Annotated in this window: 54 protein-coding genes and 6 pseudogenes (1 of these 60 running past the window's edge); 35 read left to right on the top strand and 25 right to left on the bottom strand. The window is 71.7% G+C overall.

The features are described from left to right. Positions 1-402 carry the 3' portion of a roadblock/LC7 domain-containing protein gene (locus ABT360_RS20380; RefSeq protein ID WP_351818075.1) on the top strand. 12 nt of this gene lie to the left of the window's left edge, so 402 of the gene's 414 nt are visible here — the last part of the coding sequence; the start codon falls outside the window, past its left edge; the stop codon is at positions 400-402. A 120-nt stretch (positions 403-522) separates the two neighbouring features. Continuing rightward, positions 523-1,404, top strand: a complete 882-nt coding sequence (locus ABT360_RS20375) for a DUF6397 family protein (RefSeq protein ID WP_351818072.1) — start codon at positions 523-525, stop codon at positions 1,402-1,404. A 45-nt stretch (positions 1,405-1,449) separates the two neighbouring features. Here the strand turns inward: ABT360_RS20375 and ABT360_RS20370 are convergent, their stop codons facing one another. Continuing rightward, positions 1,450-2,511 (bottom strand): phosphatidylinositol-specific phospholipase C domain-containing protein, encoded by a 1,062-nt coding sequence (locus ABT360_RS20370; protein ID WP_351818069.1) that lies wholly within the window; start codon positions 2,509-2,511, stop codon positions 1,450-1,452. A gap of 504 nt (positions 2,512-3,015) precedes the next feature. On the opposite strand from ABT360_RS20370, the gene ABT360_RS20365 reads away from it, so the two are divergent. Continuing rightward, positions 3,016-4,572: an ATP-dependent DNA ligase gene (locus tag ABT360_RS20365; protein WP_351818066.1), complete on the top strand. Its 1,557-nt coding sequence runs from the start codon at positions 3,016-3,018 to the stop codon at positions 4,570-4,572. Here ABT360_RS20365 and ABT360_RS20360 read toward each other — a convergent pair. Continuing rightward, positions 4,551-5,027 (bottom strand): DUF6328 family protein, encoded by a 477-nt coding sequence (locus tag ABT360_RS20360; RefSeq protein ID WP_351818062.1) that lies wholly within the window; start codon positions 5,025-5,027, stop codon positions 4,551-4,553. The two genes, ABT360_RS20365 and ABT360_RS20360, sit on opposite strands and share 22 nt — an antisense overlap. Positions 5,028-5,323: 296 nt before the next feature. Between ABT360_RS20360 and ABT360_RS20355 the strand changes: the two genes are divergently transcribed. From ABT360_RS20355 to ABT360_RS20340, 4 genes and pseudogenes are all read left to right on the top strand, one after another. Then, on the top strand, positions 5,324-5,725 hold the full coding sequence (locus tag ABT360_RS20355; RefSeq protein ID WP_351818059.1) for a hypothetical protein: 402 nt from the start codon (positions 5,324-5,326) through the stop codon (positions 5,723-5,725). 85 nt (positions 5,726-5,810) lie between these two features. Next, positions 5,811-6,365 (top strand): annotated as a pseudogene (locus ABT360_RS20350) (DUF6766 family protein); the annotation flags it as partial. Positions 6,366-6,436: 71 nt separating this feature from the next. Then, a complete protein-coding gene (locus ABT360_RS20345; protein WP_351818114.1) occupies positions 6,437-6,529 on the top strand; it encodes a DUF6766 family protein in 93 nt (30 codons plus the stop codon). A 111-nt stretch (positions 6,530-6,640) separates the two neighbouring features. Beyond that, the gene (locus ABT360_RS20340; RefSeq protein WP_351818056.1) at positions 6,641-7,324 is read left to right on the top strand and encodes an HAD family hydrolase; all 684 of its coding nucleotides are present in this window, start codon (positions 6,641-6,643) and stop codon (positions 7,322-7,324) included. A gap of 16 nt (positions 7,325-7,340) precedes the next feature. Here the strand turns inward: ABT360_RS20340 and ABT360_RS20335 are convergent, their stop codons facing one another. Then, complete coding sequence (locus ABT360_RS20335; RefSeq protein WP_351818053.1) at positions 7,341-7,667, bottom strand: plasmid stabilization protein; 327 nt, start codon at positions 7,665-7,667, stop codon at positions 7,341-7,343. Positions 7,668-7,837: 170 nt separating this feature from the next. Between ABT360_RS20335 and ABT360_RS20330 the strand changes: the two genes are divergently transcribed. Beyond that, positions 7,838-8,233 carry a hypothetical protein gene (locus tag ABT360_RS20330; RefSeq protein WP_351818050.1) on the top strand — a complete coding sequence of 132 codons (396 nt, stop codon included), beginning with the start codon at positions 7,838-7,840 and terminating at the stop codon, positions 8,231-8,233. Between the two features lie 121 nt (positions 8,234-8,354). Here ABT360_RS20330 and ABT360_RS20325 read toward each other — a convergent pair whose 3' ends face one another. Continuing rightward, positions 8,355-8,960 (bottom strand): isochorismatase family cysteine hydrolase, encoded by a 606-nt coding sequence (locus ABT360_RS20325; protein ID WP_351818047.1) that lies wholly within the window; start codon positions 8,958-8,960, stop codon positions 8,355-8,357. 5 nt (positions 8,961-8,965) lie between these two features. Further along, positions 8,966-9,937 carry an LLM class F420-dependent oxidoreductase gene (locus ABT360_RS20320; RefSeq protein ID WP_351818044.1) on the bottom strand — a complete coding sequence of 324 codons (972 nt, stop codon included), beginning with the start codon at positions 9,935-9,937 and terminating at the stop codon, positions 8,966-8,968. A gap of 151 nt (positions 9,938-10,088) precedes the next feature. On the opposite strand from ABT360_RS20320, the gene ABT360_RS20315 reads away from it, so the two are divergent. The 4 genes from ABT360_RS20315 (at position 10,089) to ABT360_RS20300 (ending at position 14,059) form a co-directional block, all read left to right on the top strand. Continuing rightward, complete coding sequence (locus ABT360_RS20315; RefSeq protein WP_351818041.1) at positions 10,089-10,865, top strand: polysaccharide deacetylase family protein; 777 nt, start codon at positions 10,089-10,091, stop codon at positions 10,863-10,865. Positions 10,866-11,189: 324 nt separating this feature from the next. Then, on the top strand, positions 11,190-11,852 hold the full coding sequence (locus ABT360_RS20310; RefSeq protein WP_351818038.1) for a transcriptional regulator: 663 nt from the start codon (positions 11,190-11,192) through the stop codon (positions 11,850-11,852). Positions 11,853-11,921: 69 nt separating this feature from the next. Then, complete coding sequence (locus ABT360_RS20305) at positions 11,922-12,359, top strand: SRPBCC family protein (protein WP_351818035.1); 438 nt, start codon at positions 11,922-11,924, stop codon at positions 12,357-12,359. Positions 12,360-12,397: 38 nt separating this feature from the next. Beyond that, on the top strand, positions 12,398-14,059 hold the full coding sequence (locus ABT360_RS20300; protein ID WP_351818111.1) for a phytoene desaturase family protein: 1,662 nt from the start codon (positions 12,398-12,400) through the stop codon (positions 14,057-14,059). A 93-nt stretch (positions 14,060-14,152) separates the two neighbouring features. On the opposite strand, the gene ABT360_RS20295 is transcribed toward ABT360_RS20300, so the two are convergent. Then, positions 14,153-15,070, bottom strand: a complete 918-nt coding sequence (locus ABT360_RS20295) for a hypothetical protein (protein WP_351818032.1) — start codon at positions 15,068-15,070, stop codon at positions 14,153-14,155. 169 nt (positions 15,071-15,239) lie between these two features. On the opposite strand from ABT360_RS20295, the gene ABT360_RS20290 reads away from it, so the two are divergent. Beyond that, on the top strand, positions 15,240-15,974 hold the full coding sequence (locus ABT360_RS20290) for a PRC and DUF2382 domain-containing protein (RefSeq protein ID WP_351818029.1): 735 nt from the start codon (positions 15,240-15,242) through the stop codon (positions 15,972-15,974). Between the two features lie 196 nt (positions 15,975-16,170). On the opposite strand, the gene ABT360_RS20285 is transcribed toward ABT360_RS20290, so the two are convergent. Then, positions 16,171-16,605: a subtilase-type protease inhibitor gene (locus ABT360_RS20285; protein ID WP_444852283.1), complete on the bottom strand. Its 435-nt coding sequence runs from the start codon at positions 16,603-16,605 to the stop codon at positions 16,171-16,173. A 529-nt stretch (positions 16,606-17,134) separates the two neighbouring features. On the opposite strand from ABT360_RS20285, the gene ABT360_RS20280 reads away from it, so the two are divergent. Further along, positions 17,135-17,719: a carbonic anhydrase gene (locus tag ABT360_RS20280; RefSeq protein WP_351818023.1), complete on the top strand. Its 585-nt coding sequence runs from the start codon at positions 17,135-17,137 to the stop codon at positions 17,717-17,719. Between the two features lie 83 nt (positions 17,720-17,802). Further along, a complete protein-coding gene (locus ABT360_RS20275) occupies positions 17,803-19,308 on the top strand; it encodes a SulP family inorganic anion transporter (protein WP_351818020.1) in 1,506 nt (501 codons plus the stop codon). On the opposite strand, the gene ABT360_RS20270 is transcribed toward ABT360_RS20275, so the two are convergent. Beyond that, positions 19,281-19,481: a hypothetical protein gene (locus tag ABT360_RS20270; RefSeq protein WP_351818017.1), complete on the bottom strand. Its 201-nt coding sequence runs from the start codon at positions 19,479-19,481 to the stop codon at positions 19,281-19,283. The two genes, ABT360_RS20275 and ABT360_RS20270, sit on opposite strands and share 28 nt — an antisense overlap. A gap of 194 nt (positions 19,482-19,675) precedes the next feature. Here ABT360_RS20270 and ABT360_RS20265 point away from each other — a divergent pair, with 194 nt between their 5' ends. After that, a complete protein-coding gene (locus ABT360_RS20265) occupies positions 19,676-20,149 on the top strand; it encodes an SPW repeat protein (RefSeq protein ID WP_351818108.1) in 474 nt (157 codons plus the stop codon). Between the two features lie 115 nt (positions 20,150-20,264). Here the strand turns inward: ABT360_RS20265 and ABT360_RS20260 are convergent. Then, positions 20,265-20,345: pseudogene (locus ABT360_RS20260) on the bottom strand (hypothetical protein); the annotation flags it as partial. A 220-nt stretch (positions 20,346-20,565) separates the two neighbouring features. Between ABT360_RS20260 and ABT360_RS20255 the strand changes: the two are divergent. Together ABT360_RS20255 and ABT360_RS20250 are read left to right on the top strand one after the other, a co-directional pair. After that, positions 20,566-21,846 (top strand): MFS transporter, encoded by a 1,281-nt coding sequence (locus ABT360_RS20255; RefSeq protein WP_351818014.1) that lies wholly within the window; start codon positions 20,566-20,568, stop codon positions 21,844-21,846. A gap of 211 nt (positions 21,847-22,057) precedes the next feature. Then, on the top strand, positions 22,058-24,334 hold the full coding sequence (locus tag ABT360_RS20250; protein ID WP_351818011.1) for a catalase: 2,277 nt from the start codon (positions 22,058-22,060) through the stop codon (positions 24,332-24,334). A 4-nt stretch (positions 24,335-24,338) separates the two neighbouring features. Here the strand turns inward: ABT360_RS20250 and ABT360_RS20245 are convergent, their stop codons facing one another. The 3 genes from ABT360_RS20245 to ABT360_RS20235 are packed head-to-tail and all read right to left on the bottom strand — an operon-like array spanning position 24,339 to position 27,269. After that, on the bottom strand, positions 24,339-24,893 hold the full coding sequence (locus ABT360_RS20245) for a cupin domain-containing protein (protein WP_351818105.1): 555 nt from the start codon (positions 24,891-24,893) through the stop codon (positions 24,339-24,341). 26 nt (positions 24,894-24,919) lie between these two features. Beyond that, positions 24,920-26,143, bottom strand: coding sequence for a cytochrome P450 (locus tag ABT360_RS20240; RefSeq protein WP_351818102.1), 1,224 nt, complete (start codon positions 26,141-26,143; stop codon positions 24,920-24,922). Further along, positions 26,136-27,269, bottom strand: coding sequence for a type III polyketide synthase (locus ABT360_RS20235; protein ID WP_444852282.1), 1,134 nt, complete (start codon positions 27,267-27,269; stop codon positions 26,136-26,138). The genes ABT360_RS20240 and ABT360_RS20235 overlap by 8 nt, the downstream gene beginning before the upstream one ends. 304 nt (positions 27,270-27,573) lie before the next feature. On the opposite strand from ABT360_RS20235, the gene ABT360_RS20230 reads away from it, so the two are divergent. The 4 genes from ABT360_RS20230 to ABT360_RS20215 all read left to right on the top strand — a co-directional run bounded on the left by ABT360_RS20230 (position 27,574) and on the right by ABT360_RS20215 (position 30,528). Next, positions 27,574-27,831 (top strand): acyl-CoA carboxylase subunit epsilon, encoded by a 258-nt coding sequence (locus ABT360_RS20230; RefSeq protein ID WP_351818005.1) that lies wholly within the window; start codon positions 27,574-27,576, stop codon positions 27,829-27,831. Between the two features lie 21 nt (positions 27,832-27,852). Next, positions 27,853-28,377, top strand: a complete 525-nt coding sequence (locus ABT360_RS20225) for a metallophosphoesterase family protein (RefSeq protein WP_351818099.1) — start codon at positions 27,853-27,855, stop codon at positions 28,375-28,377. A gap of 18 nt (positions 28,378-28,395) precedes the next feature. Further along, a complete protein-coding gene (locus ABT360_RS20220) occupies positions 28,396-29,589 on the top strand; it encodes a hypothetical protein (RefSeq protein WP_444852281.1) in 1,194 nt (397 codons plus the stop codon). Between the two features lie 126 nt (positions 29,590-29,715). Further along, on the top strand, positions 29,716-30,528 hold the full coding sequence (locus ABT360_RS20215) for an SAM-dependent methyltransferase (RefSeq protein ID WP_351818002.1): 813 nt from the start codon (positions 29,716-29,718) through the stop codon (positions 30,526-30,528). A gap of 28 nt (positions 30,529-30,556) precedes the next feature. Here the strand turns inward: ABT360_RS20215 and ABT360_RS20210 are convergent, their stop codons facing one another. From ABT360_RS20210 to ABT360_RS20200, 3 genes are all read right to left on the bottom strand, one after another. Continuing rightward, on the bottom strand, positions 30,557-31,462 hold the full coding sequence (locus ABT360_RS20210) for a helix-turn-helix domain-containing protein (protein ID WP_351817999.1): 906 nt from the start codon (positions 31,460-31,462) through the stop codon (positions 30,557-30,559). 100 nt (positions 31,463-31,562) lie between these two features. After that, positions 31,563-31,778, bottom strand: coding sequence for a DUF397 domain-containing protein (locus ABT360_RS20205; protein ID WP_444852284.1), 216 nt, complete (start codon positions 31,776-31,778; stop codon positions 31,563-31,565). A gap of 178 nt (positions 31,779-31,956) precedes the next feature. Beyond that, positions 31,957-32,124 carry a hypothetical protein gene (locus ABT360_RS20200; protein WP_351818117.1) on the bottom strand — a complete coding sequence of 56 codons (168 nt, stop codon included), beginning with the start codon at positions 32,122-32,124 and terminating at the stop codon, positions 31,957-31,959. Here ABT360_RS20200 and ABT360_RS20195 point away from each other — a divergent pair. Together ABT360_RS20195 and ABT360_RS20190 are read left to right on the top strand one after the other, a co-directional pair. Then, positions 32,114-32,425 (top strand): ATP-binding protein, encoded by a 312-nt coding sequence (locus tag ABT360_RS20195; protein WP_444852280.1) that lies wholly within the window; start codon positions 32,114-32,116, stop codon positions 32,423-32,425. The genes ABT360_RS20200 and ABT360_RS20195 overlap by 11 nt on opposite strands. Positions 32,426-32,875: 450 nt before the next feature. Next, on the top strand, positions 32,876-33,166 hold the full coding sequence (locus ABT360_RS20190) for a hypothetical protein (protein WP_351817990.1): 291 nt from the start codon (positions 32,876-32,878) through the stop codon (positions 33,164-33,166). Positions 33,167-33,175: 9 nt separating this feature from the next. Here ABT360_RS20190 and ABT360_RS20185 read toward each other — a convergent pair whose 3' ends face one another. Further along, positions 33,176-33,871 (bottom strand): maleylpyruvate isomerase N-terminal domain-containing protein, encoded by a 696-nt coding sequence (locus ABT360_RS20185; RefSeq protein ID WP_351817987.1) that lies wholly within the window; start codon positions 33,869-33,871, stop codon positions 33,176-33,178. 110 nt (positions 33,872-33,981) lie between these two features. Here ABT360_RS20185 and ABT360_RS20180 point away from each other — a divergent pair, with 110 nt between their 5' ends. Beyond that, entirely contained in the window at positions 33,982-34,461 is a 480-nt protein-coding gene (locus ABT360_RS20180) for a hypothetical protein (protein ID WP_351817984.1), read from the top strand. Between the two features lie 72 nt (positions 34,462-34,533). Then, the gene (locus ABT360_RS20175) at positions 34,534-35,535 is read left to right on the top strand and encodes a DUF3048 domain-containing protein (protein WP_351817981.1); all 1,002 of its coding nucleotides are present in this window, start codon (positions 34,534-34,536) and stop codon (positions 35,533-35,535) included. 12 nt (positions 35,536-35,547) lie between these two features. Here ABT360_RS20175 and ABT360_RS20170 read toward each other — a convergent pair whose 3' ends face one another. Then, positions 35,548-36,408, bottom strand: coding sequence for an aldo/keto reductase (locus tag ABT360_RS20170; RefSeq protein WP_351818093.1), 861 nt, complete (start codon positions 36,406-36,408; stop codon positions 35,548-35,550). 86 nt (positions 36,409-36,494) lie between these two features. Then, a complete protein-coding gene (locus ABT360_RS20165; RefSeq protein WP_351817978.1) occupies positions 36,495-37,373 on the bottom strand; it encodes a LysR family transcriptional regulator in 879 nt (292 codons plus the stop codon). Positions 37,374-37,519: 146 nt separating this feature from the next. Between ABT360_RS20165 and ABT360_RS20160 the strand changes: the two genes are divergently transcribed. Then, the gene (locus tag ABT360_RS20160) at positions 37,520-38,620 is read left to right on the top strand and encodes an RCC1 domain-containing protein (RefSeq protein WP_351817975.1); all 1,101 of its coding nucleotides are present in this window, start codon (positions 37,520-37,522) and stop codon (positions 38,618-38,620) included. A gap of 84 nt (positions 38,621-38,704) precedes the next feature. Here ABT360_RS20160 and ABT360_RS20155 read toward each other — a convergent pair whose 3' ends face one another. Beyond that, positions 38,705-39,130 carry a helix-turn-helix domain-containing protein gene (locus ABT360_RS20155; RefSeq protein WP_351817972.1) on the bottom strand — a complete coding sequence of 142 codons (426 nt, stop codon included), beginning with the start codon at positions 39,128-39,130 and terminating at the stop codon, positions 38,705-38,707. A 677-nt stretch (positions 39,131-39,807) separates the two neighbouring features. Between ABT360_RS20155 and ABT360_RS20150 the strand changes: the two are divergent. Both ABT360_RS20150 and ABT360_RS20145 read left to right on the top strand, forming a co-directional pair. Continuing rightward, positions 39,808-41,288 (top strand): annotated as a pseudogene (locus ABT360_RS20150) (MFS transporter). Between the two features lie 77 nt (positions 41,289-41,365). After that, positions 41,366-42,541 carry a MalY/PatB family protein gene (locus ABT360_RS20145; protein ID WP_351817969.1) on the top strand — a complete coding sequence of 392 codons (1,176 nt, stop codon included), beginning with the start codon at positions 41,366-41,368 and terminating at the stop codon, positions 42,539-42,541. Between the two features lie 9 nt (positions 42,542-42,550). Here the strand turns inward: ABT360_RS20145 and ABT360_RS20140 are convergent, their stop codons facing one another. From ABT360_RS20140 to ABT360_RS20125, 4 genes are all read right to left on the bottom strand, one after another. Then, positions 42,551-44,377 carry a transglycosylase domain-containing protein gene (locus ABT360_RS20140; protein ID WP_351817966.1) on the bottom strand — a complete coding sequence of 609 codons (1,827 nt, stop codon included), beginning with the start codon at positions 44,375-44,377 and terminating at the stop codon, positions 42,551-42,553. Between the two features lie 239 nt (positions 44,378-44,616). After that, positions 44,617-44,865 carry a hypothetical protein gene (locus ABT360_RS20135; protein ID WP_351817963.1) on the bottom strand — a complete coding sequence of 83 codons (249 nt, stop codon included), beginning with the start codon at positions 44,863-44,865 and terminating at the stop codon, positions 44,617-44,619. A gap of 115 nt (positions 44,866-44,980) precedes the next feature. After that, positions 44,981-47,203 carry a WD40/YVTN/BNR-like repeat-containing protein gene (locus ABT360_RS20130; RefSeq protein ID WP_351817960.1) on the bottom strand — a complete coding sequence of 741 codons (2,223 nt, stop codon included), beginning with the start codon at positions 47,201-47,203 and terminating at the stop codon, positions 44,981-44,983. A gap of 151 nt (positions 47,204-47,354) precedes the next feature. Further along, complete coding sequence (locus ABT360_RS20125; RefSeq protein ID WP_351817957.1) at positions 47,355-47,921, bottom strand: maleylpyruvate isomerase N-terminal domain-containing protein; 567 nt, start codon at positions 47,919-47,921, stop codon at positions 47,355-47,357. Between the two features lie 72 nt (positions 47,922-47,993). On the opposite strand from ABT360_RS20125, the pseudogene ABT360_RS20120 reads away from it, so the two are divergent. Both ABT360_RS20120 and ABT360_RS20115 read left to right on the top strand, forming a co-directional pair. Further along, positions 47,994-48,759, top strand: a pseudogene (locus tag ABT360_RS20120) (LysR family transcriptional regulator). Between the two features lie 94 nt (positions 48,760-48,853). Beyond that, complete coding sequence (locus ABT360_RS20115; RefSeq protein WP_351817954.1) at positions 48,854-49,495, top strand: NADPH-dependent F420 reductase; 642 nt, start codon at positions 48,854-48,856, stop codon at positions 49,493-49,495. A 33-nt stretch (positions 49,496-49,528) separates the two neighbouring features. Here the strand turns inward: ABT360_RS20115 and ABT360_RS20110 are convergent. Continuing rightward, positions 49,529-50,175: pseudogene (locus tag ABT360_RS20110) on the bottom strand (formylglycine-generating enzyme family protein). A gap of 427 nt (positions 50,176-50,602) precedes the next feature. Here ABT360_RS20110 and ABT360_RS20105 point away from each other — a divergent pair. Then, positions 50,603-50,992 carry a hypothetical protein gene (locus ABT360_RS20105; RefSeq protein ID WP_351817951.1) on the top strand — a complete coding sequence of 130 codons (390 nt, stop codon included), beginning with the start codon at positions 50,603-50,605 and terminating at the stop codon, positions 50,990-50,992. A 273-nt stretch (positions 50,993-51,265) separates the two neighbouring features. Here ABT360_RS20105 and ABT360_RS20100 read toward each other — a convergent pair whose 3' ends face one another. Further along, complete coding sequence (locus ABT360_RS20100; RefSeq protein ID WP_351817948.1) at positions 51,266-51,730, bottom strand: SRPBCC family protein; 465 nt, start codon at positions 51,728-51,730, stop codon at positions 51,266-51,268. 247 nt (positions 51,731-51,977) lie between these two features. Here ABT360_RS20100 and ABT360_RS20095 point away from each other — a divergent pair. The 3 genes and pseudogenes from ABT360_RS20095 to ABT360_RS20085 all read left to right on the top strand — a co-directional run. Further along, positions 51,978-52,067, top strand: a pseudogene (locus tag ABT360_RS20095) (DNA-binding response regulator); the annotation flags it as partial. An 80-nt stretch (positions 52,068-52,147) separates the two neighbouring features. Continuing rightward, a complete protein-coding gene (locus ABT360_RS20090) occupies positions 52,148-53,518 on the top strand; it encodes a S1 family peptidase (RefSeq protein WP_351817945.1) in 1,371 nt (456 codons plus the stop codon). Positions 53,519-53,621: 103 nt separating this feature from the next. Further along, positions 53,622-54,032, top strand: a complete 411-nt coding sequence (locus ABT360_RS20085; RefSeq protein WP_351817942.1) for a hypothetical protein — start codon at positions 53,622-53,624, stop codon at positions 54,030-54,032. Positions 54,033-54,200 lie beyond the last annotated feature (168 nt).

The following is a 54,200-nucleotide window of genomic DNA, read 5'->3' as shown; positions in this document are numbered from 1 at the left end:
AAAGGACTCGACTGGCTCCTGGACGACCTGACGAAACGGGTCGAATACATACGGCACGCCTTGGTGCTGTCCAACGACGGCCTGGTCACCGCCGCGAGCGCCGGGCTGGCACGGGAGGACGCGGAGCACCTCGCCGCCGTTTCCTCCGGGCTGCACAGTCTCGCCCGCGGATCCGGCCGGCACTTCGGCGTGGGCAGGGCCCGCCAGACGATGGTGGAGTTCGACGACGCGATGCTCTTCGTCACCGCGGCGGGTGAGGGCAGCTGCCTGTGCGTACTCAGCGCGGCGGAGGCCGATGTCGGCCAGGTCGCCTACGAGATGACGCTCCTCGTCAACCGGGTCGGTGAGCATCTCGCGGTCGCAGCCCGACAACCCGGCGGCGGGGCACTCACCGACCGCTGACGGGTGCCGACCAGCGGTGACACCGCGTCCGGTCGAGGTTTTCCACAGGCCGGACGCGAGCGGCCCCGACCGCGCTACCTTCGTGACGCAACGTAATCGATTCTCACGGGGGAAGTCGCCATGACGGTCAAGGACGCAGTCACCGCGCACACCGTTGCCTACGGGCGCGCCGCGCAGCAACTGGAGCTGAGGAGGAACGAGTTCGAGCTCGCCGTCCAACTGGGCCACGTGCGGACCGTGCCCGGTGTCAACGGCGGGCGGCGCCGGGTGGCCACGGAGGAGATCGAGCGGCTGCGTGCCGCGCCGGACTTCCCGACCGGTCTGCGGGAGCGCGTGCGTACCGTCGGCACGACGAGCGCGGCCGAGCTCGCCTCGATCACCGGCGACCGCTTCACCAAGCTGGCCAGAACGGGGCACTTCAGCCCGGTCACCTTCTACCTCAACCGCTATCGGGCCGTCGTGTGGCTCTATGCAGCGGGCGAGGTCCAGGAGTTCGCCGACCGGCATCCCGACCTGCTCACCGGCAGACTGCCGGCTGCGGTGCGAGCCAAGCTGGACAGGGGCGAGGACGTCCGCCCACGCAACTGGCGCGCACGACGTCTCGGCCTTCTGCTGCGCCAGGCCGAGGACCCCTGGGCGGCCGCGGCCGCCATCGCGTCGCTCCTCTCGGCGGTCCATGTGGCGGAGGTGGTCGGTGATCCGGACGAACGGGCGTACCTCGACCGGCTCCGGCCCGAGCCGCCGAGCGCGCGGCCGGAGTCCCTCGCCGCCCGGGACATCGTCGACCGGCTCCTGCTGGCGAACGACCCGGACGAGATCCTCTGGCACCGCATGAGCCTGGCACACACTCTGGACGAGGCACGGGCGCATCGGCCCGCTCCCCGCTCGGACGACACCGGCCACCGCCTGCCGCCGCCGAAGCATGGGCCCGGCCGTACCGGGCTGCTCACCCGGCTCCGGCTCGGCCGGCGCAGGACGATCCGTGCCGGCCAAGCCCTCTGACAACTGCTCAGCGTGCCTACGGGGAACCGGGTGCGATCTGCCTGATCAATACGCCGAGCCCTGAGCACCGCCGCGGGGCAGCACGGTCGACAGCACGGCGGGCAGGGGGTGCCAGTCGGCCGACACGATGCTGGCGTGTCGTCCGGCCAGCAGGGCGACCCGCTCCCTGGCCTGTGCCTCGGTCGGGTGGGTGCCGTCGATGGCGGGCGCCACATTGTGCGCGTCCGTCATCACCACCAGGTAGTGACGACTGTTGTACCAGCCGGTGTCGATGGAGCCGCCTGCATAGGCGGAGGCGTCGCCGTCGAAGACGACGAACCAGGGGCGTATCCCGGGGTCCGCGTACCGGGTGCGGGGATCTCCCGCGGCGGCACGGTGCACCGCGGGGAACGCGGCCGCCTCCCGCAGTCGACCCGCTGCCGCCAGGTTCCGCAGATGCGTGGCGTACTCGCGGTCGGTCCACAGGGTGTCCATCGGGTTGTCCTGCTCGACGGTGCCCGGGATGAGTTCAACGACGAACTTCCCGGCCAGTGCCGAACGCATGGGCCAGCCGTCCGTCCGCACGGCTGTGTCGAGGTCCGCATGTCGGCCGGCCAGATCGGCCGGACGGAACAGGGCATCGCCGAGCCGGGCGGCCAGCAGTGCGTCCAGCGCCGCCGGGCCCCGACCGTTCTTCGCCTGGAAACCGTCCTTCAACTCGATCTTCAGCAGGATGGGCCGATGCCCCGGATGGGCGTCGTGCCACGCCCGGATGTCCGCCAGACACCCGCCCAGGTCCTGGTTCCTGGGCTTGGAGCGCAGCTCACCCGCGTGCGCGGCGTTCACGCAGTTGTTGTCGTTACCGAGGGGGTTGCTGTGCGAAACGCGCCACGATCTGCCGAACGCGTTCGTCCACACGTCGATCTCCAGCATCCCCGCACCCGAGTCCAACGCGTCGGCGAAGTAGGGATACGTGGTTTTCTCGTACGCGTTGTGGACACCCACCCCGGTGGAGTCGGAGTAGGCCAACTGCCCGGGATCGGCCGACGCCGCATCGGCGGAGCGGGCCTCGCCCGGGGCGGCCCCGAGGGAGAGCGCCCCGGCCAGTACGGCGGACGCGGCTGTCATCGCGGTACGCGACACCTTCATCGTGAGCCCCTGTCTCCCTGTCGGAGTCCATCAAGTCGAGCGAAGCGTAGGGGAGTTGGGTGAATGTAGGGAGACCTGGTGGCTGCGTGAACAGAAACGGAGAGCGCTTCTCAGTGACTCCGTGGCCCCGTGCCCGGTGGAAGGACGTCGGTCACCCGTGGGTGACAAGCCGAGCCCCCCGGCCAGGCAAACCGGAGCGCCCGCACCCCTACCCGTCGTCCAGGCCGACGGGCCCGGCACGTGGCACCGTCGTTCCGCCCGGCGGGGCCCGGCACGTGGCACCGTCGTTCCGCCCTGCGTGGCCCGGCACGTGGCACCGTCGCTCCGCCCGGCGGGGCCCCGCACGGAGCACCGTCGTTCCGTCGGCGGGCCCGGCACGCGGCGGGGGCGGTGGCTGCCGGTAGCCCGCCGAGAAGGGCGCCGCGCTCCGGTGCGGGTAGCCGTGCGCGTGCGCTGCGGGCGTTGGGCGTGCACCATGGCCGCATGCTGCTGGCCCGACTCGCGGAGGTCTCCCACCAGGTCGCCGCCACCTCCGCGCGCTCCCGCAAGATCGCCGCACTGGCCGGTCTGTTCTCCGCGACCTCCCCCGAGGAGGCCCCGCTGGTCATCGCGTACCTCGCGGGGCGGCTCCCGCAGGGGCGGATCGGTGTCGGCTGGAGCACCCTCAAGGAGCCCGTCCCGCCCGCCGCTGCGGCCACGCTCACCGTCGCCGCCACCGACGCCGCCCTGACCGCACTCGCGCAGGTCGCCGGCCCGGGCTCGCAGGCGGAGCGACGGCGGATGGTGAGGGAGCTGATGGGCGCTGCCACCGCGGCCGAGCAGCAGTTCCTCCTGCGGCTCCTGACCGGCGAGGTCCGGCAGGGTGCACTGGACGCCATCGCCCTCGAAGGCGTCGCCAAGGCAGCAGAGGCGCCCGCCGCCGACGTACGGCGGGCCGTGATGCTCGAGGGGTCACTGCCCCGGGTGGCTCAGGTACTGCTCGCAGAGGGGCCGGCCGCGCTGGAGCGGTTCCAGCTGCGCGTCGGCAGTCCCGTGCATCCGATGCTGGCCCACACCGCCAAAAGCGTGACCGAGGCCATCGCCGCGCTCGGCCCCTGTGTCGTGGAGGAGAAGCTCGACGGGATCCGCGTCCAGGTGCACCGCGCCGGCGACGACGTCCGCCTCTACACCCGGTCGCTCGACGACATCACCGACCGGCTGCCGGAGATCACGGCGGCGGCGCGTGAGCTGTCGGGGGATCAGTTTGTCCTGGACGGCGAGGTGATCGCCCTGGACACCGCCGGCCGCCCCGTACCGTTCCAGGACATCGCATCCCGCGTCGGATCCCGCATCGACGTCGCGACCGCCGCTGCCGCCCTGCCCGTGTCACCGGTGTTCTTCGACGTCCTTGCCGCCGACGGCGCCGTCCTCGTCGACCTGCCCGGCCATGAGCGGCACGAGGTACTCGCCCGGCTCGTACCCGAGCCCATGCGGGTGCGGCGCACCCTCGTCGAGGACCCCGGCGACCCGGCGGGGACGCAGGCGGCCGAAGCCTTCTTCGCCGAGACGCTTCGGCGTGGCCACGAGGGAGTCATGGTCAAGGCACTCGACGCCCCCTACAGCGCCGGCCGCCGTGGCCGCTCGTGGCTGAAGGTCAAGCCCGTGCACACCCTCGACCTCGTCGTCCTCGCCGCCGAATGGGGCCACGGCCGCCGCACCGGCCTGCTCTCCAACCTCCACCTCGGTGCCCGCGCCGCCGACGACTCGTACGTGATGCTCGGCAAGACGTTCAAGGGCCTCACCGACGCCATGCTCCGGTGGCAGACCGAGCGGCTGCGGGAGCTGGCGGTCGAGGACGACGGCTTCACCGTCCGCGTCCGTCCCGAGCTCGTCGTCGAGATCGCCTACGACGGTCTGCAGCGCTCCCCGCGCTACCCGGCCGGAGTCGCGCTCCGGTTCGCCCGCGTGCTTCGCCACCGCCCCGACAAGCCGGCGGCGGAGGCAGACACCATCGATCGCGTCCTGGCAGGCGGCGGCGGTCAGTCGTCCATGGTGGTGTAGCGGATCCTGGCCCACAGCGGCAGCACGAACCAGCACAGCATGTACCAGGTCACCACCCCCGCGACCAACCACGGAACGAACTCGTCATGGGTCGCGACCCGCAGCACCAGGAACAGGGCCGACACCAGGGTCGCCAGCAGCAGCACAAGGCCTATGAACGTCAGCCGCGACGCCCAGACGACGGCCTGCGGCTTGATGCGCCGCCCCGACACTATGCGGTGGAACGACACCGGCCCGATCAGCGCCCCGGTCGCCGAGGCACCCAGCGCCACCGTGATGATGTAGATGGTCTTGTCGGCGCTCGGAAGGTCGGCGAACTTCGGCGTGAAGACCACCGTGAGCAGAAAGCCGAAGAGGATCTGCACACCCGTCTGGGCGACGCGGATCTCCTGGATCAGCTCGGCCCAGCGCCGGTCCGCGCGCTCGTCCGGCGTCTCGTCGCGTCCACGCGCCATTGCCGCTGTCCCGGCCGTTCCCCGCGTCCCTTCCTCTTCCGCCGTCCCGCCGTCGCCTCTCGGCGTACCCCGCCCTGTCTGCTCAGACATGATCATCCTCCCGCAGTCCGTGCCGCACCTGTCTTCTAACCCCGAACGACCGGATCAAGCGCGGGCCCCGTGCCCGTACGGCACCCGTAGGAACTCGTCGGGTGTCGAGCAGGTGGAACGTGACCGTGCGCGCACGGAGCGCACATGCTCGTACGACACCTCCGGGAGGGCCCCGGGACGCCAGGAACCGAAAGGAGCGGCGCCACGTGCGTGCCACCCCCTGCGTCGCGCTCCTGGTGCCGATCGCGCTGACGCTCGCGGGCTGCTCGGTCCCGCAGCAGGAGATCCGGGCCGTGTCCGAGGCCGCCACCGCCTTCACGGCCCGCCATCAGGCCTCGGACAACGCCGCCGCCTGCGAATACGTCGCTCCCGACACGCGCGAGGAGCTCGCCCACGACCCCGGCCCGACCTGCGCGGCAGGGCTCGCCGAAGCAGATCTGCCTGACCCGGGGGAGGTTCGCACCATCGATGTGTACGGTCACCAGGCGCGTGTCGAGCTCGACCAGGACACCTACTTCCTCACCTCCTTCGCGGACGGCTGGAAGATCAACGCGGCCGGCTGCACCCCCCGCCACCGAAAGCCCTACCGCTGCCACGTGAGGGGCTGACGCGCATGCGCACCATGTTCCTGCTCTATCTCCTCGTGGTGGTCTGCGGCCTCGCCTTCTTCAGTGTGGTGGGGATGATGCACAAGTGACGCGTGCAACCCGCCTCGCCCGCCCTACCCGCCCCACCCGATTCACCGGCTTCCTCCGGGACAACGGCATCTCCCTCGTGTTCGGCGCCGGCTTCCTCGCCGCGCTCTTCGGCCAGGCGCTGGCAGGGCAGGCCGCGTACAACAACGACCTCCGTTCCGTCGGCGCCCGGGCGCTGGGCTTCGGCGACTATCTGACGACCTCCCATTTCGCCGTCGACGTCACGGAGAACTGGCAGTCCGAGTACCTGCAGTTCTTCCTGTTCCTCTTCGCCACCGTCTGGCTGGTCCAGCGCGGATCGCCGGAGTCGAAGGAACTGCACAAGGCGGGCGTGGAATCGGAGAAGGACCAGCGCATGGGCGAGTACGCCGGCCCCGACTCGCCCCGCTGGGCCTCTGTCGGGGGCATCCGGCAGGCCCTGTACTCCCGGTCCCTGGGCGTGGTGATGTTCCTGGCCTTCGTCGGCTCCTGGTACGCCCAGTCGGTCGCCGGCGCGGCCGCGTACGGCGAGGAACGCCTGCGCGACCTCCAGGACCCGGTCCCGTGGTCCGACTACCTCCTGACCGCCGACTTCTGGAGCCGCACGTTGCAGAACTGGCAGTCCGAGCTCCTCCCGTCGGCTCCATGGCGATCTTCGCCGTCTTCCTGCGCCAGCGCGGCTCGCCCGAGTCGAAACCGGTGGGCGCCGCGCACTCCTCGACCGGGATCGAAGGGTAAGGGGGGTAAATCTCAACTCCAGGGTGAGACTCGTGTCAGGGCTATCCCCAGAAGCCCCAGAAGCCCCAGAAACCTCAAAAGCAAGCCCCAGAAGCACAGAACGGAGAGGCCATGACACGAGCGGCGGTGTTCGACGTCGACGGCACCCTTGCCGACACCAACCACCTGCATGTGACCACCTGGTGGGAAGCGTTCCGGCAGGCCGGGCACGACGTGCCCATGCACGCCGTTCACCGGGCCGTTGGGCTGAGCTCGCACGACCTGATCGCGCATCTGCTCGGCGACGACCGGGACACGGCACAGGACGACGCGATCAGCGCCGCCCACAAGACTCTCTACGGGACCTACTTCGACCGGCTGACCGCGTTCCGGAACGCCGGCCGCCTGCTCAAGACCCTCGCGTCGGAAGGCTGGACGGTCGTCCTGGCCACCTCCGCCGGCGGGTCCGAACTGTCCGCACTGCGCCGCGCCATCGACGCGGACGACGCCATCACCGCCACCGCGAGCGCGGACGACGTCGACGAGGGCAAACCGGCGCCCGAGCCGGTGCGGCACGCGCTGGAGCTGGCGGGAGCGCCGGCCGGGAGTTCCGTCTTCGTGGGGGACACGGTCTGGGACATGAGGGCCGGCACCCGCGCGGGCGTCACCTGTGTGGGCCTGCTGTGCGGTGGCATCCCACGAGCGGACCTCACGGAAGCGGGGGCCGCCGTGCTCTACGACGACCCCGCCGACCTGCTGGCGCACCTGGACCGCAGCCCGCTGGGGGGAGCCGGCGGAGCCGGACGAGTCGGCTGACGGCGCGCCGGCCGCGTCACTTCCCGAGTTCGCGCTGGAGCTCCGACTTGTTCATGGACGACCGGCCCTGGATTCCCTTCCGCTTGGCCTCCTCGTAGAGCTGGTCGTACGTCGGACCCTTGGGACCACTGCTGCCGGATCGCTGCCCGCCACGCTTGGAGGACGACATGTCCTGCGTGGAGGTCTTGCTGGCGGTCTTCGACTCCCCGGAGCGCGCCCGCTCCTTGTTCACCGTACGGGCGGCGATCTCCTCCGCCCGCTTCTCGCTCGCGCCGCGCTTCTTGGAACTTTCCTTGATGTGCTCGTACTGCCGTTCACGCTTGGGGCTCGATCCAGCGGGCATTCGTTCCTCCTGACGTCCCCCCTTGCGGACCCCCCTGCTTCTCCTCACCCTCGTACCAGGCACTCACCACCGCAAACGGGCCGGTGAAGTTCCTGATTGACGGGTCCGAGGCGAGGTATTCGTGCCTGTACGGGTATGAGGACCGGATCCGACCCAAGGAGTGGAGCGACGTGGAGAGCAACGCAACAAGGAACCACCCCGCGGACTGCGACGTCACCGTGCAGCTCAGCGACTGCGGCCGCCAGGACGCCCGGGCCGTCTTCGAGACGCTCGACCGGGTCTTCGCGGGCTGTGACGTACCCGCGACAGGGCCGGAACAGGCCCATGACCACGAGCCCACCGTATGGATGGCCACGTTCGACAGCTCCGCCCGCAAGGGTGAAGAGCCCGGACCGCCGCACCTCAGCACACCGGTCACGGCTCTGCTGACGGGTGACCACCACGCTGTGGCGGAAGTGGAGAAGGCGCTCGGCGGGCTGTTCGAGGTGCGGTCCTCCACGTCCGTGTCGGGCGAGCACGAGAAGGAAGCGCGCCTGCTGCTCGCGTCGCGCTACGTCACCCACTGACCCCGCGTACGCCCCTCTCCGCGCGCGTGATCATCACCCCCCTGAGGGAGTCCTCAGCCCTCAGGGACCACGCGTCGCCCGGCCCGTGTGATCACGCGTCGCCCGTGAGATCACACGGGCGTCACGCGTCGCGTCCAGCGGCGGTGGAGTCGAAGTCGATCTCCTTCGCCTCCACCGTCCGGGCGCCCATGTTGCGCCGCATCATCTCCAGCGCGGCCCGCGCCAGCGGCTCGTGGATATGGGCCACCGCGTCCGTCGGCACCGTCACCTCGATGTGCCTGATGTGCGCGTCGAGCGCCGAGTACAGCACGCACTGCTCGGTCACCTGGCCGCACAGCACCAGATGACCGACGCCGAGCTGCCTCAGCAGGTACGCCAGCGGCGTCTCGTAGAAGACCGAGTGCCGTGCCTTCACCACGAAGAGGGAGGAGTCGTCCGGGCGGATCGGCTCCACCAGTTCGGCGTGCGGTCCCTCCAGCGCCGTCTGGAGGATCTCGCCGTGGTGGGACCTCCATTCGCCGAAGTTGTCGTTGACGTAGATCACGGGTACGTCGTGTTCCCTCGCCCGTGTCAGCAGGTCCACCAGGACGGGCAGCGTCTCGCGCACGGAGGGCAGGAGCTGCTCGGCATCCCTGTGCTCGTACGTGTTGATCATGTCGATGACGACGAGGGCGGTGCGGCCGGCGTCACCGCGCCGCTCCGGCGTACCCGTGCCGGAAGCACTCATGCCCGTCAGCCGATCGCTTCGCGCAGCGCGGGCAGCAGCGTCTTCGCCGACCAGTCCAGGAAGGCGGGCTGCGAGTCCCCACCGATCTGCACCAGGGCGATCTCGGTGAAGCCCGCGTCGGCGTACGGCTTCACCGCGGCCACGAAGTCGTCCGGATCGTCACCACAGGCGATCGCGCCGGCGACGTCCTCCGGCTTCACGAACTGCGTGGCCGCTTCGAACGAGTCGGGGTGCGGCAACTCCGAGTTGACCTTCCAGCCGCTGCCGAACCACCGGAACTGGTCGTGCGCACGGCGTACGGCGGCCTCCTTGTCGGGGTCGTAGCAGACGGGCAGCTGGCCCACCCGGGACTTGCCCTTGCCGCCGTGCCGGTCGAACGCGTCGAGCAGCTCACCCTTCGGTTCCGTGGCGATGACGAGGTCGGCGAGGCGGCCCGCCAGTTCGCAGGACCGCTCGCCGGACACGGCGAGGCCGATGGGGGGCGGCTCGTCGGGCAGGTCCCACAGGCGGGCGGACTCCACGTCGAAGTGGGCGCCGCGGTGGTTGACATGGCCGCCCTCGAAGAGCGCCCGGATGATGACGATGGCCTCCTCCAGCATCTCGTGCCGTACGTCGACGGAGGGCCAGCCACCGCCGACCACATGCTCGTTGAGGTTCTCGCCGGATCCCAGACCGAGCCGGAACCGCCCCTCGGACAGCAGCTGGAGCGTCGCCGCCTTCTGGGCGACGACGGCCGGGTGGTAGCGGAAGGTCGGGCACGTCACGTACGTCATCAGCGGGATGCGGGAGGTCGCCTGCGCGGCCGCGCCGAGCACTGTCCAGGCATGCGGCGCATGGCCCTGCGAACGCAGCCAGGGGAAGTAGTGGTCGGACGTCACCGAGAAGTCGAACCCGGCTTCCTCGGCCTGGACGACGTGGTCCACAAGGGCACGGGGCCCGGCCTGCTCGGTCATCATCGTGTATCCGATTTGCACCATAAACCCGCGATTTCCCCGAAGATCTCATCGGAAACATCTGGGCGGAGCGGCTCGGCGACCCCGGTATACACCCTGTGTATACACCGTGTGTAGAGTGTCGGCCGACGACCGGTCCCACCGGTCGATCCGGTCCACCCACCGCGGAAGAGAGATGTCCTCCATGCAGTTCGGCAAGAAGTCCCGGACCCGTCGCAAGGCCGTCGTCCCCGTCTCCCTCCTGGCCGTGGCCTCGCTCGTCATCGCACTGGGCGGCTGTTCCTCCGAGAGGGTCGCGCCCAGCAGTGTCAGGGCGGAGGCCAAGGGCGAGGCGGGGCCGGTCGACTGCAGGAAGGTCACGTGCATAGCGCTCACCTTCGACGCCGGCCCGGGCAAGGACACGCCCCGGCTGCTCGACATCCTCAAGGAGGAGAAGGTCCCGGCGACCTTCTTCCTGCTCGGCAGCAAGCACGTCGACCGCTACCCCGACGTCGTACGCCGCATCGCCGCCGAGGGGCACGAGGTGGCCAACCACACGTGGTCCCACCCGATCCTGACCGACCTCGAACCCGACGGGATACGCCAGGAGCTGTCCCGTACGCAGGAGGCGATAGAGAGGCTCACCGGCCGCAAGCCCACCCTGATGCGCCCGCCGCAGGGGCGCACGGACGACACCGTCTCCGAGATCAGCCGCGAACTCGGACTCGCCCAGGTGCTCTGGAGCGTCACCGCCAAGGACTACTCCACCACCGACTCCGCCCTCATCCGGCAGCGGACCCTCGACGGGGCCGAGAAGGACGGCATCATCCTGCTGCACGACATCTACGACGGCACCGTCCCCGCAGTGCCCGGCATCATCGCCGAGCTGAAGAAGCGCGGCTTCACATTCGTCACCGTCCCGCAGCTGCTCGCCCCCGCCAAGCCCGAACCCGGCACGGTGTACAAGCCCTGAAAGGCCCGGCCCCACACACCACGGGGCCCGGCGTGAAGTGGGCCACTCAGGGAACCGCTCGTGATGGTTGAGCGTTCATCGTGTGTGGCCGCGCAGGGGACCGTGTCCCCGGCCCACCGCCGCGAGGCGACCGCCCTCCGTGGCCACGGCGCACAGCCCCGGCTGGATTCCCCCCGTCCAGCCGGGGCTCCGTCGTCCCGCCATCGGTCGTCACGCACGGCCCCGCCGCCCGCACCGGTCGTCACGTACCGCCCCCGTCCGCCGCCGCCCGTGCGACGCTGACTCCACAGGACGCAGATCCCGCAGATCCCAAGGAGCGCGGCGATGACGCAGCAGGCCCGGGAACTTCTGGAAGCCACCGCACGGGCGCTCGCCCCTCGGCAGGGCGCCAACCGGCTCGTAGCCGCGATCGCCGACGGCACGGCGAGCCGCATCACCATCGGCACGCTCGCACTGGAGCAGCGCCACATCGTCACCTCCGACCGCCGCTCCTTCCTGCACCTGGCCGCCCGCACGGCCGCCCGCCCCCAGGGCGCCGCGCTGTTCACGACCCTCGCCGAGGGCGAGGCCCTGGCCATGGACCGTCTCGGCGCCCTGCTGAACGGCTGTGGGCTGGACGAGGTGACGGCCGAGGCGTACGAGCCGGCGGCCGGCTGCCAGGCCTATCCGGCGTACGTCGCCTGGCTCGCGCTCAACGGCGACCCGGCCGACGTGGCCATCGCCCTGTACGCCAATTTCGCCGCATGGGGCGGATACTGCGCGACCATCGCCGGGGCCCTGCGCACGCGGTACGGGTTCGCCGACGAGGCGTGCGGCTTCTTCGACTTCTTCGCCCTGCCCGCGCCCGCCCTGAAGGACCAGGCCGTCGCCGCCGTACAGGAAGGCCTGGACGACGGGCGCGTCACCATGACGGCGGCGCTCCGTTACGGCCGGCTGCTGCAGTCCTACGAATCGATGTTCTGGGACACCCTGACGCCGGGCACCTGAGTTCGCACCGACCGGATGCGGGTACCCGCCGTGCGTTCGTTTCCCGACAGACGCACCCCGGAGGCGTCCATGGCGGTACGGCATCAGCTGATCAAGAGGCCCCCCGAGGCGGTGTGGGCCGTTCTCGAAGACGCGTCCCGGTACAGCGACTGGGTCGTCGGCACGTCTTCGTCCCGGCACAAGGACGGCCACTGGCCGAAAACGGGAGCCACACTCGAGTACACCGTCAGCCTGGGCCCCTACACGGCGGAGGGAGAGACCGTCGTACGGCTCTACGAGCCCCCCAGATGCCTGGAACTGGAAGCCAAGAGCGGCGCCCTGGGAACGGCGAGGATCGCCATAGAGGTCCGCCCCTGGGGCGACGAGACGCTCGTCGTCGTCGACGAGCACCCGCTCCGCGGCCCCGGCGGCCTGCTGCACAACACGGTGATCGACGCCCTGCTGCAACTGCGCCACCGCGCCATGCTCCGCCGCCTCGCCGACGTGGTCGAACGGGAAGCCCCGTGACCTCCGGTCCCGTCGTGCCGGACGCGGCGCCCGACACCGTGCCGGACGCGGTGGTGATCGGGGCGGGCCCCAACGGCCTGGTCGCGGCCAATGTGCTCGTCGATGCCGGCTGGTCGGTCGAAGTCCTCGAAGCACAGGACGAGCCGGGCGGCGCCGTCCGCAGTGACCGGGGCGCCCACCCGGACTACGTCAGCGACGTGTTCAGCGCCTTCTACCCGCTGGCCGCGGCCTCCCCCGTACTGTCGCGCCTCGCTCTCCACGAAGAAGGCCTCCACTGGAGCCATGCGCCGCGCGTCCTGGCCCACCCCCTCCCCGACGGGCGGTGCGCGGTGCTGGAGCGCGACGGGGCCGCGACGGCGGCCGGACTGGAGAAGTTCGCCCCCGGAGACGCCCTCGCCTGGGACCACCTCTGCGACATCTGGGACCGGCTCGGCGCCGACATCATCGACGCCCTGTTCACCCCCTTCCCCCCGGTACGCCCCACGGTCCGGCTGGCCGCCCGCCTGCGGGCGTCGGGCGGGCTGCGGCTGGCCCGCATGATGACGCTGCCCGTACGGCGTCTGGCGGAGGAGGAGTTCCACGGAGAAGGGGGCCGGCTGCTGCTGGCCGGCAGCGCCCTGCACGCCGACCTGGCCCCCGAAGCGGCGGGCAGCGGAGGCTTCGGCTGGCTGATGGCCATGCTCGGTCAGTCGTACGGCTTCCCCGTGCCCGTCGGCGGGGCAGGCGCGCTCAGCGCCTCTCTCGTACGCCGCCTCCAGCGGCGCGGCGGCGTGGTGCGCTGCGGTGAGCGGGTCGTGGAGGTGACCGTCCGGTCCGGGCGGGCGGTGGCGGTCCGCACGGCGGCGGGGGAGACGGTGCCGGTGAACCGCGCGGTCCTCGCCGACGTGGCCGTACCCGCTCTGTACGGGGGTCTCGTCGGGCCCCAGCACCTGCCCTCCCGGCTGCTCGACGACGTGCGTCGCTTCCAGTGGGACTGGGCCACCTTCAAGGTCGACTGGGCGCTGTCGGGCCCCGTCCCCTGGGCGGCCGGTGAGCCGGCGGCCGGCGCGGGCACGGTGCACCTGGCCGACGGCATGGACGAACTGACCCGGTTCTCCGCCCAGCTCGCCATGCGGGAGGTGCCCGACCGGCCGTTCCTGCTGTTCGGCCAGATGACCACCGCCGACGCGACCCGCTCCCCGGCCGGCACCGAGTCGGCCTGGGCCTACACCCACGTCCCCCACGGCATCCGGGGTGACGCGGGCGACGACGGCCTCACCGGCAGCTGGGACCTCCGCGAGCAGGAGGCCTTCGCCGACCGTGTGGAGGCCCAGGTCGAGCGCTTCGCCCCCGGATTCCGCTCCCTCGTCCGCGCCCGCCGCGTCCTCGCCCCGCCGACCCTGGAGGCGATGGACGCCAACCTGTACGGGGGCGCCATCAACGGCGGCACTGCGGCAATGCACCAGCAGCTCGTCTTCCGCCCCGTACCCGGTACGGGCCGTCCCGAGACACCGGTGGAGGGCCTCTACCTCGCCTCCGCCGGCGCCCACCCGGGAGGCGGCGTGCACGGCGCGCCCGGCGCGAACGCCGCTCGCGCGGCCCTGCGCAGTTCCCGGCCACTGCGCCGGGCGCTCACCCGCGCGCAGGCCGCCCTGGCGGGCCGCGGCCTCCGCCCGGCCTCCACCGGCTCTTCCCCGGACGACCTGCCACGGACGGGGTGACGGCGGCGTCGAAGCGCGCCACCTGCACGAGGCGAGCCGCCGGCACCTGTACCCACGACGGCCGGCCAGACCCCCCGTCGTCGCCGGCCTCCCTCACTCGACGTCCGGCCGCCGGGCGCGAGCGGCCACGTCACTCGCACGGCGTCGGGCCTCACTCGCCGCCCGCTCGGCCTCCTGGAGCCGCCGACGCGCGGCACGTACGTCCTCGTCCGCCGTGCGCCGGAGCGCCTGGGCCTCCTTGAGCTCCCCGGCCAGCGCGTCCACCCGCCGCGCAGCCTCCCGGAGTTCGGCCTCGGCCCGCTCCTGGTCGGCCTGGGCCCGGTGGCGCTCCGCCTCACGCGCCCGGGCCTCCTCCTCGGCGCGCCGCAGCTCCTCCCGCAGCTCGCGCTCCCGCCGTTCACGCTCCCGCTCCCGCCGCTCCCGCTCCCGCCGGTCGTGCGCCCGTTGCTCACGCGCCGGTGGTTCTCCCGTACTCCGTGACTGGTTCCCCTCCTCCGTACCCCGCCCACGCGCCGGAGGTGCGACGTCCGCGAGTGCCGCGGCGAAGCCCACGGGGGCGCTCAGGGGTTTCACCAGCCGCCCCGACGCCCACTCCTCGGCCGCGGCCGGGTCCGCCAGGACGGCGTGCAAGGTCGCCTCGACCTCGTGCCGCACATCCTCGCCGACCGGCTGCCCGGCATCCGCCGCGAGCTGCTGTGCCTGCCGTGCCAGCGCTGTCACCAGGGCATGCTGTTTCCGGCTGAGTTCCCGGAGACGTTCTCCGTCCAGCTCCTGGTGGGCGCGGCGCAGCCCGTCCCCGAGAGCGGCCAGCGACCGGGCTTCCGCCGGGCGCTCCCGTACCAGCAGATTGCTCGCCCACGCCGCCAGGGTCGGTCGGCGCAGCGCCCGGACGGCGTCCGCGAGGGCCCGGTCACCGGCCGTGCGGGCCTCGGCGGCGCGGGTGTTCCGTGCCGCGGTGAAACGGTCGGGTCGCAGCCCGTACAACTCGTCGGTGACGCTCTCCAGATCCACAGCTCTCCCGTGGGGCACTGCCCGCAGCACATCCTCCCCAACATTTCAGTTATGCCCCATTTTGAGGCGGTAGGAGAGGTTTTCCTTCTGGAGGCGGTGGTCACCCGGCCCCTGGGACCAGGGAAGCGACGAGGTCCACGACAGAACGCGCGAATCCCAGGGAGGATGCATGATCACCCAGGCACAGATCCCGGCCGTGCTCGACCATCCGGTGTACGACGCGTCCGGCAACAAGATCGGTGAAGCCAAGCACGTGTTCGTTGACGATGAGACGGGTCGGCCCGACTGGGTCAGCGTCAAGACCGGGTTCCTCACCGGAGCCGAATGCTTCGTCCCGATCCACGAGGCGACGGTCGTCGAGGACCATCTGGAGGTGCCCTACCCCAAGGGCAAGGTCAAGGACGCTCCGAGCGTCGACGTGGACGCGGGCGGCCACCTTTCGGCCGCCGAGGAACGGCGCCTCTACGAGTACTACGGCATCGGCTGGGAGGGCACCCAGGAGCAGGGCGGGCGCTCGGGTGACGACGCCATGACCCGCTCCGAGGAGCACATGCATGTGGGAGTGGAGCAGCGCGAGGCGGGCAAGGCCCGGCTCCGTAAGTACGTGGTGACCGAGGAGGTCCAGCAGACGATCCCGGTGCGGCACGAGGAGGTCGTCCTCGAACGCGAGCCCGTCACCGACGCCAACCGTGACGCCGCCCTGTCCGGTCCGGAGATCTCCGAGGCCGAGCACGAGGTGACGCTGCACGCCGAGGAGCCGGTGGTCGAGACCCGGGCCACCCCGGTGGAGCGGGTGCGGCTGAGTACGGAGGAGGTCGCCGACGAGGAGACCGTACGCGGTCAGGTCCGCAAGGAGCGGATCGAAGCCGACCTTCCCGACGAGGAGCGCGGCACCGACCGCTGACCCTCGACGGACCGCCCCGCTCCCCAGGGAGCGGGGTTGCGTACGGCTCTTCACGTTCGGCGACGCGCCGTGATTCACACCCCCGGGGTCGTATACAACGACTGTTCACGGCCGTCCTCCGCGGCCGTCATGGCACGACGAGGCCCGCACGGCCTGTCGCGGGCCGTGCGGGCCTGGGGGAGAGCGGTGCGCGGGCTCAGAAGGAGAAGACCGAACCCTCGGCCTGCATGATGCAGGAATTCGCGTACTTCTGCTCGAAGTTCACGCGACGGCCTTCCCACGTGCCCTGTGCGGTGACGACGACCGGGTCGTAGATCTTGATGCAGGGGCGGGTCTCGTCACCGCCCAGCTTGTCGAACTTTCCGTCTGCGGCCCGCAGTTCGGCGCATGCCTGCTGCGGTGCCGGATGCGTCCCGCCGGCGGTCGGATTACAGGTGAGCGTCACCGCCCGCGTGGGCACCGCGGTGGCGGCGGTCTCGCCCTGGGCGACCGTGAGCACCAGGGCCGTCGGCGCGTAGAGTCGCGGCTCGGGCGCGGCGGCCTTCGCGGCGGCCCCCGTGACGGTCATAGGCCCGAGGACCCCCGCTGTGGCCAGACCGCAAACGATGGCGCGCCTTACCAGTGTCCGCATGGCATAAAACCTCTCAGCTCGATTTCTCGGTTCGTTCGGTGCCGTGCGGCAGCCACATTGCCGTGCCCGTCCTGTTGACGCACATTCACCAACGTTTTTCGGTTTGGTCTGTTATTCAAGCGCTGACGCGAAACGTATTCTTGAAGAGCCGTACGCACTCATGGACCCCCTCTTCCATCAGGGCTTTATGGCGTGCCTGAAATGGTTCAAAGGTGCACGATGCGCAGAAACGTTCGGGTGGGTCGTCGGTCAACATGTCCGAAACGTGACGGCAACACGGGTGGTTGAGATCCGGCCTGCCCTCCTCGGCGTGCCGACTCAAAAGGACCTGTCACCGGAAGGTAATGTCCTGGCAAAGTTGACGAAGCTGTCGTGATGCATGATCGTTAGGGCATCGCACTACGGTGCCGTGCTCCGACAGCGCTGCGGAGACCCCGTGGTTCTCGTCATGCCCCCCACGCACAACCGACAATGACCCGACCACACCGCGTCCCGGCCTCCCCGGCCGGAGCGCAGGAGGCAGGCCGCCATGAAATCCCTGATCGACAACGCTCGTACGTTCCCCACTCGCGTCGCCCGACGGCCGGACGAATTCCGCCGTCTCGCCGCCGGACAGTCCCCTCAGGCGCTGTTCATCACCTGCTCCGACTCGCGGGTGATCCCCTCGCTGATCACCGGCGCCCGCCCGGGAGAGCTCTTCGAACTCCGCACCGCCGGCAATGTGGTTCCCCGCTACGACGAGGCACGGCCCAGTGCCGAGATGGCCACCGTCGAGTACGCACTGCGTGTCCTGGGCGTCCGCGACATCGTCGTGTGCGGGCACTCGCACTGCGGCGCCGTCGGCGCCCTCGTACGCGGCGACGACCTCACCGCCCTCCCCGCCGTGCGCAGTTGGCTCGACCATGCGGTGCCGGAGCCACCGGCTACCCAGGACCTCGCGCAGGCGGTGCGCCGCCACGCCGTGAGACAGCTCGACACACTCCGCGACTACCCGGCCGTGCGAGAGCTTCTCGCGGACGGACAACTATCGCTCCATGCTTGGTACTACGAGGTCGACACCGGTGCCGTGAGCGTGCACCGCCCGGATCTGGAGGGCGAGTTCAGGCCCCTGTGAAGGGACCGCGGCGCTCTCGTCCCCACCTCCGTCCGTCCGCCGTCCCCCGGGGCGGCGGACCGCACCTCTAGGAACCCACCCTCATGCTCTCCCAGTTGAAGGATCGCTCCGTGCTGCGCCGCGACATACTCGCGTCGCTCGTCGTCTTCCTCGTCGCCGTGCCCCTGTGCGTGGGCGTGGCCGTCGCCTCGGGCGTACCCGCCGAACTCGGGCTGGTCACCGGCATCGTCGGCGGTCTCGTCGTGGGCGCCCTGCCCGGCAGCTCCCTCCAGGTCAGCGGCCCCGCCGCGGGCCTGACCGTCCTGGTGTACGAAGCCGTCCAGGAGTTCGGCCTGGCCGCGCTCGGCGCCATCGTCCTCATATCCGGCCTGCTCCAACTCCTTCTCGGCGCCCTCAAGTTCGGCCGCTGGTTCCGCGCCATCTCCGTCGCCGTGGTCCAGGGCATGCTCGCGGGCATAGGCCTGGTTCTCGTGCTGGGTCAGGTGTACGCGATGGCCGACACCGACCAGCCGTCCGGCGGCCTCGGCAAACTCGCCGGTCTGCCCGAGCTGGCCGGCTCCCTCGTGTCCGGCGGCACCGCGCTCACCGCGTTCCTCGTCGGCGCCGGAACCGTGGCCGTCCTCGTCCTGTGGCCACGGCTCCCGGCCCGGGCCCGCGTGGTGCCCGGCCCCCTCGTCGCGGTCGCCCTCGCCACCGCCGTGGCCGTCCTGTTCGACCTGCCCGTCGCCAAGGTGGAGGTCCAGGGGCTGCTGGACGCCGTCCAGCCCCCCGGCCTCGGCGGCTTCGGGGACATCGCCACGGTGGGCGCGATCGGCACGGTCCTCGCCTTCACCCTGATCGCCTCGGCCGAGAGCCTGTTCAGCGCGGCGGCGGTCGACCGCATGCACGACGGGCCGCGCACCGACTACGACAAGGAGCTGATGGCCCAGGGCATCGGCAACACCATCTGCGGGGCGCTCGGAGCCCTGCCCATGACGGCCGTTATCGTCCGAAGCTCCGCCAACGTCCAGGCAGGCGCCCGCACTTCGCTCTCGCGGATCCTGCACGGACTGTGGCTGCTGCTGTTCGCCGCCCTGTTCCCCGCCGTGATCGGTGTCATCCCGCTCGCCGCGCTCGCCGGCGTCCTGGTGCACGCCGGCTGCAAGCTCGTACCCGTCAAGGACCTGGTCCCGCTGTGGCGCGAGCATCGCGGCGAGGCGGTGATCCTCGGTGTCACGGCTGTGGCCATCCTGGTCACCAACCTCTTCGAGGGTGTGCTGCTGGGCCTGCTGCTCGCGGTGTGCAAGACCGCCTGGGAGACGTCCCATCTCCACGTGGAGGTGCGGGAGCTCACCGGTGGCCGCCTCGTCGCGGCCATCACGGGCAACGCGACGTTCCTCCGGCTGCCCAGGATCCTGGAGGAGCTGGAGAACCTTCCCAAGGACCGGCCCATCGAGCTCGACCTCTCCGGGCTGCGCCACCTCGACCACGCGTGCCGCGTCGCCCTGGAGAACTGGGCGCTGCGCCACAACGACGCCGGTACGGAACCGGTACGGATGCTGCCTCCGGAGTCGACCCCCGCTCAGGTCTCGTCAGCGGCCAGGACGTAGTCGACGACGGACGAGGGCGTCAGCCGGTCGTTCTTGACGATCGCGACGCTGTCGCTCCCGGTGCGGGCTCCCGTACCGGGAGCGTCCTCGTGTTCGGCGGCCCGGGCGGTCGCGGCACCGGCGGTGAGCAGGACGCCGGTGGCCGCGGCCATGGCGGTGGCACGGAGGTTCATGCTTGCCCTCTCGGTTGGTGGTTCGTCGTTCAGGAACGCTGTGAATGATCAACGAATCCCTGCCGGAGAAGTGTCGGGAGCCTGTTCTCGTCAGCGTGACGCGACCGCTGCCCCTCCTGTTGACCAGGGTGGATGAAGGTAGTTATATGGGGCATAAAGGGCAGATAAAGTCTTCCACAGGAGGCGGGCCCGCAATGACCACCCACCCGAGCATCGAGCAACACCCCGATCTGGCCGAGATGCGATCTCGGTTCGAACGGGCGACCAGCACTCCCCGTGGCCAGGCGATCGAGACCCTCGGTCTCCTCACGGGTGTCTACTTGGCAGCCTCGCCATGGATCGTCGGGTTCAACGGCCTCACGACTCTCGCCGTGTGCAACCTGATCACCGGTGTCGCCTATGCCCTGTGCATGGGCGGGTTCGGCTCAGCGTACGAGCGGACCCATGCCATGGCCTGGGCCGCGTGCGCCATCGGCGCATGGACGATCGTCTCTCCGTGGGTCGTGGCCGGCAACGTCGACACGACCCGCAGTGTGGTCAACAACATCATCGTCGGCGCCGTGGCTCTGCTTCTCGGCCTGGCGATGGCCGCGGCGGCGATGGCCGGCCGCCGTTCGGGCCGCACCCGCACCCGCACCCGCGGTGGCCCCGGTCCCGCCAGGGAGTGAATGAGCCGACACGCTCGACCGGAAGGCCCCGGCGCCTTGGCGCCGGGGCCTTCCCGTGCGTGGGCGCGTGCCGGCCGGCGTCGGCAGGCGAAGGGCGGCGGACCCGGCCGCCCGCCCCGCTCGTGTGGAAGACCAGCACCTCGTAGCCGAGGTCGGTCATCCGCTCGCAGGCCGCGTCGACACCGGGCGTCGTCACACCCGCGCACGGTCCGGTCGGCGGCCGGCAGGGTGTTCAGGTCGCCGGCGACGGAATGCGGCGGCCCGTCGAACAGCCGCGGCACTGCTGCCGCCGGTTCCTTGATCACACACGCTGGACGCAGCGATGGCTCCCGAGCCGTCGGCAGAGCGTGAGGATCACGCCAAGCCGTCACACCGCGCACGTGTGCGGACCGGCCGCGGCGGGGATGGCCGTGATCATGACAGAGACTCCCGCCCCGGCCCGCCGGCCCGCCCGGCAACTGCTCGCCGCTTCGGTGGGCAACGCCGTCGAGTGGTACGACTGGTACGCCTACACCTTTCTCGCCACCTACATAGCCGGCCAGGTCTTCCCCCGAGGGTCCGGAAACTCCCTCGTCCCCCTGCTGTCCGCCTTCGCCGTCTTCGCGGTCGGGTTCTTCATGCGACCCGTCGGCGGGCTGCTCATGGGCGCCGTCGCGGACCGGCACGGCCGGCGTGCCGCGCTCACGTTCACCATCCTGTTGATGGGCGGCAGCAGCCTCCTGGTCGGGCTGACACCCACGTACGCCGCGGTGGGCGTCCTCGCCCCGGTGGTGCTGGTGGCCGCCCGGCTCCTGCAAGGCCTCTCGGTGGGCGGGGAGTTCGCCGCCTCCACCACCTTCCTGGTCGAGTCGGCCGGGCCCGGCAGGCGCGGCCTGTTCTCCAGCTTCCAGTACGTCTCCACCACCATCGGCCAGCTCGCCGCCTCCGGTATCGCCGCCGCCCTGGTCGGCGGCCTCGGGGAGAAGCAGATGGAAGGGTGGGGCTGGCGCGTCCCGTTCCTCGTGGGAGCCGCCCTCAGCCTCGTCGGCTTCTGGATCCGGCGCGGAGCCCAGGAGACCCTCCAGCCCGCATCGGAACGCTCCGGGCAGCCCCGCCCCGGGCTCTTCGACGCGCTGCGCCGCCATCCCCGCGCATCGCTGCTGATCTGCGGCATCACGGCCGGCGGCACCCTCGCGTACTACACCTGGACCTCCTACCTGCCCACGTACGCCGAGCTCAACGCCGGTATCGACAAGGCCGACGCGCTGCTCGCGGGCACCCTCGCGCTCGGCTTCTTCGCCCTGCTCCAGCCGCTCGGCGGACTCCTGTCCGACCGCTACGGCCGCAAACCGCTGCTGCTGTTCTTCGGCCTCGGCTTCGCCCTGCTCAGCGTGCCCCTGCTGCGCTCGATCGGGGACTCCTTCGCCTCCCTGCTCCTGGTCCAGTGCGCGGGCATGGTCCTGCTCACCGGGTTCACCTCGGTCTCGGCCGCGGTCAACGCGGAGATGTTCCCCGCCCGGGTGCGCGCCGCCGGGATAGGTTTCCCGTACTCGCTGACCGTGGCCCTCTTCGGCGGAACGGCGCCCTATGTGGGGACGCTGTTCAAGGAGTTGGGCCGCCCGGGCCTGTTCCCCTGGTACGTGTCCGCCCTGTGCCTGGTGTCCGCCGCCGTGTACCTGCGACTGCCCGAGAGCGCCCACAGGGAACTGGAGCGCTGAGACCGCCGGCGACAGCCGCCCGCACATATGGCCAAAGTCCGTGCATCCCGCAAGCACACGGGGGTACCTGCGCAGCCATGACCGCTCACGGACCGGCGGCCCACCCCGCGAGGGCGTGTGTGCCGATGGACGGATGTCTCCGGTGCTTCCGTTTTGTTCCGTGCCGTGGGGGTCATGGCTGTGGAGTCCCTGTCCCGAGCACGGAGGAACTATGCCGAACCCCAACCCGCTGAAGGCTGCCGCCCAGAAGCTGACCGAGACCCTCCAGGGCGACGGCCCGGCCGAGGGCGTCCCCGGCGCCCCGGCCCCCGAGCCCGCCCAGGCCGAGGAGCCCACCGAGGTCCGCGGCCCGCTGCCGCCCAAGCCGGACCAGGGGGAGCCGGAACCGTACTCGCCCACCGGCCGCCACACCGGCAATCCGCCCCAGTCCCGGGCCCAGGACGGCCCCTACCTCACCACCGCCCAGGGCACCCGGCTGTACGACACCGACCACTCGCTCAAGGCGGGCCCCCGCGGCCCGGTCCTCCTCCAGGACCACCACCTGCGCGAGAAGATCATGCACTTCGACCACGAGCGCATCCCGGAGCGCGTCGTACACGCCCGCGGAGCAGGCGCCCATGGTGTATTCCAGGCGTACGGCACCGCCGAGGGGGTCACCAGGGCGGCCTTCCTCCGCAAAGGCACCGAGACCCCGGTGTTCGTGCGGTTCTCCACCGTCCTCGGCTCGCGAGGCTCCGCGGACACCGTCCGCGACACCCGTGGCTTCGCCACGAAGTTCTACACCGAGGAGGGCGTCTTCGACCTCGTCGGCAACAACATCCCGGTCTTCTTCATCCAGGACGCCATCAAGTTCCCCGACGTGATCCACGCGGGCAAGCCGCACCCCGACCGGGAGATCCCGCAGGCCCAGAGCGCCCACGACACCTTCTGGGACTTCGTCTCGCTGCACACCGAGGCACAGCACCACACCATGTGGAACATGTCCGACCGGGGCATCCCCCGCTCGTTCCGCACCATGGAGGGCTTCGGCGTCCACACCTTCCGCCTCGTCAACGCGGAGGGCGCCACCACCCTGGTCAAGTTCCACTGGAAGCCGAAACTCGGCGTCCACTCCCAGCTCTGGGAGGAGGCGCAGATCACCGGCGGTGTCGACCCCGACTTCCACCGCCGCGACCTGGCCGACGCGATCGAGGCCGGCGCCCACCCGCAGTGGGAGCTCGGCATCCAGACCTTCCCCGACACCCCCGAGCAGACCTTCGAGGGCATCGACCTGCTCGACCCGACGAAGATCGTGCCGGAGGAACTGGCACCGGTGCAGCCCATCGGCCTGCTCACCCTCAACCGCAACCCCAGCAACTTCTTCGCCGAGACCGAGCAGGTGGCCTTCCACGTCGGCCACCTCGTACCGGGCATCGACGTCACCGACGACCCGCTGCTCGCCGGGCGTCTCTTCTCCTACCTCGACACCCAGATCACCCGGCTGGCGGGCCCCAACTTCCAGCAGATTCCCATCAACCGCCCGCACGCCCCGGTCAACGACATGCTCCGCGACGGCTTCCACCAGCAGGCCGTGCACAGCGGCGTCGCCCCCTACAAGCCGAACTCCCTCGACGGCGGCTGCCCCTTCTTCGCCGGCGCGGGAACGGGGGCGTACATCGAGACCCCGGTGGAGGTACCCGCCGCCCGCAAGGTCCGGGAGGCACCGGCCAGCTTCGACGACCACTTCAGCCAGCCCAGGCTGTTCTGGCTCAGCATGTCCCCGGTCGAGCGCGAGCACATCATCACCGCGTACACCTTCGAGCTCGGCAAGTGCTACGACAACGCCGTCAAGCAGCGCCAGCTCCAGGCACTGGCCAACATCGACCCCGAGCTGTGCGCCCGGGTCGCAGAGGGCCTCGGACTGCCCGCGCCCGAACCCACCCTGCCGCTGCCGGACGTCGTGCCGAGCCCCGCGCTGTCCCAGGTCGGCCAGGAGTGGCCCGCCGACGGCCGCATCATCGGCATCGTCGCCGACGACAACGGCGACCTCGACGGTGTCCGGACCCTCCGTCAGGCCGTCCTCGACGCGGGCATGGTGCCCCTCGTCATCGCACCGGCGGGCGGCAGGCTCGGCGCGGACGGCACGGACCCCGTCACCGTGCAGCGGACCTTCGCCACCGCACGCTCCATCGAGTTCGACGCGCTGATCCTCGCCGGGGTACCCGCGCCGGGGAGCGACGCGTACGGAGCACGGGACGCCAAGGCCGGCGACGCCGGGCAGGCGGCCACCGCCCTCGATCCGCGCCTCCTGCTGATGGTCTCCGAGGCGTTCCGGCACGCCAAGGCCATCGGCGGCTGGGCCGGAGCCGAAACCGTCCTGGAGGCCGTCGGCGTACCGGCGTCCGCCCCCGGCGTGGTGAGCGGCGACAGCGGCGAAGGCGTCCTCGCACAGATCGTGCGGCTCCTCGGCCGCCACCGCGTCTGGGACCGCTTCCCGGCCGCCGCGTGAACCCTCACGAGCCGGCCGGCGGCTCCTGGTGCGCGTCGTGCCGCAGCGGCGTGATCTGCTCGATGTCGTAGCGGGCGCGCAGCGCGGCGATCGCGGCGTGGTCCAGGGGCCCGCCCCGGTCGAGGATCCCGATCAGCTCCTCGAAGTACCGCTCGTGGTCCGGTGGCGGCGACGCCTGGAAGAACATCCTGGCGGGCTTGTCCGTACGGTTGGCGAAGGCGTGCGGACAGCCCGGCGGGACCACGATCACCGTGCCCGGCGTGGCCCGGACGGTACGCCGGCCGGACGGTGACTCCCAGTGCCGCCAGTCGTCGACCGTCCGCACCCGCGGCTCGAACGCCAGGACGTCCAGCTCCCCGTCGAGGACGTAGAACAGCTCCTCGCTCCGGGTGTGCACATGAGCTCCCACGTCGAAACCGGGAGCCACCACCACCTCGAAACTCGACGCCGCCCGGGAGTGCTCACCGGTCACCTTGAAGGTGACCTCCTGGGCGGGCGAACGCAGCGTACGGCCGTGCCCCGCCGGAACCAGCAGCCCGGCGGGGGCGTCGGCCAGCATCGCGGCCGGCGCCCCCTGATGCGCGGTCACCAGGTCACCGGAAGGGACTCGGGCCCGCGGATCAGCGCGCCGCGGCGGAACCGGACCTCCTCGACCGGGACGGCGAAACGCAGCCCGGGGAACCGGTCCAGGAAGGCGTCCACCAACAGCTCGGACTCCATCCGGGCGAGCATGGCGCCCACGCAGAAGTGCGGCCCGTACCCGAACGCCACATGCGGATTGGGACTCCGGTCGAAGTCCAGCGCCTCCGGGTCGGGGAAGACCTCCGGGTCGCGGTTGGCCGCCAGGTACGAGACGTAGACCGGCTCGCCCGCCCGGATCCGCACGCCCGCCACCGTCACGTCCTCCGTGGCGATCCGGGACAGGCCCACGGCGCTGCGGTGCGGGATGTAGCGCAGCAGCTCGTCGATGGCGCGCGGGCGGACGGCCGGCTCGGCGCGCAGCCGTGCCATGTGCTCCGGATGGGTGAGCAGGACGAAGAGCATGTTGCCGCAGTTGTTGGTGACCGCCTCGCCGCCGATCTGGATCAGCAGCGCCAGCCCCACCGCCTCGGACGCGGTGATCTCACCGTTCGCCACGGCCGTGCCCAGCAGCCCGATGACGCTCTCCTCGTCCGAGTCGTCGCCGTCACGCGGCTGGCTCAGCAGATCGGCGAAGTAGGCGCACATGTCCTCCTTGGCCCGCTGGCTGCGCTCCACGCCGTGGGAGGACGACAGGATCAGGTTCGTCCACTCGTGCATCCGCGGCCGGTCGATCGCCGGGACACCCATCAGCTCGCACACCACGGCCAGCGGGAACGGCCCCAGCAGACGCTCGGTGAAGTCGGCGGGCGGCCCGTCGGCCAGCACCTCGTCGACCAGCTCCTCCAGCAGCTGCCGGGCCCGCTCGCGCAGCCGCTCCACGCCCCGCGTGGTGAACGCGGGCGCAACCGCCCGGCGCAGCCGGGTGTGGTCGGGCGGATCCTCGAACCCCACCGCACCGTCGACCGGAATGAAGTGCGGTGCCAGCCGCGTGACGTCGTTCTCGACGACCAGCTTCCGGCTGAAGCGCGGGTCGTTGGTCACCGCCCTGACGTCGTCGTAACGGGTCACGAGCCAGGCCCAGCCCCCACCGTTGGGCAGCTTGATCCGGGTGACCGGCCCCTCACGCATCAGCTCGGCGAGCACCGGGTCGAAATCCACCCCGTACAGGTCGAGGGCGGGCCAGTGGCGTACCGGCGGCAGTGCGGCCGCGGTCGTCGTCTCATCCAACACGGGTCGGTTCCTCCACCGGGACACGGTCGGGTACGTCCTTCAGCACGCGGGTGCCGAGGCGTTCGGAAGCACGGTCGGAGACCGTCCAGCGGCCGAGCGACATCTCGGCCGTGATACCGGGGCCGAACCCCGCGAGCAGCCCGCGCGCGTCGTGCTGCGCGCTGCCCTCGTCGAACAGCCGCCGCAGCGCGTCCAGGACGACGGCGCTGGCGATGTTCCCGTACTCGGTCAGCGTGGCGCGGCTGAAGCGGAACGCCTCCGAGGGCACGCCCAGGAACGTGCTCAGGTCGTCCAGGATCCTCGGGCCGCCCGCGTGGATGATGTAGAAGTCCAGGTCGGAGGCGTCCCAGCCGTGCTGCCCCGCCAGTTCCTTGAGGGCCGGCGCCAAGGGTTCCATGGTGCCGGGCACCCGCTTGTCGAGCTTGAAGTGGAAGCCGGTGGAACGCACGTCGTACGCGATCCAGTCCTCCGTCTCGGGGACCAGGTACGAGCCGTTGCGCTCCAGCGCCACGCCCGTACCGCCCCGGCCCCGCATCACCGCGGCCGCGAGCCCGTCGCCGAACAGTCCGTTCGACAGGAGGTTGCCGACGCCGAGGTCGGTCGGCTGGTAGCACAGCGAACAGAACTCGCACGCCACGATGAGCGCGTTCGCCTCCGGATAGGCGGTGCAGAAGTCGTGCGCCCGGTTGATCGCCGCGCCGCCCGCCGCGCAGCCGAGCTGGGCGATGGGCACCTGGCGGGTGTCGCTGCGGAAACCCATCGTGTTGATCAGCCAGGCCGTGAGCGACGGCATCATGAAGCCGGTGCACGACACGTAGATGATCACGTCGATGTCCGCGGCCCGGAGTTCCGCGTCCTTGAGCGCCTGTTCGATGACGGCGGGGACCCGGGCCTTGGCCTCGGCCTCGTATATCTGGTTGCGTATCTCGAAGCCGTCGTGCCGCAAGGTCTCCTCGATGGGCCGCAGCAGGTGCCGCTTCTGGACACCGGTGTTCTCCATCAGCCGCAAGGCGAGCGGCAGCTGGGGGTGGTCCGCGTGAATGGTCCGCGCCAGGTCGAGCGTCTGCTGCATGGTGATCACGTGCTCGGGGACGGATACCGCGGGTCTGCACAACGTGGCCATGACGTAAGCCCTTTCGTCGCGTTTGCACTCATAAGGATCCGTGACCGGCGATCGCCGCGCGCGTCGAAGAGAAGCCACCCGGTTACGTCGAACCGGTGACGCGGCGCCCTGTCCCGGGGACCCCGCTGCACCAGCCGCCGTGCGGCCGCCGGCCCGGCGCCCGCCGACGGGCGGCGAACCGGCGTGCGACGCCGGCACCCGGACGGAGCACAAGACCCGGCATCACGCCATCGCCGCTCATTGCGCCCAGCCGGGGCACGGGCACGGGCACGGCCCTCCGCTCGCCCGGACGGGGGAGCAGCGGATGCCCCGGCGACAGGGCGCGGCGGAGCATGAGCGAATGCCCCACCATCTCCGAATCGTCCACGGCCACCCGACCGCCACCGAACTCGCGGCCCTCACCGCCGTACTGACCGCACTCGCGTGCAGGACCGCGGCGGAGGGGCCCGGACCGGATACGGCTCCGCGCCGGGCCGAGTGGGACCGCGGCTGGCGGGCCCACCCGGCTCCCGGATCATGGCGCGCCCGCTTCGGCCTACCGCCCCGCCACCCCCACCATTGACGGGTGAACGCGACCCATGACGTGCGACTGCTCCTGACCTCCGACACCCACCTGCCCTTACGCGCCAAGCAGCTGCCCACGGAGCTCCTGGCGGGCATCGAGGCCGCCGACGTGGTGCTGCACGCCGGTGACTGGGTGGACGTCGCCACCCTGGACCTGCTGGAGACCCGCGCGAAACGGCTGCTGGCCGTCCACGGCAACAACGACGGCCCCGAGCTGCGTGCCCGGCTGCCCGAGGTGGCGCGCGCCGAGCTCGGCGGACTGCGGTTCGGGATCGTCCACGAGACGGGCCCCGCGCAAGGCCGCGAACGCCGGTGCGAAGAGCGGTTCCCCGACCTGGACGTCCTGGTGTTCGGGCACAGCCACATCCCCTGGGACAGCACGGCGCCCGGCGGTCTGAGGCTGCTCAACCCCGGCTCGCCCACCGACCGCCGCCGCCAGCCGTACTGCACGTACATGACCGCCGTCGTCACCGCCGGCCGGCTGGCGGAGGTCCGCCTCCACCGCCTCCCTCCGCGCCACCCGGTGCGGCCCGGCACCCGGTAGAGCGGATACGGTGCTGCTGTGGTGATCGACACGGAGGACACGGCCGGGACGGCGCTGCTGCTGGCGGCCGCCCCCGTCGGCAAGGGGCGACTGATCGACGCGGTGGGCGTGCTTCCCGCGCTCGCCGCCGTGCCGCCGGGCGCGCTGACCGGCACGGCGGCCGCGACACTGGTCGAGCTGGCGGACCCGCTCGACCCGCAAGCCGTCCTCACCCGTCTGCGCGCCGCCGTCGCCTCGCCCGGCCCGCTCTCGCTCTACATCGCCGGACAGCTGCACCTCGACCACCGGCAGCGCCTGCCGCACCTCGCCCTGGCCCGTACGTCCCCCTCCACCCTCCGCTACACCGCGCTGCCCTGGCACTGGATCGCCGGTGAGCTGAAGCTCCGCCGCCCGGGCACGACCACCGTCGTCGTCGACCTGGTCGCCGACGACCCGACCTGGCAGCAACTCGCCACGGACCGGGGCCTCCTCGCGCTGTGCCACGGAGTCCGCGTCTACGGCCGCGTCGGCCCGCCACCCGGGCGTCGCACCATCGCGAGCCCCGACTACCTCAAGGCCTGCGCCGGCATCTGGCGCAGCGGAGCCCGCCCGCCGCTCGCCGCCCTCCACGAGCAGGTCGTCGCACAGGCCGGCGAGCAGCAGCCGGGCTCGGGACCCGGCGCACTCCTGTTCGCGGCGGACTTCCCGCCCCAGCCGATGCCCACGTCCACGCCGATGCCCGCACCCCCGCCCGCGTCCGTTCCCGCGGTTCCGCCCGCACGGCGCGAGAGCGGCCCCGACCCACTGCCGTCCATCCTCGCCGCCGCCGAATCGGGCCGGCACGGTGAAGCCGCGGCGGCCGCCGCGGCCTGGGAGCAGCACGCGCACCGGACGTACGGCTCGGGCTCACCCCAGGCGATCCACTGGCTGGAGGTACGCGCCGACCTGGCCCGCCTCGCCCGGGACCCGGCGGCCAGCTGCCGGCTGTGGATGGTGGCCGCGGAGGCCAGGCTGGCGCGCCGGCAGACCCGGGACGACCCCGAGGTCGAGGGCGCCGTGGACCGCGCCCACCACCAGTGGGAGCAGCTCCGCGACGCGGAAGCCGCCCGGGCCCTGGCCCCGGCCCTGATCGCGCTGCGCCGCCGAGTGCCCGGCCGCCAGCGCGGAGCGCTCCAGGTGCTGCAGCGACGGCTCGAACGCTGGCATGACACCACCGAAGGTGTCATGCGCTGACACGATGGCCGAAAGACACCGCCGTCGGCCGCGCTTACCGTCATTCCTCATACCGGCGCGCCGACTCTCCCTAGCATGTGCCTCTCGTACGACCGACCTGACGGCACCGAAGCGGATGGGGACTGAATGGCACGCGAGTTGTGGAGCCCTGACGCCATCGACACGGCCGTGCCCAGCGTGGCGCGCATGTACGACTACTTCCTGGGGGGCAGCGACAACTACGAGTCCGACCGCGAGGCGTGCGAGCTCCTGCTGAAGCAGGTGCCCAGTACGAAGGCGCTGGCGGTGAACAACCGGCACTTCCTGAGGCGGGTGGTGCGGGTACTGGCGGCGGAGTACGGAATTCGCCAATTCATCGACCACGGCTCGGGTCTGCCCACCCAGGACAACGTCCACCAGGTCGCCCAGGCCGTCGACCCCGCCTCCGCCGTCGTGTACGTCGACAACGACCCCATCGTGCTGGCGCACGGCCGCGCCCTCCTGGACGAGAACGACAGGACCACGGTCATCCAGGCGGACATGCGCGACACCGAGGGGATCCTCGGACACGAGGAGACCAGGAGGCTGATCGACTTCAGCCGTCCCGTCGCGGCCCTGTTCGTGTCGGTCCTGCACTGCATCCCGGACGAGGACGACCCGGGCGCACTGGTGCGGCGGGTCGCCGAACGCCTCGTACCGGGCAGCTTCCTCGTCGTGTGCCAGTTGGTCAGCGACCGTCCGGAGATCCGCACCTTCGTGACCGACTTCATGGCGGAGGCCACCGGCGGGCACTGGGGCCGGGTGCGCGAGGAGCACGAGGTGGCCGAGTTCCTCACCGGCCTGGAGATCCTCGAACCGGGCCTGGTGGAAGTGTCGACATGGCGGCCGGACAACGACCTGGCCCCCACCCAGCAGACCGACGAATGGGTGGAGTGGGGCGGCGTCGCACGGATCGTGTGAAGGCGCCGGGAAGCGGGCGGCGACGCCGTCAGGAGTAGCGCCGGACCCGCTCGTCGAGCAGCGCCAGCGACTCCTTCGGGGTGAGCGCACAGGCTCCCAGTCTGTCGAGCATGTCGCGGTACTGCTCGACGGTCTGGGGCTTCTGGCTGAAGGTGCTGTCCGTCAAGTGCTCGATGTAGACGGCGTCCTTGAGGTCGCCGAGCGCGAACCGCAGGTACGTCACGCCGGTGCCCACGCCCACCGACGCGGTGACGTCCAGCGGCGCGATCTGCACCGTGACGTGGGAGCGCCGCATCATCGCGGCGAGGTGCTCCAGTTGTTCCCGCATCACCCGCGGGCCGCCGACCGTGCGCATCAGGACCGACTCGTCGATCACCGCCCACAGCCGGGGCGCGTCCGGCTGGTCGAGCTGGCGCTGCCGCTCCTGCCGCAGGTCAACCCGTCGCCGGACGTCGTGGGGGAGGAGCCGGGCGGGGCCCGACTCGATCACCGCCCGGGCGTAGGCGGCGGTCTGCAGCAGGCCCGGCACGTAGAACGGCTCGTAGGTGCGTATGATCGCGGCCGCTCCCTCCAGGGCGACCAGCGGAGTGAAGAAGTCCGACAGGACGTCGCTGAAGGAGCGCCACCAGTCGGGCCGGCGGGACTGGGCGACCAACCGCTGGAACTCGGCGACCAGTTCCTCGTCCTCCACGCCGTACAGCCGCAGCAGCGCCTCGGCGTCGGCCGGTTTGCAGCCGTGGCGGCCCAGCTCGAGCCGACTGGTCTTCGATCGCGAGAACCCCAGGCGGACGTCCACGTCGGCGGGGTCGAGTCCGGCGCTCACGCGTAGTTCGCGCAGCTTGCCGCCCAGGATCAGCTTCAGGGCGGTCGGGTTGTTCTCGACCGCCCCCAGGGGCCGGACGAACAACGACGGGCTCCGTTCCGTTGCGGTCATCGGGGCGCTCCTGCTCTGTGAGGACACGACAGTATCCAGGACGGGGCGGGGCGGGCCAGAGAGCGAGTCGATCCCGTGACCGGTTCGGTCCCGTGCCGTCTCACTCCAGGACGGAGTCGAAGTCGCCGTCCCGGGCGCCCGCGACGAAGGCCGCGATCTCGTCACGGGTGTAGATCAGCGCGGGGCCGAGCGGGTCGCGGGAGTTGCGGACCGCGATCCGGCCACCGGGAAGGGCCGCGAACTCGACGCAGTTTCCCGTGGCGTTGCTGTACGTGCTCTTGGTCCATGTGACCGGACCCAGGGCTCCGGCCTGCATACCGTTGAAGAACTCCACACCCACCAACCCCTGCCGTTTCGTTCAGGTGTTCCAGGAAGGCCTGAATGCAATCCCAGATGCAATTGCATTTTGAGGACTCGGCCGACGATACTCGTTCCAGATCGACTGCCGCACCGTCGAACACCGAAGCCTGCAGGGGGACATGCCCAGTGACGGCTCACACCTCGGCCTTATCGCGTACGGATACCGCGCTGCCGCGCGACGAGAGTCTGGGGGCCTTCGCGGCCTGCGGGCTCGGCGGGTGTCCGAGCAGTGCGGGACACGCGCGGCGGTTCGTCAGGGCCACGTTGACGTCGTGGGCGCTGCCGTCGCTGGTGCCGGACATGACGCTGGTCGTCAGCGAACTCGTGACCAACGCCGTCCAGCACGGGCTGGCCCGGTCGTCCTCCCCGCCCTCGGAGAACCCCGTCTGGCTGGGCCTCTTCCGCTACCCCGGCGTCGTGGTGTGCGCCGTCACCGACCCGAGTGGTGACCCGCCGCGCCCGCGTACCGCCGATGACGCCGCGGGAAACGGCCGGGGTCTCGCCCTCGTCGGCGCTCTCAGTGAATCCTGGTCCTGGGACCCGGCCCCGCAGCGGGGCAAGACCGTCTGGGCGACCCTCTCCCTGCCCGGCGAGTCGGCCTGAGCCCCCCGCCGGCGAGGCCGGCCCGCAGGACGCTCGGCACCGTGCGGACCGGCCGCTCACATCAGTCCTGGACGGCGACGGCCCCGTTCTCGGAGATGACGTTCTCCAGGATGCGCGACAGGGCGCTGTCGCCCTTGACCGCCGTGGAGTTCTCGGCGCACTGCTGGTTCTGCGTGTCGTTGAGGATGTCCTGGACACCGATGTTGATCAGCAGGATGTTCTGGACGTCGCCCTCGACCGGCAGGCCGACGCACAGCTTGTCGAGACACCCGGATTCCCGGGTTCCTTTGCGTAACAGGCCGTCCCCCGGCGCGTAATGGCCGCGGGATCAGGGAAGGGCGGGTTCACCCCTTTGCCGCAAGGCGCGGATCCCCCGGACCCGGTGGCCGCGCGGGACGCGTTCGGGCCAAGGGGGAATGACATCGCCCGTCGGCGGTCACACATGGGGGCATGAACCATTCCGCAGCGGACGAGCGGGTCGTCGAACGGCTCGTACCGGCATGGCTGGAGGAGGCGGCGCGGCATGACGCGCGGGCCGCCGAGGAGGCCCGGGAGGCGTGGCGGCGCGGAAGCCTGTCCGCCGATGCCGCCCGGGAGCTCGCCGACTGGGTGACGGCCAGGGTCACCGACACGGGCTTCAACGAGGACGAGGGGCCCGCGCCCGGCGGGCCCCTGCGCATCAGCGTCGCCGACAAGACGGCCGTCCACCGCTGGCTCGCCGCCCAGGGGTACGACGTGTGACGGGCGACGTCATCCGAAGAGGGGGAAGCGGGCCGCGTCCGGGCCGAGAGCGGCTCGTTCGGCAGGCGTCAGCGCGGCTCGGCCGGTGGCCGCGCGGGCGTAATGCCCGTCGTCCCACGGCAGTGGGACGGGACGGCCCAGGAGCCCGTCCAGGGTGCGGCGGACCTCGCCGAGCCCTTCGGGAGAGGGTCCGGGCAGACCGTCGGGCGGGACGCCCAGATCGAGATGGTGGATCGTCGCCTCCACCGCGAGGGTGCGCAGCAGATCGCCCGCGCTCAGGACGTGCCCCTGTGTGACGACGTGCTGCGCCGGATCGGCGTGGTCGGCGGCGTGCAGGACGGCCGCCGTCGTCTCCAGGTACAGCTCGCGCAACTGCCCGAAGTGCAGGAACATCCCGGCGACCGTCCGTGCGAACCGGCGGCCCTGCGCCGCGCGCTCCTTGCCCTCGGCGTCCTGCTGCCGCCAGTCGGCCCAGTAGCTGACGGCGTCCCGGTCGGGCGGGGCGTCGGTGGGGGTGTGCAGGGCGTTGAGTGCGCGCTGGGCATCGCTCAGGCAGTGGAACACCAGGTCGCGCACGGCCCAGCCGGTGCACCCGGTCGGTGCCCAGGAGCGCTCGTCGTCGATCTCCCGGACGGCGGCCATGAAGGCTTCGTACGCCGCGTGCAGCACACCGTTCGGACTCGTGGGGTTGTCGACACGTGTCATGACGCCAGTGTGCGGCAGACCGGGTTCATGGAACCCGGCGCCGGGTTGGTGTGTACCTGACGTTAGAGTGCGGTGCCTGTGTCATCGGCGTACGGAGGAGGGGGCGGCGCATGAGTGCGCAACTGCGGGAGGCGGCGAGCGAGTTGGCGGCCGTATTGTGGCGGGAGCACACCGTCTACCGTGAGCGGTCCGGGGGAGTGGTCATCCGTGGCGAGCACGTCAAACGCTGGATAAGTCTCGCCCCCGCCGGTGGCAGGGACGAGATACTCCTCCGGGCGGGCCGCATCCTGGACGGCGGGACGACCGCCCCGGCTCGCTCGGAAGCGGTGATGCCGCTCGCCGCGGGTACGGCGGAGCTCGCCGCCGCATGCCGGCGCCTGCTCGCCGAGACGGCCGCCGAGGCAGCCGCCGCCGGCGTCGGCGGCACCGCGGACGGCGCCCGGCGGAAGACGGCGAAGCCCCGGCGGCCGAAGAAGCCCCGCCGGTCCCAGGGCAAGGGGCGGCACACGGCTGTGGGCTCCTGGGCCGTCCTGTTGTGCGTCGCGGGTGCGGTCGCATACCACTTCTGGAGCATCGGGGCAATGCCCTGAAGTGAACTGGGTACGGATCTGTTTCAGCGCTGCTTTTCGTGGTCCACTTGAGGCAGGCAGAGAGCAGGGCCGATGGGTGCGAAGCGCAAGTCGGTACCGGCCGGTGCAGCCGTCGCCGTGGTGATCACCGCGGCCATGACCGCCGGCCTTTACGCGTGCTCGGGACCCGCACCCGCCCCCCAGCCGTCGCCCAGGGCCTCCACCCCCCAGAGCCCACCCGCCCAGGGCATCTCGCCCTTCACGGGGCTCGCGGCCAAGCCCGCTCCGGTGCTCGCCGTCAAGATCGACAACGTCCCCCCGGCACGGCCCCACACCGGTCTGGGCGCGGCGGACATCGTCTACGTCGAGCAGGTCGAGGCCGGGCAGACCCGCCTCCTCGCGATCTACTCGTCGCAGACGCCGCGCACGGTCGGGCCGGTGCGCAGCGCACGCGAATCGGATCTGGAACTGCTGCGGCAGTTCGGCCGCCCCGCCCTCGCCTACTCCGGCGAACAGTCCGCGCTCCGGCCGCTGATCAACGCCGCCCCGCTGTTCGCCCTGACCCCCGGCGACGTCCCCCGGGCGTACTTCCGGGGCCAGGACCGCCCGGCCCCGCACAACCTGTACGTCCGGCCCGAACGCGCCCTGGCCGCCGTCCCGAAGGCCGACAAGGCCAAGGACATCGGCTTCCGCTTCGGCGCCGCGCCGGTGGGCGGCAAGCAGGTGAACGAGCACACCGTGCGCTACCCGGCGGCACGGTTCACCTTCACCTGGTCGGACACCGACAAGCGGTGGCTCGTGGCCATCGACGGGACGCCCGCCCGCACCACGGACGACGGGCGGGCGGCGGCCCGGACGGTCGTCGTGCAGAACGTCGACGTCCGCCCCTCCCGGTTCCGGGACCGGGGCGGCAACGTCACCCCGTACACCGAGACCGTGGGATCCGGCACCGCCCTCGTCCTGCGCGACGGCAGGAGCCACGAAGCACGGTGGAGCCGCCCCGCGGCGGACCGCGGCACCACCTTCACCACCCCCGCCGGGCAGCCCCTCACCTTCGCCCCCGGACAGGTCTGGATCGTGCTCAAGGGCCGGTGACCGCCCCGCGCCTCACCCCGTCGCGTTCAGCCGCGCGAGCTGATCCGGCGACAGCGCGAGGCCGGCGGCCATGGCGCAGTCCCGTACGTTCCCGGGGCGGCGGGCGCCGGGGATCGGGACGACCCGGGGCGACAGGGCGAGCATCCATGCCAGGCACACCCGCTGGGGGCTCACGCCCAGTTCACCGGCCACCTCGTGGAACGCGCGGTGCCGCGACCCCAGCGCGCCCGCCTCGCCCATGCCGCCGAGCGGGCTCCACGGCAGGAACGCCAACCCCAGCTCCTCGCACAGCTCCAGCTCCGGCAGGCTGCTGCGGAAGGAGGGTGAGAACTGGTTCTGCACGGCGACGAGCCGCTCGCCCAGGATGTCGTGGGCCAGCCTGATCCGGCCGGGGTCGGCGTTGGAGACACCCACCGCCCGCACCTTCCCCGCGTCGCACAGCTCCCTCAGCGCACCGACGGACTCCGCGTACGGGACGGCCGGGTCCGGGCGGTGGTACTGGTACACGCCGATCGCCTCCACTCCCAGCCGCCGCAGCGACGCCTCGGCCGCCCGGCGCAGGTGCTCCGGCGAGCCGTCCAGCGCCCAGGCGCCGTCCGGGCGGGTGTGGCCGCCCTTGGTGGCCACCAGGACGTGTGAGGTGTCGCCCCCGTACGCTGCAAGCGCCCTGGCGATCAGCGACTCGTTGTGGCCGGGATCACCGGTGTCCAGGTGGTAGGCGTCGGCCGTGTCGATCAGGGTGATTCCGGCGTCCAGCGCCGTGTGCAGGGTGTCGAGCGCCTGCCGCTCGTCAGGCCGTCCCCGGACGGACAGCGGCATGGCGCCGAAGCCGATCGCGCTCACCTCCACGGATCCGATACGGCGGGCCGGCATGGCGGGGTGGGTTCGTGTCACAGTCACCGCTCCAGCCTCGGCGCCCGGCCCCGGCGCCGTCCAACACAGGCTGGTGATGGCAGCCATCAGCCGGGCTGATCGCCGCCGTCCCCGTGCAGCGAGGCAAGGAGCGCGTGCGCGGCAGCCGAGGGGCGGGCGTGCGCGGGCCACGCCACCGCCACCTCCCACGCGATGTCCGTCGCGGGCGACAGACGTCGCAGACCACGGGCCTGTTCCTTGTCCGCGACCGAACGCGGCACGAACGCCACCGCCCCACCGTGCCCCACCACCTCGAGGAGCTTGTGCACATCGTCCAGCTGCATCGCGATGCCGCGCCGCACCCCCGCGGCGGCGAACGCGGCATCGGCGACCTGGCGCGAACCCCACTGCGGGTGCAGGTCCACGAACACCTCGCCCGCCAGCTCCTCCAGCGCCGCCGGCTCCCGCCGGCCCGCCAGCCGGTGTCCCGGCGCGCACAGCAGCACCATGGGCTCCCGCGCCAGAGCCCGAAGCCGCAGCCCCGCCGTATCGCCCGGCCCGGCGACGAACGCCACGTCCAGGCGGCCCTGCCGCAACCGCTCCAGCAGTACGGCCGACCCTGCCTGCTCGACGTGCACGTCCACCGAAGGATGCCGCGCCCCGAACTCCACGAGCCTGCCGAACGGGTCGGCCGCGCCCATGCACTGCTCGGTCCCCACCCGCAGCGTCCCGCCGACCACGCCTTGCACCGCCGCGACCGCCTCACGCGCCGCGGCCGCGCTGTCCAGCGTGCGCCGGGCCTCCCGCAGCAGCGCCCGGCCGGCGTCGGTCAGGTCGACGCCACGCGCCGTACGGACGAACAGCTCCGCCCCCAGCTCCCGCTCCAGGGCGCGCACCGACGCCGACAGCCCCGACTGCGCCAGGTGCAGTCGCGCCGCGGCCCGGGTGACGTTGCGCTCCTCGGCGACGGCCACGAAATGTTCCAAATGCCGAAGCTCCACGTCAGGCAGTCTAGGGACACGCCTCCGTATGCCCCCACGTGCGGGTGATCCATGGCGCCAGGGGAGCAGCTGCGCGCGCCGTACGGGGACGGCTCCCTGCGAGAGCAGCGAGACCGGGAGGGAAGCCTCGTATGAGCATCGGACCCGACGGCCGTGCCGTCCTGGCATGGGGTGTCAACCACTGCGGCCAGCTCGGTGACGGCACACGCGGTGAACGGGGCACCCCGGCGGCCCTGCACGACATCGGGCACGCCGTCGTCACCGTCGCGGCCGGCTCCCACCACACGCTGGCCCTCACCAGCGACGGAACCGTCCTGGCCTGGGGCGCCAACCATTACGGACAGCTCGGCGACGGCACGCGACAGGACCGCCGCCGGCCGGTGGCCGTGCCGGACCTGACCGGTGTCACCGCTCTCGCGGCCGGCGGCGGTCACAGTGTGGCGCTGCTGGCGGACGGGACGGTACGGGCCTGGGGTGCCAACGACTGGGGACAGATCGGCAACGGCACCCGGCACGATCACCACGTGCCCGTCCCCGTGCCCGGTCTGCACGACGTCGTCGCTGTCGCGGCGGGCGGCGGCCACAATCTCGCCCTGCTGAAGGAGGGCACCATCCGGGCGTGGGGCTCCAACAACCGGGGACAGCTCGGCGACGGCAGCAAGGACGAACGCCGCACACCGGTGGCCGTCCGCGACCTCGGCGACGTCACGGCCGTGTCCGGCGGGGGCTACTTCAGCGTGGCCCTGCTGGCGGACGGGACGGTACGGGCCTGGGGCACCAACCACTGGTGTCAGCTAGGGGACGGCACCAACGAGGAGCGCCGTACGCCCGTGCCGGTCCGCGGCCTCGCCGACGTGACGTCCCTCGACGCCGGATGGCACCACACCCTGGCCGTGCTGAAGGACGGCAGCGTACGGGCGTGGGGCAACAACCACTGCGGGCAGCTGGGCCTCGACCCGGAGCACGACCCCGCCGAGCCGGTCACCGTCCCCCGCGTACAGCACGTGGAGCGGGTGGCGGCCGGCTACCGGCACAACCTGGCCGTGCTGGCCCCGCGGGGGCCGTCCGGACCGCACCAGTGCCTCACCTGGGGCCTGACCCCCGACGACCGCCAGGACGGCTCAGGACCGGCGCCCCTCGACCTGACCGGCGGTCGGCCCGAGCGCCGCGTCCGCTCCCTCGCCGCAGGATGGGCCCACACCGTGGCCCTCGTGGAACACGTCGGTGGATAGGGGAGCGGGCGCGGGAGAGCCCAGGTGGCTCTGTGCCCGGTGGTCGCGTACGAGGCGCGGCCGCCCGCTGCCGTCCCGCTGCGCCTAGGCCGCCAGGCTCAGCCGGGCCTGCCGTGCGCTCGGCCGCGGTGCCCCGGTCGGCCTCGCCCGCCGGACGCTGACCTCGCTCACCGCCGAACCGTCGCTCACGGCGGCGGCGACGCGACCCGTCGCCGACCGTGTCCGGGCGAGACGGGCGAGATCGGACTGGGCGAGGGCGAGGAGATCGGCCAGCCCCAGTTCGAGGGCGTGGGCGGCGGCCGCGAGGACTTCCGACGAAGCCTCCTTGCGGCCGCGTTCCAGCTCGGAGAGGTAGGGCATCGAGATCCGGGCCACGTCGGCCACATCCTTGAGCGTGCGTCCCTGCGCGAGGCGCTCGCGCCGCAGGACGGCACCGACGATGTGCCGCCAGAGCGGCTCCTTGGGTATGTGGTTGTTCACCGCTCCAGAGTAGGAGCGTGGACACCGCACGGCTCCCGTACGGACGGGAGTGGCGTTCAGCCCTCGGTGGAATCTTCCCGCGTCGGGCCGTACGGGGAGGGTGAACTGGCCGTCAGGACAGGGGCGGGCGGGGGGGCGGGGGGTGACGGATCGGCCCGGGAGCGGGCCCCATGCCGTTGTACGGACTGGCTCCCTACCGCCGCCCCCCGGCGCCGCGTCCCCGCGTGAGCTGCCGAGCCGGATGCACAACGCCCGGTTCGCGTGGCCGACTTCACCGGGCGGGACCGCGGGCCCGAGGCTCCCTGTGTGCGGTGACCGGGCGGGCAGGGCAGAACACGCCTGGCGGCCGGGTTCGCCCGCCGCGCGCCTGCCGACAGGGGTGAACGTCACCGCCCTCCACGGTCCCGGGCAGCCAGGACCTCCGGCGGGACGGCGCCCAGGGCCCGGCCCGGATCGTGCACAACACCGAGCCGCTGCCCGGCCCCGGACCGCGGCGCCCGTGGTTCGCGCGCGGACGGCGCCCACCGGACACGTGATCGAGTGGTCCGGTTCAGGTGCCGGCCTTACGGTCGAACAGTGGACGGAGCCGGCCCTGCCGACGCTCCGGAACCGACCGCTGACCCTCCGGTGAGGGATGCGCCATGACCGTACCGCAGCCGACCCCCGCACCCCGGACCACCACCCCCGAGCGGGGCGGCGGCAACGCGATGGCCCTCGTGGTCATCGCCTCGTGTCAGCTGATGGTGGTCCTCGACATCACCATCGTGAACATCGCTCTGCCGCACATCCAGAGCTCGCTGAACTTCTCGACCACGAACCTCTCCTGGGTGGTCAACGCCTACACGCTCACCTTCGGCGGCCTGCTGCTGCTCGGTGGCCGTGCCGGCGACATCCTCGGGCGCCGCCGGGTGTTCGTCTTCGGGCTGCTGCTGTTCGTCCTCGCCTCGTTGCTGGGCGGCCTGGCACAGAACTCCGGGCAACTCCTCGCCGCCCGCGCCCTCCAGGGCGTCGGCGGGGCCATCGCCTCCCCGACCTCCCTCGCCCTGATCAGCACGACGTTCAGGGAAGGCCCGGAGCGCAACCGGGCGTTCGGTGTGTTCGCGGCGGTCTCCGCGGGCGGCAGCGCCATCGGGCTCCTCGCCGGCGGCATGCTCGTCGAATGGCTCGACTGGCGCTGGGTGCTCTTCGTCAACGTACCGATCGGGCTGCTCATCGTCCTGGCCACACCCCGATGGATCAAGGAGTCCGAGCGCCACCCGGGGAACTTCGACATCACCGGGGCGCTGACCTCCACCTTCGGCATGGTCCTGCTGGTCTACGGGTTCATCCGGGCCGCGCAGGACGGCTGGGGCGATGTGCTCACCGTGGCGTCCTTCGCCGCGGCCGTGGTGATCCTCGTGGCGTTCGTCCTCGTGGAACGGCGCTCCAGACAGCCGATCACCCCGCTGCACATGTTCGCCGACCGCAACCGTTCCGGCACGTACGCCATCATGCTCAGCCTCGCCGCCGCGATGTTCGGGATGTTCTTCTTCCTGACCCTGTTCGTCCAGAACGTCCTCGACTTCAGCCCCCTCCAGGCCGGACTCGCCTTCCTGCCGGTCAGCGCGATCATCGCGGTCGGGGCGGGGTTGGCCTCCCAACTCCTGCCGCGCTACGGACCCAAACCCTTCATGGTGACCGGAGGACTGCTCGCGGCGGCGGGCCTCGCCTGGCTCACCCTGACCGATGTGCATTCCACCTACCTCGGCAGTGTGCTGGGGCCGATGCTGGTCTTCGGCCTCGGCATGGGGATGGAGTTCGTCTCCCTCACCCTGATGGCGCTGTCCAACGTCCCCACGCATGAGACGGGCGCGGCATCCGGACTCCTCAACGCCACCCAGCAGGTCGGCGGTTCGCTCGGACTGTCCATCCTGGTCACCGTGTTCGGCACGGCGAGCGCCAACGAGGCCGAGAAGCAGGTGCCCGCCTTCCTTTCCCAGGCGAACCCGTGGAGCGCCTGCGCTTCCAGCGCACCGGAGAGCTACCGCCGCCCTGGGCCGATCACGTCCTGACGTCCGGGGTCTCGGCGGCGTTCATCGTCGCGGCCATCTTCACCGCCGTCGCGGCGGTCATCGCCCTCCTGGTCATCCAGGTGCGCCCCTCCGACATCGAGCGCCTCAAGGGCGGGCTGGGCCCGGGCGGTGTGTGACCGGGCCGCGCGCACCGGCAGGGCGGGCCTCCGCGGACCCCGGCGGAATCGCCGCCCGCCGCCTAGAATCGCGGGGCATGGAGCAGATACCGCACGGCTCGCCCGAGGATCCCAACCCGCTCCGGCGGCTCTCCCTGGAGCAGCTGCGCCGCCGTACCAGCGTGAAGTGGCGTACGTACCCCGACGACGTACTGCCCCTGTGGGTGGCCGAGATGGACGTGCCGCTGGCCGAGCCCGTGGCCCGGGCGGTCACCGACGCGGTCGCCCTCGGAGACACCGGTTACCCCGCCGGGACGGGCTACGCCGAGGCGCTGGCGGCGTTCGCGAGCGAGCGGTGGGGCTGGCCCACGCTCGCGGTGGACCGCACCCGGCTCGTACCCGACGTGATGCTCGGCATCGTCGAGGTGCTCAAGCTGATCACCGGCCCCGGTGACGCGGTCGTGGTCAACTGCCCCGTCTACAACCCGTTCTACCTGTTCGTGGAGCACATGCAGCGCCGTGTCGTGGAGGCACCGCTCGACGCGCGGGCGCGGATCGACCTGACCGTACTGGAGGACGCGTTCCGGCAGGCCGTCGCGGGCGGGCGACGCGCGGCGTACCTGCTGTGCAGCCCGCAGAACCCGACCGGCACCGTGCACACCGCCGAAGAACTGGCCGCGGTGGCGGCGCTCGCCGGCCGCTACGGCGTACGCGTCGTCGCCGACGAGATCCACGCCCCCGTCGTGTCCCGCACGGTGCCGTTCGTGCCGTACCTGAGCGTCCCGGGCGCCGACAGCGGCTTCTCCCTGATGTCCGCGTCCAAGGGCTGGAACCTGGCCGGGCTCAAGGCCGCGCTCGCGGTGGCCGGACCGGCCGCCGCCGCCGACCTGGCGGCGATGCCGCCCGAGGTGGGCCACGGGCCGAGCCACCTCGGCGTCATCGCCCACACGGCCGCCCTCCGGGACGGCGGCGACTGGCTGGACGCCCTGCTGGACGGGCTGGACGAGAACCGGCGGCTCCTCGCCGACCTCCTGGCCAAGCACCTGCCCGGCGTACGCCACCTGCCGGGGGACGGTACGTACCTGGCGTGGCTGGACTGCCGGGCGCTCGGCCTGGGCGACGACCCGGCCGCCGTCTTCCTCGAACGCGGCAGAGTCGCCCTCCACCCCGGCCCGCCGTGCGGCACCGGGGGCGCCGGCCACGCCCGCCTCAACCTCGCCACCTCACCCGAGGTGCTCACCGAAGCGGTACGGCGCATGGCCGACGCCCTGTGAGGCCCGCCCCTACTCGGCCTCACGCGACGCCGGGGAGCCGGTCATGTACGTCGACCACACCCGCAGCGGCAGGAAATCGGCCCGGTCCGACTCGCTCCCGCCCACTCCGTTCATGGGCAGCAGCCCCTCCGTACCGGGCCGGCTGCGGAACACCGTGACGGCCGTGGACAACCGGCCGGTGTAGCCGACGAACCAGGACGCGGGGACCTGGTCCTCGGCACCGGTCCGGCCCGCGGAGACCGGGGGCAGGGCACGGATGGCGTCGGGGGCCATCACATCCACGGCCACGTCCCGCAGCGCCTCCGACACCTCACGCGCCACCTCCGTGTCCAGCACCTGCCGCGCGTCGGGCCGCTCCAGCCCCTCCAGCGGCGTGCCCAGATGGCTGACCGCGGTGACGGAGTACGGGTCGGTCTGCCGCCCCTCGGCGGCGAACGTGGCATACGCCCCCGCCATCCTGATCGCGCTCGGGGTCGACGTTCCGGTGGAGAAGGACGGCTCCAGGGGAGCCATGCTCAGCGGTAACAGGCCGGAACCGACGGCGAGATCACGCACCTTCCGCAGCCCCACGGCCTCGCCCAGCCGCGTGTAGAGACCGCTGTCGCCCCGGGCCAGCGCCTGGCGCAGCGCGGGAGGCGCGTCGTCGACGGAACCGACCCCGTGCTGCAGCGCCGCCGCGAGGACGAACGGTGTGAAGGCCGAACCCACCGGCACACCGGCCGTGTCGGCGTTGTTGGTGAAGTGCTTGGTCGCGTCGGACCCCCCGTACAGCGCCAGCACCGCCCCGTCGCCCGGCCGGATCGACGCGGCGCCGATCTCCACGTCACGGTCGGCGATCCGGCGGGCCGGGTCGAGCGAGGTCTGCCGGACCTCCTCCACCGTCGCCCGCAGCCGGTCCACCTCCCGCTTGTCGAAGGTGGTCCGGATCCGGTACCCCCCGCGTCCCAGCTGTTCGGTCGTCAGCCCGGTGCGGTTCTTGATGTACTTGTTCGCCACGTCGACCAGATAGCCGATCTGGCCGGACAGGTTGGTGGAGACCGACTCCGGCCGGGGCTCGGGGAAGACGGTGTACTTCGCCCGCTCCGCCTCCGACATGTACCCGAGCTCCACCTGACGGTCCAGGACGTACGCCCATCGCTCCACGGCCCGGCGGTGGTGGGCCTCGCTCAGCGAGGGGTCGTACAGCTCACCGCCCTTGAGCAGCGCCGCCAGCAGGGCGCTGCGGGAGGGGTCCAGGTCCTTGGCGTCCATGCCGTAGTAGGCCACCGCCGCGGCCTGCACACCGTAGGCGTTCCGGCCGAACCAGCTGGTGTTGAGGTAGCCCTGGAGGATCTCCTGCTTGGACAGCGACCTGGACAGCTTGACCGCCAGGCACAGTTCCCGCAGCTTGCGGTCGAGGGTCTGCTCCTGCGTGAGGTACGTGTTCTTCACGTACTGCTGCGTGATGGTGGAACCGCCCTGCACCTCCTGGCCGCGCGCCATGTTCACCACGGCCCTGGCCAGGCCGCGCACCGAGAACCCGGGGTCGCTGTAGAAGGTGGCGTTCTCGGTGGCGACCACGGCGTTCTGCAGGGACGGCGGAATGTCGGACAGGGGCACGTTCTGCCGGTTGACCGGCCCGACACTCACCATCTGGGTGCCGTCCGCCCAGTAGTACACATTGGCCTCGGCCCGCGCGTAGGCGTTCACATCGGTGATCTGCACCGTGGAGTACACATGGCCCACCAAGGCGGCGAGCGCGGCGAAGCCGAACAGTACGAGGCCTAGCGCCTGGCGCCATGACGGGATGTACCGGAGCGCCCCCCGGCGGCCCCGCCGCGGGTAGTCGATCCGCAACCGGCGGCCAGTTCCCGCCGGTCTTCTCGCCGGCCGTCGGCCCGTCGGCGACGGGCCGACCGCCGGTCGGCCTTCCGGCAGCGGGCTTCCCGGCAGTCCGCGCGGGACCCACGCCTTCCGCCCCCAGCGACGCAGCACGGCTCATCGCCCCCCTTTCCGTACGGGTGACTTGCTCGTCCCCTACTACGGGACACGGCAGCCACCCGTTCAGGCAGGCGTGGGGGAGGGGCGCCCGGCTCTCAGTTGCCGAGGGGCAGGCCTGCGGGCAGGCCGCCGAGCAGGCTGCCGCCGACCGGCAGCGGGGACGCCTGCCCCGGGGAGTCGGGGGACGTGCTGAGCGGTCCCGTGGTGTTGAGGTCGGTCACGATGGGCGCGCCGACGGAGGCGGGCGGCTGCTCCCCGGCCACCGCCGGGGTGACGGTGGCGACGCTCGCGCCCGCGATCGAGGCGCAGACGGCGATCAGACGGGTGCGGGGGTGACGGGACATGACGTGCTCCTGGGTGTGAGGGGGGAAATGGCCGAATTCAGCGGCCGGAATGTGCAACGAACCGGGCGGGCCGACGACACGGCCCGCCCTTCGCCCCCTCCCGCTCACCCTCTCCTCAGGGTGTGGTCAGCTCGTAGAACCCCCTTCCGAACGTGGCCGCGACCAGACGGTGGTGGCCGGCGTCGTACTCGATGTCGTCCACCGGGACGGCAGGCATGCCCCGGCCGAGGCGGAACCACTGCCTCCCACCCGATACGGAGGCGAAGACGCCCTGGTCGGTGCCCGCGTACAGAAGGTGGCCGCGTGCGACGACGAGGTCGTTGACGGGGGCGTCCGGAAGGTTGCCGGACAGGTCCTTCCAGCGCTTCCCGCCGTTGGTGCTGCCGTACACATGGGCGAGCGGCGAGCCGGAGCGGTACCCGGAGTGGGTGGTGTAGACGCGGTCGGGGTCGGCCGGGTCGACGACGACCCGGGTCACCCAGGGGCGGCCCTCGGCGAGCTTGGTCCATGTCCCGCCCAGGTCCTTGGTGACCCATACCCGGCCGTCGTCGGTGCCGGCGTAGACCGTCCGGCCGTCACCCGCAGGGGCGATGGAGGTGATCGTCCCGTAGTTGGTGTAGATCGGGTCCGGGCCGGGGCCGCCCGACAGGTCGGGGCTGATCGCCTGCCAGGTCACGCCGCCGTCCGTGGAGCGGTTGACCACCTCGGAGCCGTAGTACAGGACCTTCGGGTCGCGGGGGTCGAAGACCACGGGCGTGAACCAGTTGCGCCGCTTGAACACCGTCTTGTCGGCGAAGTACGTGAGGGTGTCACCGCCGTCCGTGGACCGGAAGCAGTTGCCGTACTGGTAGCAGGCGAACACCTTGTCCACGTCCGTCGGGTCGATGAGGTTCTCCTCCCCGTCCCCGCCGAGGTACTCGTTGAAGCCGTCACCGCCCCAGGAGCGCAGCGAGCCGTTGTCCTGGGACCCGCCGGAGATCCGCGAGGTGTCCTGAGGGCTGATGGCCGCGCTGTAGAGCTGGGTGTACGGCTCGTGGCGGGCCTTGGCCCAGCCGCCGTCCCCGTTCGCGTCGGACCGGTAGACGCCACCGTCGTTGCCCAGGTAGACGCGGCCCGGCCGGCGCGGGTCCCAGACCATCGCGTGCTGGTCGACGTGGATGGTCGAATCGTCGTACGTCCAGGTGGCGCCGGCGTCCTTCGAGGTCATCAGCGGCACCCCGGCGACGTGCACATGCCTGGCGTCCTCCGGGTCGGTCCACACCTTCCCGAACCACCAGCCGAAGCTCGACTGGGACCCGGTGAGGTTCTCGTCCGCCGGGGTCCGGCTCCAGGTGTCCCCTCCGTCGGCGGAGGTGTAGAAGCCCTCGAAGGGGCCGCTCGTCCTGTTGACGATGGCGTAGAGCCGGTCGCCCGCCACGGCGAGGCCGATGCGCCCCACGTCGGGCCCCCGCGGGGGCAGGCCACCGCCGAGACGCTGCCAGGTCTTCCCGCCGTCGCCGCTGCGGAAGACACCGGAACCGACCCCGCCGTACGTACGCAGCTCCGGCGTGCGGCGGTGGTCCCACAGCACGGCGTACACCTCGTCACCCTGCACGAACACCTCGGTGGCGCCGGTGAATCCGTTCTCGCCGGCCAGGATCCGCCGCCAGGTGTCCCCGCCGTCGTCCGAGCGGTACACACCGCGGTCACCACCGCCGTTGTAGAGCGAGCCGGCGGCGGCCACGTAGATCCGCCGCGGGTCGGCCGGGTCCACCGTGATGGCGCTGATCGCCCCGGAGTCGCGCAGCCCGATGGGCCGCCAGTGGGCGCCGCCGTCGGTGCTGCGGTAGAGGCCCGTTCCCTCGTAGGTGATGCTGCCGCCACCCGGATTGGGTTCGCCGGTTCCGGCGTACAGCGTGCCGTCGGGCGCGGTGGCGATCGCCCCCATGGCCTGCGTCCAGCCGTCCGGCCACACGGAGCTGAACGTCTGTCCGGCGTCCGTGCTCCGCCACACGCCGCCACTGGCCGCGGCGGCGTACACGGTGTCGGCACGCTTGGGGTCGAGCGCGAGCGACACGATCCGCCCACCGATGTTCGTCGGCCCGACGGACTTCCAGCGCCCGCCCACCGTGGGGAGCCGTCGCGCCTGCGCGGCGGCTTCGTCATGGGCGTGGCGTGGAATCGACTGTCCCGGCAGGGTCTTCTGCAGGTACCGGTACTCGGCCGGTGCGGCGGGCCCCCGGACGGGCCGGTACACGTCGGGCGGACCGGGTGGCGCCGCCGTCGCGGCCACGGGCGCCGCCAGGAGGGCGAGGCCCGTGAGCGGTGCGAGGACCAGGTGGAGCAGACGTCTGCGCATGGACACCCTCTTCGTCGTCATGGGCATGGTCATCTCAAGCCGTGCTGACGCTACGAGAGGGACCAGGGCAACAGAAGGGCGTGCACCGGACTTTGTGGCGGCCGTGCTCCGTGGTGCACGGCGGACGGAACGGCCCCTGACCGTCCCGTCCTCATGCCGAGACGAAACGGCCCAGCTCCTCGCCGCGGAGCCGGCCCGGCGGCAGTCTCCGGCCGAACGCGACCAGCAGGAGATCCTGCGCCGCGCCGTACAGCGGGCTCCCCGTGCCGAAGGACCAGTCGAGGTCGTCGGCGCGGAGCTGGACGCCGTCCAGGCGGGCTCCGAAGAACCGTGCGCTTCGCGGGGTGACGCTCTCCGGGACCACACGGACAAGGTCCTCCGGTACGCGGCGGTCGAGGCCGAGCGCGACGGTGATGTCCAGGCCGTGCACGACGTCGTGGCCGAGCGCCGGCTCGGAGAAGGCGGCCGCGTCCCGGCGGGCACAGCGGTTGGTCATCCGGTGAAGGCTGCCGCGCGCCTTCACGAGTTCGACGACCGTGCGGGGGAGGGAGTGGAGGAAGCCCATCGACATATGGGCCGCGACCTCCCGTACGCGCCATCCGGCGCACAGTGTCGGCGCGTCCCACGACGCGACGGGCAGAGCGTCCAACAGGGCTGCCGGCTCCCTGCGTTCGGCCGCGATGGCGGATGTGATGCGACGACGGGTCGTGATCTCCATGGTTCCCAGGGTTTTCCCGGGACCGGCCATAAGTCCGAGAGAGGGTTCTTCTCGCCACTGGAATCACCAGTTATGGATCTTCGGCAGCTGCGGTACTTCGTCACGGTGGTGGAGGAGGCCAACTTCACCCGCGCCGCGGCCCGTCTGCACCTCGCCCAGCCGGGCGTGAGCGCCCAGATCCGTCAGCTCGAGAAGGAAGTCGGGCAGCCGCTGCTCGACCGCTCCGGCCGGTCGGTGACCCTCACGGAAGTGGGGGAAGCCGTACTGCCCTACGCGCGGGCCGTGCTCGCCACCGCGGACGGGGTGCACAAGACCGTGGAGGAGTTCACCGGCCTGCTGCGCGGGCAGGTCACGCTGGGTCTCGTTTCGGGCGCCGCCACGCACGAGTTCGGCGTGGCCGCGGTCCTGGCCGACTTCCATGACGCCCACCCCCAGGTCGAGATATCCCTCACCGAGGACACCTCGCAACGGATGCTCGCCGCCCTGCTCCGCGGCGAACTGGACATCGCCCTGCTCGGTCTCGCGGACGGAAACCCCCCCCGCCCGGCACCGGCCTGCGCGGGGTCCTCGACGGCGCGTGCGTGGAGGCGGGCTTCCGGCCCCGTATCGCCTTCGAGGCCGCCGCCCCGTCGCTCCTGGCCCGGCTCGCGGCCCGCGGCCTCGGCGTGGCCCTGCTCCCGGCACTGCCACTCGACGCGGCTCGGCCCTGCGGCTGCGGACGCTGCGGATCACCGATCCGCCCCTGCGCGGCCGGGTCGCCCTCACCTGGCGCACGCACGGCCCGGCGTGCCCCGCCGCCAGGGCCCTCCTCGGCCGACTGCGTACAGCGTTCGCCTGACGTGGTGAGCGACCGCAGAACTACGTCTTTGGTGCCGGTCCACCCGGGTCCGCGGTCGGATTCGCCACGCCGACAGGGAAGTTAGCGTCACACCATGCGTATAGGACTACTTGGCACCGGAAACGTCGCACGAGCACTCGCCCACGGCTGGAGTGCCGCAGGACACGATGTGCTCCTCGGCTCACGTCGGCCCGAGGACCGGGCAGACCTCGGCCTCCCCGTGGCGGGACTGCGCGAGACGGCCGCCCACGCGGAGGTACTGGTCAACGCCACACCCGGAGCCGTCTCCGTGGAACTGCTGCACTCCATTGGGGCGCCGGCGCTGGCCGGCACCCTGCTGATCGATGTGGGGGTCGGCCTCTCCGACGACTTCACCGAACTCTCGCACCCCAACAGCAGCCTGGGCGAACAGATCCAGGAAGCCTTCCCCCTGACACCCGTCGTCAAGACGCTGTGCACCATGGACTCCACCGTCATGACCGACCCGGACGTTCTCGACGGACCGAGCACCGTCTTCCTCTCCGGCGACGACGCCGAAGCGAAGAAGACCACCGGCCGGTTGCTCACCGACCTCGGCTGGCCCCCGTCGTCCCAGCTGGACATCGGCGGCATCACCACCGCACGGGGGCAGGAACACTTCGCCCTGCTCTTCATGGGCATCGCGGGCGGTCTCGGGGCCCACACGTTCAACATCAACGTGGTCACCCGCCCTGCTGCTCAGGTTCTGCCCTCTTGACGTGATGGCCGGCAGGCCCGGGTGGCGCGGTCCTCAGAGGGAGCGCGCCACCCGGAACCCCACGTCGTCGATCCGCAGGGTCGGGTGGCTGCGGCGCCGCACCGAGGCGCGGCAGCTCCAGCGCTCGTCGAACCACCCGCCGCCCCGCAGCACCCGATAGGTGCCGTAGACCTCGGGGTCGTAGAGGTCCCAGCACCACTCCCACACATTGCCCAACATGTCGTACAGGCCCACCGGTTGGGAACCCTGCCGCCCACGTCGTGGATCCGCTCGTCCGAGTTGCCGCGATGCCAGGCGATCTCGTCGAGCCGCCCGTACCGCGCCCCGGTCGTACCGGCACGGCACGCGTGCTCCCACTCGGCCTCGGTGGGGAGCCGGTACCCGTCACAGGACGTGTCCCATTCGACGTCGTCGGTGTCCGTACGGAGGCGATACGCGGGTACCAGACCGTCCCGCTCGGACAGGGCGTTGCAGAACCGGACCGCGTCCCACCAGGACACCTCCTCGACCGGCAGCCGGCCACCGCGCGGCGCTTCGCCGGGCCGCTGGCCGGTGACGCGTGCGTACACCGCCCGGGTGACCGGGAACGCCCCCAGCCGGTAGGGCGCGACGCCGACCCTCCAACTGCGCCGGGTCCGCCGGTCCGACAGTGTCACCTGCCCCGCCGGGATGGTGACCATCTCGCTGTCCACCATCTCGCTGTCCCCGCTCACATCCATGATCACGTAATCCTACCGGCGCCCGAGGGCCCGGTCGCGATCATTGTGGCGCGTACCGGCTCGCCAGGACGGCGACGGCCTCGGCGACCGCCCGCTGCAACTGAGGGGGACCGGTTTCTTCACCGCCAGGCACGGCGAACCGTGCCGTCACCTGCGTCTTCGACGACGAGCCGGGCTGACGCTCGGTCAGTCCGGGGGCCGCGGCCGTGGATGTCCGGCGGACTTCGATCATTGACCTGATCTCGAACAGCGCCGTAGGGTACATATCACCCCACCACGCCGATCGCTCCTTGGGCGTCCCATGGTCCTTCTGGCCCTTGCCTCACGTGCCCGCCGCCGGGCCGCCGCCTTCGCAGGCTCGGCTCTCCTGGCCTCGAGCCTCACGTTCATGCTGTCGGCGTGCGGCTCCAGTGGCCCCGAGCCGGGCCAACAGGTGAGCCGACAGGCCGACCGGCCGGCTGCCGCGGTGTCCCTGGAGCTCACCGGCGCCTCGCTCGCCGATGCGGTGAAGGCCCAGGCCACGGCGGTGCAGAAGCAGGTGGCGGCCGAACGTGAGACGCGCGCCAAGGTCTGCACGACCGATCCGGCCGACCGGGCGGCCTGCCGGAACCCGAGCGGCACGATCGACCCCCATGGGGGAGACCTGGACGGCGACGGCGTCTTCGAGCCGCACGAGCCCGTCGGCCCCGGCAACAAGGACCCCCGCGCATACGACGGTGGCAAAACGTCCGGGGAGACGCAGTGCGAGTGGCTGCGCTCGCAAGGCAAGCCCTGCTGAGACCGCGCGACTGTGTCCGCGTGCCGACGGTCACGTCCCGAGCGGCCCCAGGGACGGCCGGGGATCGGCGGACGGGCGGGTCGACGGACGGCCCCGCGTCGAGGGACGCCCTCCCGGCACGCGTCAGGGGCCGGAGGGAGGCGGGCACACGGATAACGCTCCGTTCCCGGTCTCCCTCCGGCCCCGCGACCGCCTCACACCATCACCACCGCCGCGCCGCCGGCACGGCATAGCGCCGTGCCCGCGCCGAGGAAGGGTCCGGTGCCGGTCCTGTCAGCGGTCGCCCGGCCTGATGCGGCCGCGCCAGCCGCCGGATTCGCCGCCCTGGCCTTCGATGAAGTCCTTGAACCGCCGCATGTCGCCCTTCACGCGCCGGTCGATCGTGCCGGTGAGGTCTGCGGCCTTCTCCGCCATGCCGCTGGTCTCCACGTCCATCACCAGCTCCACGCGCGTGTGCGTGTCGTCCAGGCGCTGGAAGCTGACCACACCCTTCTGCTGGGTGTCGCCGCTGATGGTCCTCCACGCGATCCGCTCGTCGGGCAGCTGGTCGACGATCTCGGTGTCGAACTCGCGCCGCACTCCACCGATCTTGGTCTTCCAGTGGTTGTGGCGGTCATCGACCTGGATGACCTCCTCGACGCCCTCCATGAAGTTCGGGAACTCCTCGAACATCGTCCACTGGTTGTATGCGGTGTGGACGGGGACCTCGACCTCGACAGCTTCCTTTACCGTGCTCATCAGCGTCTCCTCGTTCCCGGTCTGCGGCGCGGCAGGGACCTGCCGCGCACGTCGGCCGGTGGTGCGGGTACCCGTCCACGTAGATCTATGCGTGCCGGTTCGATGAGCGCCGGTCCGATCGCGTGAAGGTGCCCCCGTCGGTGGCTCAGCGCCGGACGTTCTTGAACAGCACCTTCACGCCGTCCTGGTGCCGGCCACCTTCGGCCTGGACGAGTACGTGTACGGGACGCTGCGCGCGGGTGCCTTCCGCGCCATGGACAAGCTGGGTCTGGGCAGCCGGGCGCAGGCCGTCGTGGTGGCGCACGAGACGGGCCTGGTGACACCGGGCGGCGGCTGACCCGGTGAACCGAACGGTGCGGCGGCACGTATGGGAGGGCGACTTCTGTTTTCGCACCGGTACGGCATTGGGGGCCATGGATGAAGCACGGGCGGCGCACCCTCCGGCGGGCCATCAGGCTGGCGGCCGTCGGAGGGCTGCTCTGCGGCGGGCTGATGGTGTCGCACGCGGTGGCGGGTGGGACGAGCACGGGCGGCCGCACGGCCGCCGACGCCGCCCCACCCGCCGGCGTGGCAGCGGATCTCGTTGCGCGGCTGGGTACTTCGCGTACCGCCGGAAGCTGGATCGGGGCGGACGGCCGCCCGGTCGTCGCGGTGACCGACGATGCCACGGCCGCCGAGGTCCGCCGCGCGGGAGCGCGGGCCGAGGTGAAGCGGTACAGCATGGAGGACCTCGGCACAGCGACCGAGACCCTGGAGCGGGCCCCCAGGGTGCCCGGCACCGCCTGGGTGGTGGACTACGCCTCCAACCAGGTGAAGGTGTACGCGGACCGCACCGTCTCCGCCACCGACTGGTCGCGCATGTCCGACGTCGCCCACCGGGCGGGCGATGTCGTCCGCATGCAGCGTACCCAGGGCGAGTTCACCACCAGGATCGATGGCGCGGTCCCCATCTTCAACGGAACCGGTCGTTGCTCGGTGGGCTTCAACGTCACCGACGGCCGGGACAACTTCATTCTGACGGCGGGGCATTGCGGCCCGGAGGGCACCCGCTGGTTCAGCGGCGACCAGGGCCTCGACGGGCAGATCGGCACCACCGTCGCCCGCAGCTTCCCGGGCAAGGACTTCTCCCTCGTCCGCTACGACGACCGCGACGCCTTCGACGGAACCAACGCCGTGGACATCGGCCAGGGCCGCAGCGTGCCCGTCGTCGGCGCGGCCGACCCCGTCGTCGGGCAGGAGGTCTTCCGCAGCGGCAGCACCACCGGACTGCGTTCGGGACGGGTGACCGCGCTGAACGCCACGGTGAACTACCGCGAGGGCACGGTGACCGGGCTGATCGCGACCACGGTCTGCGCCGAGCCCGGGGACAGCGGCGGCCCGCTGCTGGCGGAAGGCCTCGCGCTGGGGGTGACCTCGGGCGGTAATGGCGACTGCACGGAGGGAGGCATGACGTTCTTCCAGCCGGTGACCTCGGCGCTGACCGCGCTGGGCGTACGGGTCATCGACGGGCGCCTCGCGGCCGACCGGAGCACCGTCGCCGCTCCGTCCACGCCTCCCTCGGCACCTCCGTCCCCCGGTGGCGCCGCGCCGCCCGCCCAGGCCGCCGCACCACCGGGTGGCGGCACGGGGCAGCGGACGGTCACCGGGATCGTGAGTGCGCGCGAGCTCATTCCGGGCCTCGGAGTCATCGGCGTCAGCCTGCTCGCCCTGCTCGGCGTCGGCCGGCTCCTCGCGGAGCGCGCCGACCGCGACCACCTCCGCGCGCACTACTCCCAGCATTGGGGGTGACGCTGGATGGATTATCTGGTTCGTGTCGAATAATCCGGTTATCGACCTACGTGCTTAAGGTGAGCCCGCTGAAGCCACCCCCCTACGCTTGGGAGACATAGCAATGGGTCAGTTCGCACGTACCTGGGGCGCCGGAATCACCGCCGCCGCGCTGATCGCCGGCTCGGTCGGGACGGCCGTGGCGGTCTCGTCCCCGTCGTCCGCGCCGAACAAGCCGGCGGTCGTCGGCACCGCACTCACGACCGCGTCGGCCAACGCCACGGTGAAGAGCGTGAGAGCGTGGCAGCAGTTCCGCATCCGCGGCGTCGTCAAGAGCCTGCGGCCGGGCAGCAAGGTCACCCTCCAGCAGAAGCAGAACAGGCGCTGGGTCTCGCTCCCCGCCTCCATGAACACGACGTCCCGCTCCACCTACAGCATGCGCGTCGTGCTCGGCATGAAGGGCCACAACAAGCTGCGTCTCGTCGACAGCCGCAAGCGAGTCGTCTCACCCGTCATCAACGTCTGGGTGCGCTAGGGTCTTTCGTTTGGATCAGGCTGGATCAGGGAGTGGCGTCTGGTGCCGTGCATCGCAAGGCGGAGGTGGGGGTCCCCCGCCGAAGGCAGGGGGAGGAGCCACTGCGGAGCATGGGCGACCGACGACAACGCCGCGAGGTGCGGTGTCCAGGCGTCACGAGCCCAGCAA

This window comes from Streptomyces sp. NPDC000229, assembly GCF_040300825.1.
GTDB lineage: Bacteria > Actinomycetota > Actinomycetes > Streptomycetales > Streptomycetaceae > Streptomyces.
This window is presented reverse-complemented; position numbering and strand designations above follow the sequence as displayed.

Excerpts from the sequence above, each read along its gene's own strand:
- ABT360_RS20375 (WP_351818072.1), top strand. The coding sequence starts at position 523 with ATGACGGTCAAGGACGCAGTCACCGCGCACACCGTTGCCTACGGGCGC.
- ABT360_RS20370 (WP_351818069.1), bottom strand. The coding sequence starts at position 2,511 with ATGACAGCCGCGTCCGCCGTACTGGCCGGGGCGCTCTCCCTCGGGGCC.
- ABT360_RS20365 (WP_351818066.1), top strand. The coding sequence starts at position 3,016 with ATGCTGCTGGCCCGACTCGCGGAGGTCTCCCACCAGGTCGCCGCCACC.
- ABT360_RS20360 (WP_351818062.1), bottom strand. The coding sequence starts at position 5,027 with ATGGCGCGTGGACGCGACGAGACGCCGGACGAGCGCGCGGACCGGCGC.
- ABT360_RS20345 (WP_351818114.1), top strand. The coding sequence starts at position 6,437 with ATGGCGATCTTCGCCGTCTTCCTGCGCCAGCGCGGCTCGCCCGAGTCG.
- ABT360_RS20340 (WP_351818056.1), top strand. The coding sequence starts at position 6,641 with ATGACACGAGCGGCGGTGTTCGACGTCGACGGCACCCTTGCCGACACC.
- ABT360_RS20335 (WP_351818053.1), bottom strand. The coding sequence starts at position 7,667 with ATGCCCGCTGGATCGAGCCCCAAGCGTGAACGGCAGTACGAGCACATC.
- ABT360_RS20325 (WP_351818047.1), bottom strand. The coding sequence starts at position 8,960 with ATGAGTGCTTCCGGCACGGGTACGCCGGAGCGGCGCGGTGACGCCGGC.
- ABT360_RS20320 (WP_351818044.1), bottom strand. The coding sequence starts at position 9,937 with ATGGTGCAAATCGGATACACGATGATGACCGAGCAGGCCGGGCCCCGT.
- ABT360_RS20315 (WP_351818041.1), top strand. The coding sequence starts at position 10,089 with ATGTCCTCCATGCAGTTCGGCAAGAAGTCCCGGACCCGTCGCAAGGCC.
- ABT360_RS20310 (WP_351818038.1), top strand. The coding sequence starts at position 11,190 with ATGACGCAGCAGGCCCGGGAACTTCTGGAAGCCACCGCACGGGCGCTC.
- ABT360_RS20305 (WP_351818035.1), top strand. The coding sequence starts at position 11,922 with ATGGCGGTACGGCATCAGCTGATCAAGAGGCCCCCCGAGGCGGTGTGG.
- ABT360_RS20290 (WP_351818029.1), top strand. The coding sequence starts at position 15,240 with ATGATCACCCAGGCACAGATCCCGGCCGTGCTCGACCATCCGGTGTAC.
- ABT360_RS20285 (WP_444852283.1), bottom strand. The coding sequence starts at position 16,605 with ATGCGGACACTGGTAAGGCGCGCCATCGTTTGCGGTCTGGCCACAGCG.
- ABT360_RS20280 (WP_351818023.1), top strand. The coding sequence starts at position 17,135 with ATGAAATCCCTGATCGACAACGCTCGTACGTTCCCCACTCGCGTCGCC.
- ABT360_RS20275 (WP_351818020.1), top strand. The coding sequence starts at position 17,803 with ATGCTCTCCCAGTTGAAGGATCGCTCCGTGCTGCGCCGCGACATACTC.
- ABT360_RS20270 (WP_351818017.1), bottom strand. The coding sequence starts at position 19,481 with ATGAACCTCCGTGCCACCGCCATGGCCGCGGCCACCGGCGTCCTGCTC.
- ABT360_RS20265 (WP_351818108.1), top strand. The coding sequence starts at position 19,676 with ATGACCACCCACCCGAGCATCGAGCAACACCCCGATCTGGCCGAGATG.
- ABT360_RS20255 (WP_351818014.1), top strand. The coding sequence starts at position 20,566 with ATGACAGAGACTCCCGCCCCGGCCCGCCGGCCCGCCCGGCAACTGCTC.
- ABT360_RS20250 (WP_351818011.1), top strand. The coding sequence starts at position 22,058 with ATGCCGAACCCCAACCCGCTGAAGGCTGCCGCCCAGAAGCTGACCGAG.
- ABT360_RS20245 (WP_351818105.1), bottom strand. The coding sequence starts at position 24,893 with ATGCTGGCCGACGCCCCCGCCGGGCTGCTGGTTCCGGCGGGGCACGGC.
- ABT360_RS20235 (WP_444852282.1), bottom strand. The coding sequence starts at position 27,269 with ATGGCCACGTTGTGCAGACCCGCGGTATCCGTCCCCGAGCACGTGATC.
- ABT360_RS20230 (WP_351818005.1), top strand. The coding sequence starts at position 27,574 with ATGCCCCGGCGACAGGGCGCGGCGGAGCATGAGCGAATGCCCCACCAT.
- ABT360_RS20215 (WP_351818002.1), top strand. The coding sequence starts at position 29,716 with ATGGCACGCGAGTTGTGGAGCCCTGACGCCATCGACACGGCCGTGCCC.
- ABT360_RS20210 (WP_351817999.1), bottom strand. The coding sequence starts at position 31,462 with ATGACCGCAACGGAACGGAGCCCGTCGTTGTTCGTCCGGCCCCTGGGG.
- ABT360_RS20205 (WP_444852284.1), bottom strand. The coding sequence starts at position 31,778 with ATGCAGGCCGGAGCCCTGGGTCCGGTCACATGGACCAAGAGCACGTAC.
- ABT360_RS20200 (WP_351818117.1), bottom strand. The coding sequence starts at position 32,124 with ATGTCCGGCACCAGCGACGGCAGCGCCCACGACGTCAACGTGGCCCTG.
- ABT360_RS20190 (WP_351817990.1), top strand. The coding sequence starts at position 32,876 with ATGAACCATTCCGCAGCGGACGAGCGGGTCGTCGAACGGCTCGTACCG.
- ABT360_RS20185 (WP_351817987.1), bottom strand. The coding sequence starts at position 33,871 with ATGACACGTGTCGACAACCCCACGAGTCCGAACGGTGTGCTGCACGCG.
- ABT360_RS20180 (WP_351817984.1), top strand. The coding sequence starts at position 33,982 with ATGAGTGCGCAACTGCGGGAGGCGGCGAGCGAGTTGGCGGCCGTATTG.
- ABT360_RS20175 (WP_351817981.1), top strand. The coding sequence starts at position 34,534 with ATGGGTGCGAAGCGCAAGTCGGTACCGGCCGGTGCAGCCGTCGCCGTG.
- ABT360_RS20170 (WP_351818093.1), bottom strand. The coding sequence starts at position 36,408 with ATGCCGGCCCGCCGTATCGGATCCGTGGAGGTGAGCGCGATCGGCTTC.
- ABT360_RS20160 (WP_351817975.1), top strand. The coding sequence starts at position 37,520 with ATGAGCATCGGACCCGACGGCCGTGCCGTCCTGGCATGGGGTGTCAAC.
- ABT360_RS20145 (WP_351817969.1), top strand. The coding sequence starts at position 41,366 with ATGGAGCAGATACCGCACGGCTCGCCCGAGGATCCCAACCCGCTCCGG.
- ABT360_RS20135 (WP_351817963.1), bottom strand. The coding sequence starts at position 44,865 with ATGTCCCGTCACCCCCGCACCCGTCTGATCGCCGTCTGCGCCTCGATC.
- ABT360_RS20130 (WP_351817960.1), bottom strand. The coding sequence starts at position 47,203 with ATGCGCAGACGTCTGCTCCACCTGGTCCTCGCACCGCTCACGGGCCTC.
- ABT360_RS20125 (WP_351817957.1), bottom strand. The coding sequence starts at position 47,921 with ATGGAGATCACGACCCGTCGTCGCATCACATCCGCCATCGCGGCCGAA.
- ABT360_RS20115 (WP_351817954.1), top strand. The coding sequence starts at position 48,854 with ATGCGTATAGGACTACTTGGCACCGGAAACGTCGCACGAGCACTCGCC.
- ABT360_RS20105 (WP_351817951.1), top strand. The coding sequence starts at position 50,603 with ATGCTGTCGGCGTGCGGCTCCAGTGGCCCCGAGCCGGGCCAACAGGTG.
- ABT360_RS20100 (WP_351817948.1), bottom strand. The coding sequence starts at position 51,730 with ATGAGCACGGTAAAGGAAGCTGTCGAGGTCGAGGTCCCCGTCCACACC.
- ABT360_RS20090 (WP_351817945.1), top strand. The coding sequence starts at position 52,148 with ATGAAGCACGGGCGGCGCACCCTCCGGCGGGCCATCAGGCTGGCGGCC.
- ABT360_RS20085 (WP_351817942.1), top strand. The coding sequence starts at position 53,622 with ATGGGTCAGTTCGCACGTACCTGGGGCGCCGGAATCACCGCCGCCGCG.